Raw genomic sequence first — 57,671 nt, 5'->3', positions numbered from 1 at the left:
TCGCAGCTCAAATAACATAGCATTTATAAATAATAAAGGAGGTTTTTCAACTGCATTAGATGATTCTAATAGTTTTATGAGTGTAATGAGACATGAAAATGAACATCAAATAGAAAATAATGATAGAACTACTAAAAATCTTAAAACGCATACTGATGTTTATTTGTATCAAATGAATGATGATTCGTTTAGAAATAGCCCTGATGATTTTAAAGTAGGAATAATGAAGTCTTTTGGTAATTATTTATTGAATATGGATAAATCTTCTGACTACAGTAATATGGATATTTGGAATGCTATAGATGCTTTTAATGAATTAGGTACTGGAGGTGTGATTAAACAACCAGGAAATTTTGCAAAAGGTACTTTAAGTCTTCAAGGAAGTTATAATAATCAAAAAGTAGAAATTAAATATGAAAAAGTGGAGAATTAGACTAAGCATTTTGTTTGGTTTTATCTTTATGATTACATCTTGTACAAAAAGGGAACTAAAGGATTATTTTGTTAATCATGAAAATGAATATTGGATTGCTTATACTTTTGATAGTTCTGGACCATTGGCAAATCGTTATCAGTTTTATGAGAATAATAAATATGATAGAATTAGGATAAATGAAAATGGAGAGAAAGTTCCACAATATAGTGATGGAGATTTAATATTTGACATTAGAGAATGGAATGTTACTTCTGATAGTATCCTTTCGTGGGATGGACATAAATTTGATATAATAGTGTGTACAGATGAATTTATTCTATTGCTATTTGGTAAAGAGCAAAAACGAATTTTTCTAGTAAAAGATAAATTACTTGAGGATGTAAAAACAAAGCAGTACTACTTTGAAAAAAGACAAAAATATCCAGAAAAATATAAACCAATTTGGGAAGAATAAATAGACCCGATCGCGCGGATTTGCAATCCGTGCGCCTAAATTATAAAAAACTAAAACCCGTTAGTCGAAAGATTAACGGGTTTTGCTTTATAAAATAGATTGAGCGTTATTTAGCAAACGCTTGTTTGGTTTTAAAATTTTGAATGTAGGTATCAATGATATGGAATAAGGCTTTATCGTTAATGTGTTTTCGTATTCGTTAACTAAAGTCTATGTATAATCTAAAAGTTAGTTATCTTTAACTTCGGGTAATACCGCTTAAGTTGAGCCGATGAGAATTATAACGACAAAATAGATGTTGGTGAGATCATTGAAGAGACGAACTATTATCCCTTTGGATTGGCGCATCAAGGGTATAACGAGAAGAATAATACGATAGCCCAAAACTATAAGTATCAGTATAATGGAAAAGAGAATCAAGAGGAGCTGGGATTGAACTTGTATGATTACGGAGCAAGGAACTATGATGCGGCTATTGGTCGATGGATGAATGTGGACCCGTTGGCGGAGAAATATCCAAATATTTCCTTGTATACCTATGTTAATAATAATCCTATGATGTTTATTGATCCTAAAGGAGAAGAAATAGATTTTTCTTGGATATATAGTAAAAACTCTCAAGGAAATTATGTAAATCAAAATTTAGTGGATGCTTTTGAATTTTTTGCTGGATCGGATGAAGGACGTAAATTTTTAGCAGATTATGCTAAAAAAGGTCAAACTATAGGAGGTTATACTTTTAAAGAAAATGGGAAGTATCATAATAAAAAAATGGATTTAGTTTATAAGGCAAACGACAATAGATTTAGAGATGCAGGTGTAGAGTCTGTTATGGAAAATGGACGGTTTGTCAGTACAGTATTCCTGTCTAAAAATGGAGGCTTGACGGAAAGGTATCTAGAAGATATTGCACATGAAAGTTTTATTCATGTACGTTTAGATGGAAAGGATTTTATTAATAATGGTAAGTTAGATTTAAGTAATTTAGATAAAGATTTAATTAAGTACGTGGATGATTATTATAAAACGAGAGATGATAAAAAAGGATATTATCCTCAAAGAGCAAATTTAAAGCAACATTTTCAAGATGAAAGAGATAATTACCTATTAAAAACTTTTTTTGATTCTATGAAAAGTTATTATCAGAAAAAGGGAATTCAAAAGAGTGATGATATAATAAAAAAAGAACTACTAGTAGGACGTCAAATAAGTAATTGAAAAATGTTATGAAAAAAATATTATTGATTCTATTTATTTTAATAAAAAACAATGCTTCACTTGCTCAAGATTGGAGTATTGATTTTAGTTATGAAGTTAGAGATACAATATTTACTTATTATATTGATTCAGACCCTACCATGTTATTGTATAAGGATATTAATAGAACTAGGGATACAAGAGAGTTTAATAAAATTAGAATCACGAAAGAAAGAGCGAAAGAGATTTTTACTGTCATTAAACACATAAAAAATGAAGTTGATGGAGTGAATGATAATTCAGGTTTCCGAGATTATGTAGAATTTTTTATCACTTTGGAGGAAAACGGTATTATTACGGAATTTTCCTTTTTTGACAATCAAGCTATATTATTATTGAATAGATTAATTGAATTGCTAGAAGCGTGTAAAGAGAAGAAACCTATATTCGTTAATTTCATTTATAGTGATGGACCTCCTTTTCCAGATCTTTTAGATGAAAAGTAATCTTGATCGCGCGGATTTAACTTCAAGCTCTTCGGCTAAAGCCCTGAATGTAATCCGTACAGAAATTATAAAAAAGAACCCCGTTAGTTGAACGTTTTATTTTTTATAGAGAATTCCTAAACACTCGTCACTTAACGCCGTCATGTCATTTCGACGAAGAATAAATCGTAGCGAAAATCGTAACGTAGTGAAAATCGGAGCGTAGCGAAAATCGTAACGTAGTGAAAATCGTAACGTAGTGAAGATTCATCGAATACCAAAAAAAATATAAAATAGGTGAGATATATTCATCGAACACTAAAATAAATATTAACTCAGTGAGATAAGAAGACAATCTCATCACGATACATTTTCCGATCACTGTTCACGATTTACAGTATGATGAGAGCGCTGGATGCGACCCCTCCTTCGTCGGGGTGACATGTTGGGTGAAAAATAAAAAATACAAAAAAGCATCCCTCCCTCACTTTTTTCAACGTTCACAGAGAACTCACTACTTGGATCATTAGTAGTACTAGTGGGATTTAGTGTAGAACTTTTTATTTCTTTTCCAAAAGAGTGAGTATTATGTTGCTCAATCCATCACTACCCCCCCTGTAAACCCTTGTGGTTATTGAGAATCTTTTTATGATCCATTAAATCTTCCTTATAGGTTTGCTTTTCCTTCGTTTTGGGTTTGTTCGGTAAAAGGCCCTAAAACCAAGCAAACACAAAGCAAACACCGAACAAACCCAAAAGGAACTGTAAATTTACTTTTGTTAGTATTTTGATTATTTTATGTTTTATTTTGCTGGATAAAAAAGGAAATACACCCCTTTTTTATCCCAAAAATGGAAGAATACGCAAGGGAGTATTGTACAGTTGTTTTTGTTTTTTTAGTATTGCAAGGAGAATAGAAGTGAAGGTAGCTAGGACGCATAATCGCAAAAATTTGTAGTCATCAAGTAAACAGTACACGCATGGTAAAAATAGACAATGGATGAACAGTGAAGGGGTAACCGGCTAGGAGGGAAAATAGGAACTGTTTCTGGAGGTAATAACCCTGTTTTAGATCTAAGTGTAGGTATTAAGGCTATACTAGAAACGATGTCTCACTTAAATAGGTTTAGCTTTTACAATCTTTAATCCCAATCAGGGAGATTTAACTTCGTTAAATTTGGCTAAGCCTCGGGAGCATCACAAATTGTGAAAAATATTTACTAGATACGATATGAATTTTATTAAGGCTATTATAGAAAAACCAGCAATTTCTTTTGAAGAATTAATCACTTGTTGTGAAAGGATTAAATTGAGGGGAGATGTAGTTGTTATTAAATTTGATGGAGAAAGAGATGAGGATGCCTATACCGTTTTTGTGTCTTTTCCAACTAGAGAAAGAGCGATGATTCGCGTAGATGGGAGTGATTTAAAAAAAGCTTTGGTAAAAGTTTTATCTGAGTACATTGGATTAATGTAGTTGTTTTTTAGACGTACAATAGAAGCGTACTATACGCAAAGGAAATTAAACTTTTTTAAACGGAATACTACTAGGTAAACTCTTGTTTTAAATTTTTTAAACCTAATATACAAGTGAAATATAGGAGTATTAGTAAAATAGTTATCTTCAAATTTATTGTTTTATTTAGTTCGATTTTTAAAAATATTGATTAGTTTCTTACTTGTTATTTTGTTTGTTAATTTTTTGTACTCCTTGTCTATGGTGGGAAGTCATCCCTATGCAGAGCAGTATGTTTTAAATGTTTCGGAAGATAAGGTTATAAGTAAAATACAAAACTTGAAACAAGAAAAGGTTTCATTACAAGTACCAGTAGATAGTACATCATTTGGAGGATTAAGTGATGAGACAAAAGGCAATGTGTATTATGTGTATTTTTTATTAGAAGATAGGAAAACTGTCTTATTGTGTTACGTTAAAAGTATAGATGAGTTTACGACCACTTTAGGATTGATATCAGTTGGAGATGGACCTCGATTTTTAAATAACAGGACAATTAATGCACGAAGTTATTTTGTTTTAAGAGATTTAGATGTAAAAGAAAATAAACAAGTTAAGAAAGACTTAGAAGAACAAGTTTTAGATAAATTGAATGTTAAATGGAAAAAAAATAAATGGTGGTATAGTGTCATTAGTTAACGGTTTACCGCAAACGGTTCACGGTTCAATTTGCTCCATGGCACACAATTTCTTTAATCGAGAATTCTAAACTTGACAACGAACAACCCACAACTTCACAAAAAACTGTATTCTTTTAAAGCCAATTTTCTTTTGGGTTTAAATGTGTGGAAAGCACGGCGTAAACATGTATTTCTTTTTTCGTTTCATTTACTTTAAAGTGAATCATGTATTTAAAATCCGGTAAAGGAAGGCAGTGGATATCTTTATAGCGAATTTGAAAATGTGGATTCTGTTGTAAGCTTTTCAAGGTTTCTCTGTACTGTATTAAAAACTTTTTACCCCAACCTTTTCTTTGGGTGTTCAAATAATCTTTAGCATCTCTCAAATCGCTTTTAACATTAGGGTCAGCAATTATGGTGTATACCTGCATTATTCGTTCTCTAATTCGTCTAACATCTCAAAAGCATCCACAGATTTCCCCCCTTCTTTTACACGGTTTAAAACAAGATCTTGATGCGCTTGTGATACCCCCTCCGTATCCTGTTTATGTTTAAACGTTAAAAAATCAATATAGCGTTCTACTTCTTCCAAAAGAGTTTCTGGAAGTTGTTTGAGTTTAGCGTTTACCTGTTTTAGCGTTGTTGTGTTCATAAGTTATAAAGCGAATTATTGTACTTCGTTTTTGTTTTTAAAATATCAAGAAAAGTCTGAATCAAATGCTTTTTCTGAAAATTGTCTAATCAACATATTATCCATTAATAGATAAGGATATAGTAACAAATTTACACTTTTATGAGACTAGTTAAGTAGTAAAATAATAATAATTCATAGTCGCTAAAAATTAGTTAACGGTTTACAGCAAACGGTTTACGATTCAATTTGCTGTATAATACACATTCTCTTTAATTGAGAATTCTAAACTTTAACAACGAACAACCCACAACAACCCACAACGAACAACCCACAACGAACAACCCACAACCTCACAAAAAAGCAAAAAAACCACCCCTACAAAGGGATGGTCTATCTTATTTATGAATATTTTCCGTTAACCGTTAACCGTTAACCGTTAACCGTCAACCGTCAACCAACCTAGCAATCCGCTAAGTTCACGGCTACAGCCAATCCACCTTCTGAGGTTTCTTTGTATTTGTTGTTCATGTCTTTGGCCGTTTCCCACATGGTACTGACTACTTTATCCAAAGGCACTTTTGCATTTTTAGGATCGGTGTCTAGTGCAAGTTCAGCGGCATTGATGGCTTTAATGGCTCCCATGGCATTGCGTTCGATACAAGGAATTTGTACCAATCCACCGATAGGATCACATGTTAGACCCAAGTGGTGTTCCATGGCAATTTCAGCAGCCATCATCACTTGTTCCGGACAACCGCCCATCAATTCACATAGCGCTCCTGCAGCCATGGCACTCGAAACGCCAATCTCTGCCTGGCAACCGCCCATGGCAGCTGAAATGGTGGCTCCTTTTTTGAAGATGCTCCCTATTTCACCAGCAACCATTAAAAATTGTTTGATTTCTTTTTCTCCTGCTTTGTGGTTCTCGATTACGAGATAGTACATCAATACTGCCGGAATAACGCCCGCACTACCATTGGTGGGTGCAGTAACTACACGCCCCAAAGAAGCATTAACTTCATTTACCGCTAAGGCAAAACAACTTACCCATTTTAAGATCTGGCGGAAGTACACTTTTGTTTTGCGAATCGTACCTAACCATTCTTGTGGATTTGAATACGGTAAGTCACTTTTTAAATTACTGTGAGAATCATACGCACGTCTTCTTACGTTCAGACCTCCAGGTAAAACCCCTTCTGTATGACAACCGATGTACATACACTCCAACATGGTATTCCATACGCGCATTAATTCGCGGTGGATCTCCTCTTCGGTGCGCAGTGATTTTTCATTTTCGTATACAATTTCCGAAACTTTTTTGTTTTGCTCTTTACAATAGGCAATCAGTTCTGTGGCTTTGTCTATTGGGTAAGGAAAACTCGCTTTTATTTCGTCGTTTTCAACATTTTCTGCACTTTCTTCCTTTACAACGAATCCACCTCCAATAGAGTAAAAGGTAGAGCTATACGTCTCTTCTGATTGCGTTTGAACCGTAAAAGTCATTCCATTGGCATGAAAAGGCAAAAAGTTTCTATTGAACACAATATGAACTTTAGGATCAAACGTAATTGGTAATTCAGCCCCTAGAAGTAAGGATTTTGAGGTATTGATTTCGGTTATAATAGAACCGATATTTTCTACGGGAACGTATTCTGGATCTGCACCGCTTAACCCTAGCATCACGGCTAAGTCTGTGGCGTGTCCAACGCCAGTAAGAGAAAGCGAACCAAATAAATCTACGGTAAGACTTTGCACTTGGTTAAATAGTTGACGTTCTTTTAGTTCTTTCAAGAAAAGCTCTGCGGCTCTCCAAGGACCTAATGTGTGTGAGCTCGAAGGTCCAACGCCAATCTTGAGCATATCAAAAACAGATATACATTCCATAATGTTGCATGATTTAATCGTTACGAAGATAAGTAAAAACTGTGGAGTCGCAAATGCAGAGCAGGGATTTAACGTATAGGTTGTTTAAAGTTTTATCGCTGAGAATACACAATAGAATTAGAAGAAAATAAAGGGGAAATTGAATAATAGCTAAGACTATTGGCATAAAAAATAAGAATACTAGGGGGAAAGCTGTCAGGAAAGCTGACGAAAGGATAGGGAAATAGAAGTCGGATGACGCGTTAAGTGACAAAGTGACATTCTGTAAAGGTGATTTTTACAAAAATCAAGTCAGAAATGGCAAAGATGCTTCTTGGCACAAAGATTGACTAATAGTAAGCGAGCCTGAGGCTCAAAAAACGAATAAGGAAAATTAAGTATAAAAGATAAACGATAAACATATTATGAGTAAAATAATTGGTATTGACTTAGGAACTACGAACTCATGTGTTTCTGTAATGGAAGGTAACGAGCCAGTAGTAATCACGAATGCAGAAGGAAAAAGAACAACACCTTCAGTTGTGGCATTTGTGGAAGGAGGAGAAATTAAAGTTGGTGACCCTGCAAAACGTCAGGCCGTAACTAACCCTACAAAAACAGTAGCGTCTATCAAGCGATTTATGGGTGAGAAATTCAGCCAAATTCCAAGTGAGATTACAGCTGTACCTTACAGTGTAGTAAAAGGAGATAACGATACCCCTCGCGTTGATATTGACGGACGTTTATACACACCGCAAGAAATTTCTGCAATGACTTTACAAAAAATGAAGAAAACAGCAGAAGATTTCTTAGGACAAGAAGTAACAGAAGCTGTAATTACAGTGCCCGCTTATTTTAATGACGCACAACGTCAAGCAACAAAAGAAGCAGGTGAAATTGCAGGATTAAAAGTAAGACGTATTATTAACGAGCCTACAGCGGCTGCATTAGCATACGGATTAGACAAAACAGGAAAAGATCAAAAAGTAGTAGTATACGATTTAGGAGGAGGTACATTTGATATTTCAATCTTAGAATTGGGAGATGGAGTATTTGAAGTATTATCTACAAATGGAGATACACACTTAGGAGGAGATGACTTTGACAACGTAATCATCAACTGGTTAGCAGAAGAGTTTAACAGTGCAGAAGGGGTAGATTTACGCAAAGATGCCATGGCATTACAACGTCTAAAAGAAGCAGCTGAAAAAGCAAAAGTTGAGTTGTCTTCTGCAACACAAACAGAAATTAACTTACCGTATATCACAGCTACGGCTTCAGGACCGAAACACTTAGTACAAACGTTGACAAAAGCTAAATTTGAGCAATTGTCTGATGATTTAGTGCGTCGTTCTATGATTCCTTGTGAAAAAGCATTGAAAGATGCTGGATTGTCAAAATCAGATATTGATGAGGTAATCTTAGTAGGAGGATCTACACGTATCCCAAGAATTCAAGAAGAAGTAGAAAAGTTCTTCGGTAAAAAACCACACAAAGGAGTGAATCCAGATGAGGTAGTTGCAATTGGAGCTGCTATTCAAGGTGGGGTATTAACAGGAGATGTAAAAGACGTATTGTTATTAGACGTTACACCACTTTCTTTAGGAATTGAAACAATGGGTGGAGTATTGACGAAATTAATTGAAGCAAATACAACAATCCCAACAAAGAAATCGCAAGTATTCTCTACTGCGGCGGATAACCAACCATCTGTTGAAATCCACGTATTACAAGGAGAAAGACCGATGGCAACTGACAACAAAACAATTGGTCGTTTCCACTTAGATGGTATTCCACCTGCACAAAGAGGAGTGCCTCAAATTGAAGTAACATTCGATATTGATGCCAACGGAATTATCAAAGTTTCTGCTACAGATAAAGGAACTGGAAAATCACATGATATTCGCATTGAAGCTTCATCAGGATTGACAGAAGAAGAAATCGAAAGAATGAAAAAAGAAGCGGAAGCCAATGCGGATGCAGATAAAAGAGCAAAAGAATCAGTAGATAAAATCAATGAGGCAGATGCTATGATTTTCCAAACAGACAAGCAATTAAGCGAGTTTGGTGATAAGCTATCAGCAGCTAATAAAACGGCGATTGAAGGTGCTTTAGAGGAGTTGAAAAAAGCGTACGAAACAAAAGACGTTGCTACTATTACTCCTGCTTTAGACAAAATCAATGAGGCTTGGAAAGCAGCTTCTGAAGAGATGTATAAAGCACAAGGAGAGTCTCAACAAGGAGGTGCACAAGAAGCTCAACCAAACCAAGGAAGTGGAGATGCTGAAGGTCCTCAAGATGTAGAGTACGAAGAAGTAAAATAAGAACCCTAAAGTTTTTATAGTTATAATGGAAAACCGAGTCATTCAATGGCTCGGTTTTTTTTGTACTTTAGAGTATTAATATGATAAACAGATGCCTTTAATAGTTCCTATACTACTCGTTACACTAACACAAATTTTAGGTTATATCTATCTTGACAAAAAGGGATGGGGAGAATGGAAATGGTTGTTATTTGTTTTTTTTTCTGTAGTCTACTTTTTTGTAATTATGCCCTTGTATATGCCGAATTACGATGAAATGGAAATCAAATGTGCAATGCCTACTTTGGGAGTATTTCTAGCCATTTTATTTATTGGAGTAGGTGGATTAGTTTTCACCCATCTAAGTTATATATTGAGTCGTTTTATATGGAAAAAATTTGTTACTCCATACAAGCTTGATGAAAAATAGTCAAACAACAATCCATTTCTTCCAAAGTTAGATGCGCAAAACCAAGGCGTATTCCCGTAAGGTTTTTGCTTTGATACAAGAGTGTAGTCGGAATATACAAATCATGGAGCAGGCATAAGGTGCGTACCCGCATTAAGTTTACAGGGGTGTTGAAGGTAACCCAAATTGCCAAATCGCCTTCGGGAATCGTAAATTGAATTTGATCGCCAAACAATTGCTGTAGCAGATGACAAAAATAATCCCTTCTCTCTTTGTAAATCTTGTTTACTTTGACCTGATGGCGAAATAAAATCCCCTCTTCGATGAGTTCTGTTAAGGCATGAGTGGTGAAGTGATTTTTGTTTTCCTCTACCAATGCTTTGTGTTTTTCCAACTCGTTAATTAGATTTTCTGGCGCGAGAATGACACCCGTAGTAAAGTCTGAAGCGATGGATTTTCCGATGGAACTCAAGTAAATCACTCGACCAGTAGCATCACTGCTTACCAATGGGAGCGGTGGATTGCTGTTATAGTGAAAATCAAAATTCGAATCGTCTTCCAATAGAATAAAATTATACTGTTGTGCCAATTGAAGTAATTTCATCCGTTGTTGAATACCTAACGTCAGAGTTGTCGGGTATTGATGATTGACCATGACATAGAACAAGCGAATAGGTGTTTGCTGGCATATCCTTTCTAAGGCGTGTAAATCAAGGCCTTCCTGGTTGATCGGAATGGCGTGTAAATGAGCGCCAGTTTGCTGTAAAATGGCATTACTTCTATAGTCGCTATAGGCAGCGATGGCCACGTGATCTCCTGTTTGTAAAAGCAATTTGACACAGAGGTATAACGCTGTAGTGGTACTTTGCGCAATTAGGAGGTTAGCGGGTTTGGCCTGAATATTTCGCGTGACATTTAAATAATTAACAACCTGTTTTGCATAGGAAATTTGCTGCTTGGGGTTATGTGGATCAAAATATTTGAAGTGCTGTTTTCGCTTGAGATTGGCGCTGAAAATCGCAGCTAATTCTTCTTGTAAGCCCAAGCGGATGTCAGAAGTGCCATCTGTAAAGAAATAGGTACAGCTGTGCTGATGATTCGGTAAATCCAAGCGATTGTCCACCTGAAAATCATAAGCTGTAACAGCTGAAAAAGCGTTGGATTTGGTTTGAACTTGATTCTTTTTTTGTTGAACATAAGTCCCTTGATTGGGGTAGCTCACTAACCATCCCTGGGTGGTGAGTTCGTCAAAAGCAGCAATGATGGTATTGCGATTGACTGCTAAAAGCTCCGCTAATTTTCGACTACCTGGTAATTTGGTGTCAATCGGAATAATATTGCGCTGAATCGCATTGCTAAATTGATTGGCAATTTGCATGTAAACAGGCGTAGATGAAGTTTTGTCTATCTGTATTAAGCGATTGTACGGTATTTTTAGCGATTGTGTCATGATGCTTAACTCCAAAAATCGAGGGAGACAAAAATAAGAATTATCTATCGATTATATGTTGTGCTTGTAGGAGGTTTTCTACATTGAACGTATAACAGTATTGAGGTACACTTCTAGCACCAAAACTCTCTTTCCAATATAACAATCCTTTGTTTAGCTGCTTAGGGCTTAAATGACTACTGCCAAAGTCAAAATAGCGAACTTGATCTCGATACTGTTGGATCAAAGTGTAAATTAAGAAATCTAAAGCTCCTTTGTTGTTGTCTTCTTCTCTTCCTGCAATATATTGTAGATGAACAACATGAGGATGAATAAAAAGAGTTGTTCCACCAACAAGTACGCCTTCGGCATTGTATACGTTCATTTGTTTTATTGATTTTGGAAAAGCGTGCATTAACTTTTCTATTTCCTCAACAGTATGTACTGGATTGGTTTGATAGCGCTGTTGTAGTCGGGGGATTAGTATTTCTTGCCAAAATGAAATAGGTGTAGGCGCTTCTTGAATGCGATATCCGTTTTTTAGGCCCTTTTGAATCATGCGCCTGCGGTTACTGTTTAAGGCAACCGGGGTTGTTAAATCAAGCGTGGAGAGGAGTTGCACCTGTTGAACTGCTTGTAAGATATTGGCCACATAGGGAACTAGACAACTTTGGGTGTGTTGATAAATATGAGGAATATCGTTGAGAACAATGCGCTCAATCTGATGTTGTTTACAATGTTGCGCAAGGATTTCTAGCAGTGATAAAAAGGTAGCTGTTGTCAGTGAAGCAGAATGAATCATTCCGCCATAGCTTAACCCCAGGTGACTACACAGCGTATTATCCTTTTCATGGGCTGGAAATAAGGCAACTAAGCAGTCGTTTTCATAGAATAAAAGCGAATGATCAGCAAAGCGATCACGGTGATAATCCACAAAATTGCGATGAAACAAAAAACTTGAATTATTCGCATGTGCTAAGAAGCCATTCCACTCGTCTTGATGGTCTGAATTGTAACGGATTACTTTCAACGGACAAATTATTTTAGGGATAACAGTGTAATAATAGGGAGATAAAATCGATTTTTGAAATTTTACAGTAAAATAAGATGTTAAAAAAAGTTTTTTTTGAGGGTTTTGTAATTCTTATTTTGCGATTTATAAGTTTTAAAACTTTATATCGGTATGAGATATATTTCTCAAATGTAAATTATTGAATCTAATGAGTGTTAAATATTTTTGTATACTGTTTTTGTTAAATAATTATTAGGTTATTTTTGGTATATTTCGAAATAATTTAAACCCAATCTAAATAATCCATATCGCCCATGAAAAATAAATACGTAAACACCCCATTTTTGTATGTAACATTAGCTTCATTTCTTTTTATAGGAAATGGATATGCTGGCGCTACTGAAACCAATTTAGGAGCAGCAGTAGAGATCTATGCTACTGATTTACCCACTTATAAGCCTTTAAATAGTTTTGGTTCGTTTATTATGCGAATGGATCAAAAAAGCAAGTTAACCGAGTCAGAATTTTTAGCAAAAGCGAATGAGTTTTTTGGGCTTCATGAAACAAATACTTTTGCATTGCGCAATAGTTATACGGATGCTTATGGCATCGTACACAATACGTATCAACACTACGTTGGAAACTACCCCGTTCAAGGACAGATGTTTATTGTACACAATAAGAATGGAAAGGTAACAGCAGTAAATGGTACTATTGTAAACATAGAAAATAAAAAGAGCGTTTATAGCTTAAGAGCTAATGTAAATAGAAAACCGGCTATTTCAAGTACACAAGCAGTGAGTATTGCCTATAAAGCCAATCAAATTACAACTGATCCTGATACAGTAGAAAACTATCCTATTGAAACAGTATTTGCGCTATCTGCAAAGGAAGAAGGTTTGTTTGTTTTATCTTATAAAGTTAGAGTAGATGAGATATCTTCGAAAAGAGTGATGAGTAAAAACGTTTTTGTGAGCGTTGAAAATGGAGAAGTAATTAATGAAATTTCTTTAATTGCACATGCAAATATACCTGGAGTAGGAGATGGATATTACCGTTCAAATTTACCTTTAGGATTAACTGAAGTTAATGGTAAATATCAGTTAATTGACAATGAAAGAGGAATCACTACGTATGACGCAAGAACAATGAGAAATGAACGTGATTTTCCTTATGGAAGAGGTCCCGTAGTTGAAAATGCAACGACTAACTTTCCTAAATATGCAGCCAATGAGGTGCATTGGGGATTGGCAAGTACATATGATTATTACAAAGAAATTCACAATCGCCTAAGTTACGATGGAAATGGGGCAGCTATTAAAGCCTATTACGATCCAAAATTTTTAGATAATGACGTAAATTCTGGTCTTCCAGAGAATGCGTATGCAATGCCTGTAGGGCGAATGAGCTATTTAGTGTTTGGTAGAGGAGGAAGTTTTTTCAACCCCTTGGTTAACTTAGATGTCTCCGCTCATGAATTTACGCATTTAGTTGTTGATAATAATGGCAACGGAGGATTAGACTATCAAGGAGAATCAGGAGCTCTAAATGAAGGGTTTGCGGATATCTTTGGAGCTTCTGTAGAACATTATGCTGTAAATGATCCGGATTGGTTAATCGGCAATGGCGTTGTAAAGGGGAGTTTTATGCCTTTTATGAGAGATATGCAGAATCCTAAAAATAATCGTCAAGGTGGAAAACAACCCAATACGTACAAAGGAGAACATTGGGCTAACACAAGTCAATGGGCTGGAGATAATGGTGGAGTTCATACCAATAGTGGGGTAATTAACTATTGGTATTATTTGGTAAGTGAAGGAGGAGCTGGAGTGAACGATCTTGGAAATGACTACGTCGTATCTGGTGTTGGAATCAAAAAAGCAGAGAAAATTGCCTATGCATCATTAATGGGAGGTTTATCTAGTAATGCTCAGTATATTGATGTAGTTGAAGCAAGTAAATTAATTGCCGCAGATATCTATGGAGCAGAATCAGAAGAGTATTTTACAGTTTACGATGCTTGGTATGCGGTTGGTTTTGGCGAACGCCGCCCTAATATGGGAGTAGAGGATTTTGAATTGGAAGAAGATGTGTTTAGCCTCTATCCAAACCCAGTTACCAACGGTGAATTAACGGTGTTAACGAAAGATGATAAAGGTGTCGTTACGTTCTACAATATGGCAGGGCAAAAAGTAACCCGAGATTTCGCTGTAGAAAAAGGAGAAAATAAATTGAGTATCCCACAGTTGAATACAGGAAACTATATTGTGGTGTACGAAAGCAAGGAAAGAAAAATTTCAGAAAAAATAGTAGTGAGATAAAATTGAAGAACCGAGATAGTATATCTCGGTTTTTTTATGCCTTTTTATTGATCGACGAAATAGTTCAGTTTTATAGCTGCTGAACACTATTTTGATAAGTTAAATTGTTATGTTAATTTTTTTGTTAAGACGATAGTTTGTTTTTACCTATATTTAGACTTTAATCGTAAATGATAAAGTTTAAGCTATGAATAAAAAATACTTAAGTAGGTTTTCTCTTTATGTTGTACTTGGATTATTTCAATGGGCAGGATATGCCGATACCGTTGATCGAGCTAAACAACCACTAGAATTAGAAGAGTTTCAAACCACAGCACTACCAATTTATCAACCTTTAAATAGTTACGGTTCATTTGTTATTCGAATGGATCAAAAAACAAACCTTTCAGAACGAGAATTTCTAGCAAAAGCGACAGCTTTTTTTGGATTAAATGAAACAAATGCGTTTCAATTGATTCACTCTTATACGGATGTTTTTGGAAAAATACACAATACCTATCAACATTATGTCGGACAATATGCTGTAGAAGGGCAAATGTTTATTGTACATAGTGATAAGCATGGACGTGTAACGGCTGTTAATGGAACCATTATCAATATTGAAAATAAAAAAAGTTTCTATAGCCTAAAAGAGCATATCAATGCGAAAGGTGCTATTTCGAAAGAGAAAGCAATTAGTCTTGCTTTTCAAGCGAGTGATGTAGAAGAAAGCAAAAGAAAGGAGTATCCTGTAGAAACGGTTTTTGTAAAATCAACAACGCATGGCGGAGTTTTCGTACTGGCGCATAAGGTGCGTGTGGACGATTTTTCATCTTCTCGAATATTGAGCAAGAACGTTTTTGTTGGAGTGGAAAAAGGAGATATCGTTCAAGAATTTTCGCTCTTAGCGCATACAAGTGTTTTGGGAAGTGGAGACGGGTTCTATCGCGCTAATTTGCCTTTGGAACTCAAAGTAGAAAACGGTCGCTATCATATGATTGATGAAGATCGAGATTTGAGAACTTTAGACGGAACTATTCCAACAAACGCCTGGGAGATTTATCGCGGGTTGGGCTATGCCTTTAATCATTCAGCGCCTATTTTTCCGAAAAATCCTGCAAATGATGTGCATTGGGGATTGGCGAGAACTTATGATTACTATAAAGAAGTACACGACAGGTTGAGTTATGATGAGTTTGGCGGAAGTATTCGAGCTTTTTATAATCCCCTTGTGATGGATGGAGATCGATCGGGTTTTCCTAATAATGCTGTAGCTATACCACCTCCTTATAATGTAGTTGTTTTTGGTAGAGGAGCAGAGGAGTATAATCCATTAACGGGAATTGATATTGTCGGTCATGAATTTACGCATTTAGTAATTGGTAATAATGGGCGTGGAGGACTGACATACCAAGGGGAGTCGGGTGCTTTAAATGAGGGATTTGCCGATATTTTCGGAACGTCAATAGAGCATTATGCAGTAAAGGATGCGGATTGGTTTATTGGAACGGGTGTGGTAAAAAATAATCCGATTCACTACATGAGAAGTATGCGCGATCCAAAAGAAAGTGAGAATACAAGCAAACAACCGAATACCTATCAAGGGGAATATTGGATCGATCCGGAAGTTCAATGGGATAATGGAGGGGTACATTTTAACAGTGGTGTTATTAATTATTGGTATTATTTATTGTGTGAGGGAGGAAGCGGTGTGAACGATTTAGGAAATGAGTATACTGTATCGAAAATTGGGATGCAAAAAGCGGAGCAAATTGCTTACCTGACTTTACTGACACAGTTGGGGAGTAATTCTCAATATATTGATGCTGTAGAAGGAGCTTTAACGGCTGCCTTATCTTTGTATGGAGCAGAATCACAAGAGTATTTCGCCGTTTATGACGCTTGGTACGCTGTAGGTTTTGGTGAATCTCGCCCAAATATGGGAGTAGAAGACTTTGAGTTGACCGAAGAAGTGTTTAGCTTCTATCCAAACCCAATTACAAAGGGTGAATTGACAGTGTTGATAAAAGAGGACAACGGAGTAGTTGCGTTCTACAATATGGCAGGACAAAAAGTAACACAAGACTACGCGGTGGAAAAAGGAGAAAATAAATTAACTGTTTCTCAATTGAGTAGAGGAAATTACATCGTCGTTTACAAGAGCAAAGAACGAAAAATCTCAGAGAAGATTGTAGTGAAATAAAAACATAAAAAAACCGAGTCCAAAAATAAGGCTCGGTTTTTTTTGTATGTATTAGGATTTTTGTTCTTTGTTGAAATATACCAGGTAATAGTACATTTGTTTTTCCTCATCCCATCCTTTTTCTACAAACTTATCTGCACTTTCAGGGTTGATGAAGTCAAGTTTAATCTGAATATTCGTATCTAAATTAATGACGTTTTTAATCTTTTTACGCGCATCAGAAACTGCATTATTTGCAATAGGGAAGGATGTTGTATCTTCAATGCTGTATTTTTCTCCCTTGTCTACTTTGTAATTTTTAAACTCAGAAATTAAATCTGGATTGTCAATTACTTCGTTTAAGAAATTCGTTTCTTCAAATTCATCGTTCTTAGCAAAATAGTTAACAGAGCGATTCATGAACATCACTTCTTCTTTTTTATCTTCTGCTGGTAAAACAACATCTTTTGCAAAATCTTGACAGAATTTTAAGTATTTTTTCGTCATGAAAGCTTCATCTTGGAAGATATCTACACTTAAAAAGTGCTCCAACCAATAGCGAGCATCATAACGGTTGCTATCAATAGTTAGGATTTTATATCCTTCTTCTTTCTTGTAATTGAAGATAATACAACCTTTATCTAACTTGTTTAAGTTAATCCCTTGTTGTAAAATCATCTCTAAGTTTGAACCGTTTTCTTGGAATTGCAAGAAATCAGATTTAATCTCACTTTTAAAAATTCCAATCGCGTCTACCACATTGTTGTCAATCGAAGTATTCGTTAGATAAGTAACGTAAACCTCTCCATTTTTGATGTGTGGATGATTGGATTGTTCAAATAAGTGTTTGGTTATTTTTTGAGAGATCTCATGCGCTTTTTCAGAAGAAGGAGCGTTAAATAAATCTGCTGCATAGTTAAACATATCGTTGAATTCTAAATCAACATCATGAACAAATTGGAAATAACTTTCTTCTTTCTCACGGAAAGGTTTGAAGAAATACTCTTTTAATAAAGGAGCAATTTCGTCGTTTAAGCTATAAGGTTCATCTGATAAAAAGATGGCTTCGTTTCTACTTTTATTTCCAACTCTGTGGATAGATAAAGTTTCTACGTGTGCATTAAAAAGGTTGATCATAAGATTAAATATGTAGTAGATCGTTTATAGATCTGTTATTTTATATGTGAAAAAAATTAATTCCAATTATCCTCTCCATAGTCTGTAAAGCTATCATCGCCTTCAAACATATCGTAATCTTCCTCGTCGTAATCATCGTCAAAATCACCAAAAATATCGTCATTGGATACAGGATCAGCTGCGAATGATTTGGTTGGGATATAATCTGGTAAAATTCCATGAGAGAACAACAACTCCGGATATAAAGCACCAGGTTCTTCTTCTTCAACGGCAGCTAATTCAACAAAGAAAGTCCACATATTAAGAAAATCATACACGTAAATGATTTTGGTTTGATCTTGATCTAAAACAGTGTTAATAGGTGTTGATCCCATTGTTTTTCCTGTCTCTTGATCATCGCTCATATCAAAAAGAGAAATCTCTTCTTCTTGTTGAGCCCAGCTATCATCACAAGCATAAAATGAAGCAGCTTCCATGCCGTCAAAGCCGAAAGCATTTATAATAGCATTGTGTAAATCCTCTAAAGTATCGTCTTCTAAAATAGCGATATCGCGAAAAATATCTTCCTCAGTATCAAGGATAACTCTGAATTTATAAACCATAATTTTTTTAACCGATTAGAAATGCAAATTTATAATTATTATTAAGTCTTTAGGTATAAATCAGGTCTTTTTATTAACAGTTGGAGCAGTAGTTTCTCTTGGTTGGAAATCAAAACTTTACTGCATTTTACGGTTCATCCTATTAATAGTACAGTTCATCCACTCTTATTTTTATCTTCTTTTTAATCGATTAATCTTTGCATAGTAAACCAACCAACATACCTATGAAATTTATATTTTTGATTATTGTAATGTTGACGCAATTTGCCCTTCAAATGGGAACTATTTGGTCTGTGAGTCCTTCTTATAGCCAAGATGAAACGAGCAAAGTAAGGTCAACGGAAAAAGAAGAAGTGGAAATTCCATCAAAGAAAAACAAAGCGGATCGTAAACAGCATGAAAAATAATTATTTTAAAATCATTCTTTTAGCCTTTATAGTATTCATCCTTTTTACGAAAGTGCTCAAGCTGCATTTTATGGATTTATCCTTGTTTTTGGGTTATCTCGTCTCTTTTGTAGGGGTTATTGTTTTGGTGAACCAATATTGGAAAGAAAATTTTTGGCAGAAGTTTGCAAAGTCATTGGATGGAAAGGAAAACAGCGTTCACAAAGTCACAGCAATTGTCACGGCTATCAATTTCGGATTTATTTGGATGGTATGCCTAGCTTTAAAGATTTTTGATGTACACTTTATAGGTAATAGAACCTTCTATTATTTCATGGATTCCAGTAGTTTTAGCGCTATTTTCAGTACGGCTTTTTTCTTTAGTATTCTCGTGTATATTTACTATTATACTTACTTTACTTCTCTAGACAAGAGAATGAGTATTAACGAGCAAAAGGTAATCACAGGAAGTGTCTCGGCTCAATTTGAAAGTTTGAAAAATCAATTGGATCCTCACTTTTTGTTTAATAGCTTGAATGTACTCAATGCCCTAATTGAAGAAAATCCTGAAAAAGCACAAGAATTCACCAGTGGATTGTCCAAAACCTATCGCTATATTTTAGATCAAAAAAACAAAGAACTCGTGCCCTTAGAGGAAGAGTTGGATTTTGCGAAAACGTATATTGAATTGCTGCAAATGCGCTTTGAAGAAAGTTTGACCTTTGAAATTGATCAAGATATCAAACAAGAAGGGGCTAAGGTTGTTCCTTTGTCTTTGCAGTTATTGCTGGAAAATGTGATTAAACACAACAAAGCAACTTCTACCAAACCGCTTCACATTGTAATCAAACAAGAAAGTGGTTACTTGGTTGTGGAAAATAACCTAAACCTGCGTCAAGTCAATGAAGATCGAAAGGGAATTGGATTGACAAATATTGCAGATCGCTACGGCTTACTCACAAAGAAACCGATTAAAGTAGAACAAACAGAAACAACATTTACCATACGAATTCCTATATTAACTAAAATTATTGAACCGATGAGAATAATTGACGTACAAGAAAATGAACAAGAAATCTTGATTCAAGCAAAGAAAAATGTAGAGAAAATAAAGAAGTTTTATGCCCATCTCACGATGTATATTATGGTGAATACCTTTTTAATCGTCTTGAATTTAATGACTGATACAAGGTTTATGTGGAGCTTAATTTTTGTATTCTCGTGGGGAATTGGACTGGTAGCTGATTGGATGAAGACGTATAACTATCACTTTTTCTTGGGAAAAGACTGGGAAGATCGCAAAATCCGCGAATACATGGAGCAGCAGAATAAACGTAGTACGAATTGGAAATAAAGAAAATAATGGATTTCTATAGCACAGAAGTAGAACAAAAATATGGGCGTTATAAGCAACAAAGAAGGAACTATCTGAAAAGGCTTTTTATTCAAGTTGCTGTGTGGTTGCTATTCACAGGTGTCATGCTTTACCAACAACTCGTGGGGTTTGCCGATGTACTAATAGGAGTTCATACGCCTTTATATAAAAGTTCGGAACGTCCGTTTTATGAATTACCTTTGTGTTGGTTGCTGCTAATTGTAATACAATTTATCTTTTACTATGCAGAGCAAATACCCTATTTGAGCCATTGGCAAGATTACTTGGAACGCAAAGAGTTTAAGCGCCTAAAGAATACGTACGAATATCAATTGAAACTAAAAGATGAAACCACTTCGAATTATCATTATTGAGGATGAAAAACCAGCAGCACGCTTGCTTGAACGCAAAATTGAAAAATTGGGCTACCAAGTTCTTGATAAATTAACAAGTGTAGAAGAAGCGGTACAGTGGTTTCAAGAAAATGAAGAACCAGATTTAATCTTCTTAGACATCCAATTGTCTGATGGATTATCGTTTGAGATTTTTGATCAAGTGATAGTCAAAAGTGCTATTGTTTTTACCACAGCGTATGATGCTTACGCCTTGCGCGCTTTTAAATTAAATAGTATTGATTATTTGCTAAAACCTATTAGTGATGCCGATTTAAAAGGAGCAATTGACAAGTTTAATGAGCAACGCGCTTCTTTCTTTGCTTTTACTGAGCAATTGAACTTGTTCAAATCTTTTTTATCTGCTGCACCCAAAGAAAACAAAGAGCGCTTTTTAATTAAAATAGGAACACAGTTGAAGATTGTTCCTATTTGTGAAGTGGCTTGTTTTTATAGTACCAACAAAATCACGTACCTCAAAACCAAAGAAGGCAGAGATTATATCCTCGATCAATCACTAGATGAAATCGAAAAAACAATAGAAGCAGAACAATTTTTTCGCATTAGCCGCAAACACATCGTGGCTGTAGATGCTATTAAAGAGATTGTGGCTTATAGCAATTCCCGATTAATATTGAGTTTACAGGTTGATTTTGAGGAAGAATTAATCGTTAGTAGAGAGAAAGTTAACGATTTTAAACTTTGGCTAAGTTAAGGGATTTAAGTTTTTATTGAAAAAAACTACGAATATTCAACTATTCTTGATTCATGGAGAATATTAACTAATTTATTAACGCCACTTCTTTTTGATATCTTGATTTTATTAATACTTTTACGAGGACGTAAAATTATAAATCATTCATATGAAAAAATTCGCAGTTGTTTTGCTAGCCTTAATGATGTTTTCATGTAAGCAAAATAATACAATAGAGATTACTACGAAAGATGTAGCTGATGATACAAAAGTAGAAATCATGACTTCAGAATTAGGTAATCCTTCTCCAACCGTTGTTTATACTGGAACAGTAAAAGATAATAAATTGGTTTTTGAAAATCCATTTACGGAATTTGAAGAAGCGTATATGGTGTTAGGTGGAGAAATGCAAAACAATGTGTTCTTCATTGGAGAACCAGGTCATATTACAATCTCAATTGCCAAAGACGAACCAACGGAAACGGTATTAGGAGGAAGTGAAAACAACCAAAAGCTTCAAAAATTACAAGATGAAGTAAAGCCAACGGTTACAAAATTACGAGCGTTTATTGACGAAAATCAAATGACTTTAATGCAATTGAGCCAGTCTACGGATGAAGCTGATCGCGCTAAACTTGAGACGCTTCAAAATGAATATACAGGCTATATTGAAAGTATCAATGCAGTGTATAAAAAACACCAACAAGAGAATGCAAATAATATTTTTGGATTGTTGTTGCTTTCTCAACAAATGATGTCTTCTCAAGATGGAGAGACTGATTTTGTAAAAGAGTTTGACAAATTTACTGCTGAATTAAAAGAGTCAAAAGTTGGAAAGAAAATCGATTCTATGCTTAAAATGATGGGCTTAACAGAAGAAGCTGCAGGTTTAAAAGTAGGGGATATCGCTCCAAATTTCAAAAGTAAAACACCAGCTGATAAAGAATTATCACTAGAAGAATTCAAAAAAGGAAAAAAATTAGTCTTAATTGATTTCTGGGCTTCATGGTGTGGACCTTGTCGTGTTGAGAACCCAAATGTAGTTAAGTTATACAATGGATTTAAAGACAAAGGATTAGATATTATTGGAGTTTCTTTAGATAAAGACAAAGACAAATGGCTACAAGCAATTGAAAAAGATGGTTTAGTTTGGGGACAAGTTTCGAACTTACAATTTTGGAATGATGAAATTGCCGCTGAATATGGAGTGAAAGCAATTCCAGCAAACTACTTAATCAACGAAAAAGGAGAAATCTTAGCGATCAATTTATATGGTGAAGAATTATACCAAAAAGTTGAAGAACTATTAAAATAAACAAGATAATTTCGGTGTAAAACAGAAATTTGAAAAGATAAAAAAAGCAACAAGTTTAAACTTGTTGCTTTTTTTTATGAGCATAAGTTCAAAAGGAGAGAGAAGGAGGGTAGTTGGAAATAATGTTAAAAATATTTTGAATATGCTGTTTTTTCTGCTGTTTTTTTAAAGATTATAAAGAAAAATAAAGGTGGAAATAAAGATGAATGAATGAGGGATATCGCTTTTTTTAGCTTTTGGGACTAATACAAGGGTTAAATTGTGATTATCGTTTTATAGTCTTAAAATATAGATTAGATCATTAATCTTTTATATTAATTGAAATGTATAATCGTATAAATCGCACTATGTGTTTAAAAACATGTCAAATATTAATAAAAAGTTCTATTTTTAAGCAGCTAAATAAACGTTTGAGAAATGACAACAGAAGATTCTAATTTGGACAGAATCAAATTCGGTCCGTATAGAGATCGAATTCTATCTGCAGAAGCTGCAGCCTTATTAATTCACGATAAAGCTATTGTAGGAGCGAGTGGTTTTACTAAAGCAGGAGATAGCAAATCAGTGTTACCTGCTTTTGCTCAAAGAGCAGCAACTGAAAAAGTGGCTATCACTTTAATTACTGGGGCTTCTCTAGGCCAAACAACAGATGCCGACTTGGCAAAAAACAATGCTTTAATCCGAAGAATGCCCTTCCAGGCAGATTCAGATCTAAGACACGCAATTAATAGTGGACAGGTTAAATATATCGACCAACACTTAAGCGAAACGATTGAACAATTACAAGAAAAACATATTCCACAAGTTGAAATTGCAATCATTGAGGCAACCTATATCAACGAGGAGGGTTTTATTATTCCTACAACATCAATTGGGAATTCGGCCTATTTTGCCAGTGTTGCCAAAAAGATTATTGTAGAAGTTAATACCGCTATTCCTTTGAGTGTAGAGGGCATTCACGATAATTCTGTGCCAAAGAAACAGCCGCGAAGAGAAATGATTCCGATTCACACCGTTAAGGATCGTATCGGAGAGTCTTTTATTCGTTTAGATCCAGATCGCGTAGTAGCAGTTGTTTTTTCAAGTATAGAAGATACTCCTGCTGTTTTACCAGAACCAGACGTGAAAACCACAGCAATATCAACGCATTTGTTGAATTTCTTTGAAGCTGAGGTGAAAAAAGGTAACCTGACAGAAGCTCTGTTGCCTTTACAAGCGGGAATTGGAAAGGTCGCTAATGCGGTTTTAACTGGATTTATTGATGGGCCATTTAAAGATTTAACCATGTATTCGGAAGTGTTACAAGATAGTACGTTCGACTTGATTGATTCTGGAAAAATGACGTTTGCTTCAGGTTCATCCATTACAGTGACAGAAGCTTGTTATGAAAAAATAATTAACAACTTTGATCAGTATAAAGATAAATTGGTGTTGCGCCCACAAAATATTAGCAATGCTCCCGAAGTGATCAGAAGATTGGGGATTATTGCGATTAATACGGCTATCGAATTTGATATCTATGGCAACGTGAATTCGACACATATTAGTGGAAGTAAAATGATGAATGGTATTGGAGGATCAGGAGATTTTGCGCGAAATGCCTATTTGAGCATTTTCGTTACACAGGCTGCTTCAAAAGAAAATAAGATTTCGCACGTATTACCTATGGTCTCTCACGTGGATCATACTGAACACGATGTAGATATTTTAGTTACCGATCAAGGATTAGCTGATTTACGTGGTTTATCTCCTCGTGAACGCGCAGAAGTAATTATAGAAAATTGTGTGCATCCAGACTATAAACAAGAATTGAGAGATTATTTTGAACGCGCCAAAGCATTAGGTGGTCATACACCCCATATTTTAGAAGAAGCATTCAAATTTCACACCCGTCTAAAACAAACAGGTTCTATGAAATCATAGCCATTAAAATCTCTACCAAACGCGTAGAGATTTTTTTTTCTTCTCTATAATTTCCCAATCTTTAAGACGTACTTTTTACTATCTTAGCAGTAAAATGTATAGGACGTATAAAAATGAAAGAAGTTAGAATGGTTGGTGTACCGGAACACTTTAATTTACCTTGGCATTTGTGCTTAGAAAATGGAGAGTTTAATGCTGTTGGAATTGATTTACAATGGACGGATATTCCCGAAGGAACAGGTAAAATGTGTCAGATGTTACGCCAAGGAGAAACAGATTTAGCTATCATTTTATCTGAAGGAATTATCAAAGACATTGCAGCAGGTAATCCTACGTTAATTATACAAGAATATGTAGCTTCTCCTTTGTTATGGGGAATTCACGTGGCCGCAGATTCACCCTTTCAAACCATTGAAGATTTACAACACAAGCGAATCGCTATTAGTCGATTGGGTTCGGGATCACATTTAATGGCTATTGTTCACGCTAAAAAAATGAATTGGAACCTAGAAGAACTTGAGTTTGTCGTTGTCGATACTTTGGATAAGGCGGTTATAGCGTTGCAAAATAAAGAAGCGGATTACTTTATGTGGGAACGCTTTATGACACAGCCTTTAGTAGATCAACACGTATTTAGAAGAATCGGTGAATGTCCGACACCTTGGCCTTCTTTTGTCCTAGTTGGTCGTCGTGATTTTGTGCAACAACACCCAGCCTTAGTCGAACATCTAGTGGAGGTGATTAACGCTACAACCTCAGAATTTAAATCTATACCTAGTATTGATCGAACACTAGCCGAGCGATATCATCAAAAGGTTGAGGATATCAATACGTGGTTATCGCTGACGCGTTGGTCTCAGAAACAAGTATCAAAAGTCAATTACAACAAAATACAACAACAATTAGTCGATTTGAATTTAATCGATACACCAAAGCAATACGAAGAAATTAAAATGTAATTTTTTTCTGACTTACAGATGAACAATCCAGAAGTACAAATTATTAAAAAGAAAAAAAAATGGTATGAGTACCTGAGAATTCCTTCTCCATGGGACTATATCATTATTTTTATATTGAACGTACTCCTAACGATTCCGGTATTTATTATCGTGCATCAAAATATAATCGATCCAGAATGGCCCTATCACTTAGACCGTATTTTGCTTTGCGTAGTGATATTAGCCGCTTTCCAGTTTATTTTATCTAAACTGAAAACGATATTGTTTATTTGCATCTTGGCGTACCTGGGTATTTTCTTTGTGGGAACATCACACGAAGACTACGATTTAGAATCTATTTTTGAGGATTATCGCGTGATGATTTACGCCATGGCGAGTACGCAAAATCCACAAGACTTAATCATCGCTAAATTATTGCCTTTTCCCAATAAGTCTAAGGTGATAAAGGCGATTGAATACGATAACCCCAAGGTTCGAAATTTTGCTTTACTCGCAACGACGAAGAATTTCTCTAAGGTTCAGGGCTATGGCGAGTATAGACAAATCATTCAGTGTTTGGCTATTTTTAAAGAAGTGCGTACCCGTTGGAATTACGTCAATGATCCCAAGGGAAGAGAATATATTGCTACGGCTTCAGAGTCGCTCATTCACTTTTCGGGTGATTGTGATGATTATTCTATTCTTATGGCAGCCTTGATTCGCTCTATCGGTGGTACTCCTCGTTTAATACACACCAAAGAACACATGTATCCAGAAATGTTGATTGAAAACAAAGCTCATTTAGAAAAAGTTATTTTCTTGATTAAAGAGGTTCTATTTGTAGAGGAAAGTAAGGGGAAAGAGGTACATTATCATGTGGATGAACGCGGGCAAATCTGGTTAAATCTCGACTATACCGCTCGTTATCCAGGAGGACCTTTTATGTCTGAGGAAATCTTAGGACAGTTAACGATGAATTAATCAATAGAAATTTAAAAAACAATGGATATTACGAACACAACAGCGCTTTTCGCAGGAAGTATTTTCGGTGCGTTAGCTATTATATTTGGCGCTTTCGGTGCGCATGCATTAAAAAAACACATGGATACTGAACGATTAGAAAGCTATGAAACAGGTGTGAGGTATCAAATGTATCATGCGCTTTTACTGTTGATTATTGGAGTTTTACCTCAACGTGAATACACGTATTATGCCACTAATTTAATTATACTCGGCGTGATTTTATTCTCTTTTAGCATCTATGGATTGGTATTAAGTGCAACTTTTGGCAAAAAGATAAAAGTACTAGGCCCCATTACACCTATAGGAGGTTTAGCGTTGGTAGCAGGGTGGATTATGTTGCTTTTGTCCTTTTTGTTTTTGTAATTCTAGTTAAATAGAGTTAATTTGGTGAATTAAAATAAATGCTATGAAAATATGTACACAGTGGCTTTTGCTTGGGATAGCAGTAGTGCTCACTTCTTGTAATTCGAAAACGCAGTTTGAAATAGAGGGTATACTCGCCCATGTACCTGATGGAGAAATGATCTATTTGAGTCAAATAGCTGATACCAATGCAGAAGAATTAATCAAGTTGGATTCAATTATAGTAAAAGATGAACGGTTTAAATTTGTTGGTAAAATAGATCAACCTACGTTAGGTTATTTATCTTTTCGCGATCAAAAGGGAAGAATACCCTTGTTTATTGAAAGTGGAAAAACAGAAGTAAACATCGATCAAGAAAACTTTACTTCTTTTGCTTTAAAAGGAACCCCTAATAATGAAACGTTAAGTGAGTTTGAGCGAAACCTAAGTTTGTATAAGTACAATCTGCTTTCTTATCAAGGACAACAGCAAACCGTTTATATGGAAGCAATGCAACAAAAAGACGAGGAGAAAATGCAGCAAATTCTACAAGGATATAAGAAATTGCAAGAGGATCAAAATATCTTTATTGCCAATTATTTAGAGCAGCACCAAACGTCCTTAACTGCACTTTATTACCTATACTACACGAGTAAAGACGATTTTACACAACTGAAAATGGTGTATGACAACCTCTCAGAAACAGACAAGAAGTCTAATCTAGCACAGTTAGTTGAAGAGAAAATAAAATAATTTCGCATAAAGTAAATAAAATAAGCCCTAAAAAGATAGATACTTTTTAGGGCTTATTTTATTATATCGCGTCTAAAACTATTTTGCTTAAGAATAGAAGAGAGAGAACATAAAGGGTTGGACTCACGTCTTTGTGTTTTTGGGTTCCGATTTTAAAGAGTGTATAGCTCAACATACCAAATACAATTCCTTCGGCAATGCTGTAGGTAAAAGGCATAAAAACAATGGTTATGAAGGCGGGTAAAGCTTCTGAAAAATCAGAAAAATCAATATTGACCACAGCACTAATCATAAATAAACCGACTATAACTAGCGCTGGTGCTGTTGCAGCCGCCGGAATAATTAAAAATAGAGGGGCTAAGAATATCGATAAGGCAAACATTAGTGCAACGCTTACTGCCGTCAGACCTGTTCGCCCACCAGAGGCTACTCCAGATGCACTTTCTACATAAGAAGTGACAGAACTAGTGCCTAGTACTGCACCAAAAGTAGTTCCGATGGCATCGGTTAACAACGCTTTTTTCATCTGTGGAAAATTACCGTCTTTATCTGCTAGTCCTGTTTTTGAAACAACGCCAATTAATGTGCCAATCGTATCAAAAAGATTGACAAATAAAAAGGTAAAAACGACAATCAACATATCTATAGAAAAGACACTATGTGCTGTTTCTGGCGAAAATAAAAACGACAAGGCCTTGCCAAAAGTTGGTTCCATCGAAGGTGGTGCGGTAATTAAATGGGTTGGAAATTGTACATCGCCGAGTACAACCCCAAATAAAGTAGCTACTATAATTCCGATTAAGATAGAACCATTTACATTTTTAATTAACAAAATCCCAGTAACTAAAAGACCAGCTAGGGCAATCCAAACGCTGTGTTGACTGAAATCTCCTAAGGTTACTAATGTGTTGGGATTGCTCACCACAATGCCTGCACTCTTTAATCCGATTAACGTAATGAAAAGCCCAATTCCAACGGGAATAGCCTCTTTTAAAACTTTTGGTATATTGTTGACAATAAGTTCTCTAATATTGAAAATTGTCAATACAAGAAAAATTAGACCCGCAAGAAATACACCTGTCAAGGCAAATTCCCAACTATATCCCATAGTCAAAACTACAGTATAGGCAAAAAAGCTATTCAGTCCCATACCAGGAGCTTGTGCAATGGGTAATTTAGCCATCAATCCCATCAATAAAGTTGCGCAAACGGTAGCAAGGGCTGTGGCCATAAAGACCGCTTGTTTATCCATTCCTGCATCGGCAAGAACGTTGGGATTAACAACTAAAATATAAGACATCGTTAAGAAAGTAATGACACCTGCCATCATTTCTTTTTTGATTGAAGTATTGTGCTTACTTAGCTGAAAGTAATTTTCTAAAAAGGTTTTCATTCTGTTGTTGTATTAGCGAGCAAAAGTAGCAAGTTTTGACCAAAAAAGAAGGTCAAAACAAAAAGCAAAAGCGTAAAATTAAATGGTAATTACTAATCGCGTACCGCGATCAATCGTTTTATTCCACACTTTTTCAATGGTTTCTAAAGGATGTACTTCCGTTTGGATGTGCAACTTTCCCTGTGCTGCCAATAAGAACATTTCGGGTAAAATAACTTTGTTGAAAACAATGAGTTCTTCTTTGGTTAAACTCCCAAAACCAGAGCCCATTAACTGAATATCTGTACTGCGGAGAATAGCGGAAGTCAACAGAATTTCCTTGCCTGCCATATCTCCTGCGGTTACAATTTTAACGGTGGATGCTAAATGAGCGATATCATTGCCTTTGAAAGCATTTAATATGGCTTGAAAAGGTTTTCCCCATAAATAATCAATTACAACATCAATAGGTGTTTGGAGGTGAATGGCTTTTATTTGTGCCGTTAGCTCTTCTTCGTCTTCAGATAAAACGAGGGTTTGTGTTGCCCCATAATCTTTTAGATGTTCTAATACCGCTTGGTTTCTTCCTGTGACAATAATTTCTTTTGCCCCATAATGTTTGGCGATTTGCACCCCTACTTGTCCTGTTACTCCGGTAGCTCCATTGAACAATACGTTTTGACCTTCTTGCAATCGCGCGCGAATGATAAGCGGCATGGCTGAACCTAAAATAGCATTGGGCAAAGCTGCAGCCATAGCATCGTCTAAATCCTTGGGTACTGGCGTATAATTGCCGGAGATAATCGCCTTTTCCGCAAGCATCCCCGTAATCCCTTGCCCGTAAACTTTCGTGCCGTCTTCTAAATATCCAACGCCATCGTTGCCTACAACAGCGGGCAAATTCACATAGCTAGCGTAGTGTTTACCACTTACACGTGCTTTGTCTAAATTTTTTACTGCAGCGGCTGTGACAGACAAGAGATGTTGGTCTTCTTGTTGTACTGTGGGTTCTTCTATCTCTCCAAATTTAGGTACTTGACCTAATTCATATAAAATGGCTCCTTTCATGAGAATCTTCTTTTGTGAGCTAAAAATACGATTTTTAAAAGTAGGAGAGTGAATTGAGTCGAATTAAAAAACAAGAAGAATAAAGCTGTTAAATAATGCTAAATCACATCAAAACAATAGAACCGCAGATTACATAAAATGAGATTAATATGTATCTTTGTTTTTTTGCACAAAATTATGTCTAAAGTAGAAGATTTTATTGAAGTTTTAGGAGCTAGAGTTCACAATCTAAAAAATATTGATATCCGTATTCCACGAGAGAAGCTCGTTGTTATTACAGGATTGTCGGGTTCTGGTAAATCATCCTTGGCTTTCGATACAATATATGCAGAAGGTCAACGTCGCTATATTGAGACGTTTTCCGCCTATGCAAGACAATTTTTAGGTGGTTTAGAACGACCCGATGTAGATAAAATTGACGGATTATCTCCCGTAATTGCCATTGAACAAAAAACAACCAATCGCAGTCCAAGATCTACAGTAGGAACCATTACGGAGATTTATGATTTTTTGCGTTTGCTTTATGCAAGAGCAGGAGAAGCGTATAGTTATAATACAGGAGAAAAAATGGTCAGCTATACGGACAGTCAAATCCAAGAGTTGATCCTCCAAGATTTTAAGGGCAAAAAAATCAATATTCTCGCTCCTGTAGTGCGTTCGAGAAAAGGACACTATCGTGAATTGTTTGAGCAAATTGCCAAACAAGGATTCCTGAAAGTGCGCTTGGATGGTGAAATCAAGGATTTAGAATATGGCATGAAAGCCGATCGTTACAAAACACACGATATTGAAATTGTGATCGATCGCTTGGCTGTGGATGAGAAAGAAGAAATAGTACAGCGTTTGGCAGAGAGTATTCAAACGGCAATGTACCACGGGGATGATACGATTGTTATTTTGGATCAAGAAACCCAAGCGGTGCGCTTTTTTAGTCGCCATTTGATGTGTCCAACTTCGGGAATTTCATATGCAAAACCCGAACCCAATAACTTTTCGTTCAACTCGCCTAAAGGCGCCTGTGAAGCGTGTAATGGGTTGGGAACGGTGCACGAGATCAATTACCACAAAATTATTCCAGACGCTTCTATTTCTATTAAAAAAGGTGGATTAGCACCACTTGGACCAGAGAAAAATACTTGGATTTTCAAGCAGTTAGAAACGATTGCACAGCGTTATAACTTCAAATTAGCAGATGCGATTAAAGACATTCCCGCAGAAGCCATGGCGGTTATTCTCAACGGTGGGCAAGATAGCTTCACGGTTGAACACAAAGTGGCCGGAATTTCTAAAAACTACAAGATTGATTTTGAAGGGATAAACAACTTTATTAAAAATCAATTTGAAGAAAGTGAAACGGCTTCGATTAAGCGCTGGGCTAAAGAATATATGGACGAAATTGATTGTCCATCGTGTAGTGGCACACGCCTGAAAAAGGAAGCGTTGTACTTTAGAATTGCAGATAAAAATATTGGAGAACTAATTCAGATGGATATTGAGCATTTAATTGCTTGGTTCGCTGATATAGCAGATAAGCTTTCAGATAAACAAAGGAGTATAGCCGAAGAAATTCTCAAAGAAATCAACACGCGATTATCGTTTTTGAAAGATGTAGGCTTGACGTATTTATCGCTAAACCGAAGTTCAAGAACCTTATCAGGTGGTGAAGCTCAACGCATTCGTTTGGCTACGCAAATCGGTTCTCAATTAGTGGGTGTACTCTATATATTGGATGAGCCAAGTATTGGGTTGCATCAACGAGACAATGAGCGCTTGATTAAATCACTCGAGTCATTGCGTGATATTGGAAATTCTGTCTTGGTGGTAGAGCACGATAAGGATATGATAGAACGAGCAGATTACGTGATTGATATCGGTCCTTATGCAGGAAAAAGAGGAGGGCAAATCATCAGTACCGGAACACCGCAAGAATTGCTGAAAGAACATACCCTAACGGCAAAGTATTTGAATGGAGAATTAGAAATTCCCGTGCCTCAAGAACGAAGAAAAGGCAACGGTAAGTCCATCAAATTAGAAGGGGCAACCGGAAATAACTTGAAAAATGTAACCATTGAGATTCCTTTAGGAACGTTAACTTGTGTTACAGGAGTGTCAGGGTCTGGTAAATCAACCTTGATTAATGGAACGCTATATCCCATTTTGAATACCCATTTTTTCAACGCAGTGACCAAGCCTCAACCGTATAAGAAAATTAGTGGTTTAGAACATATTGACAAAGTAATTGGCATCGATCAAAGTCCAATCGGACGAACGCCAAGATCGAATCCGGCTACGTATACAGAGGTGTTTTCTGATATTCGAAATTTATTTGCCCAAACAACAGAAGCATCAATAAGGGGATATAAACCAGGGCGATTTAGTTTTAACGTGAGTGGTGGACGATGTGATACCTGTGAAGGATCTGGAGTTCGCACCATCGAAATGGGCTTTTTACCTGATGTGTATGTCGAGTGTGAAACTTGTCAAGGAAAACGCTTTAACCGCGAAACATTAGAAATCCGATACAAAGGAAGATCGATTGCTGATGTACTCGAAATGACAGTGGCAGATGCAGCGGAGTTCTTCGAAAATATTCCAAAAATCTACCGCAAATTGAAGACAATTAACGATGTTGGATTGGGGTATATCACCCTTGGACAGCAAAGTACAACGCTGTCAGGTGGAGAAGCACAGCGCATTAAATTAGCGACTGAATTGTCTAAAAAAGATACCGGAAATACGTTTTATATTTTAGATGAACCTACCACAGGATTGCACTTTGAAGATATTCGCGTCTTGATGCAAGTAATCAATACTTTGGTGGAAAAAGGAAATACGGTGTTGATTATTGAACATAATTTAGATGTAATCAAGTTGGCAGATTACATTATTGATATTGGATATGAAGGTGGAGCGAATGGTGGGGAAGTGCTAGCTAAGGGAACACCAGAACAAATAAGTAAAGTAAAGAAGAGTTATACCGCTCACTTTTTAAAAAAAGAACTTAAAAAATGATTGAATTATGAAAGAAAATTTAGGAAATGAAGAGGATAAAATCCAAGAAAAATTCAAACAAAAGTCTTGGACAGAAATAAAAACCAACGATTCTTGGGGGATTTTTAAAATCATGTCTGAGTTTGTGAATGGGTATGAAAAAATGGGGCGTATCGGACCTTGTATTTCTATTTTTGGTTCAGCGCGAACAAAAAAAGAAGATCCCTATTATAAACTAGCAGAAGAAATTGCATTCAAAGTTAGTAAAGCAGGCTATGGTGTAATTACAGGAGGTGGACCTGGAATTATGGAGGCAGGAAATAAGGGAGCGCATTTGGGAGAAGGCGTTTCAGTAGGATTGAATATTGAATTGCCTTTTGAACAACATTTTAACCCTTATATTGACAGTGATAAAAACATTCAGTTTGATTATTTCTTCGTGCGCAAAGTAATGTTCGTCAAATATTCACAAGGATTTGTTGTCATGCCTGGAGGATTTGGAACACTAGATGAATTGTTTGAGGCAATTACCTTAATTCAAACCAAGAAAATTGCAAAGTTCCCTATTGTTTTAGTGGGGACAGATTTTTGGGGAGGTATGTTAGATTGGATTAAAGACGTCTTGTTGGCAAAATATTCCAATATTTCACCAGAAGATATGAACCTGATTCAGCTGGTAGATACCGCAGATGAAGTAGTAGAACGCATTGATGCTTTTTATAAGAAATATACTTTAAAACCAAATTTCTAAAAGTAGAAGAAATACACAAGCATAAAAAAATCCAGTGGCAATTGTCACTGGATTTTTTGTATGTAGTAAAGCGTGTAAGCTCTATTTTAATTCTAGTTGAACTACGTTCTCCACGTGATGTGTTTGTGGAAACATATCTACAGGGCGAACTTTCGTTACTTTGTATTTTTCGTCTAATAAGGCTAAATCTCTTGCCTGAGTAGCCGAATTACAACTAACGTACACAATGCGTTTTGGCGCTACTTTTAAAAGCATTTCCACAACGTCTTTGTGCATTCCGTCTCTCGGTGGATCTGTGATGATAACGTCTGGGTGTCCGTGTGTAGCAATAAATTCATCGTTGAATACGTTTTTCATATCCCCAACGAAGAAATCACAATTGGTAATTTCATTGCGCTCAGCATTAATCTTAGCGTCAGCAATCGCTTCCGGAACAGCTTCAACTCCTACCACTCTTTTCGCTTTTTTAGAAACGAATTGTGCAATTGTACCTGTACCTGTATATAAATCGAATACTAATTCATTGCCCGTTAATTCAGCATAATCACGAGTAACTTTATACAATTCATAGGCTTGATCTGAATTGGTTTGATAAAACGATTTAGCGTTGATGCTAAATTTTAATCCTTCCATCTCTTCCAAAATATAATCGCGCCCTTTGTATAAAATAACGTCTTGATCGTAGATGGTATCGTTGGCTTTTGCGTTTACCACATATTGTAAAGATGTAATTTCAGGGAAAGTCGTTGCCAAGTGATCTAACAGCAATTCTCTCTCTTGTTTGTTGTCGTAAAAGAATTGAATCATGACCATGATTTCTCCAATAGAGCTTGTGCGAATCATCAAGGTACGCAACAAACCTTCTTGTTCTCTTGGATTGAAGAACGATAGGTTATGGGCATTGGCAAATGCTCGAATCTCATTGCGGATAGCATTAGATGGATCTTGTTGCAAATGACACTTTTGAATGTCTAAAATTTTATCCCACATTTTTGGAATGTGGAACCCCAATGCATTTTCCTTTCCTATTTCATCCCCGCTTGCAATCTCCTCCGGAGTTAACCAACGAGCATTCGAGAAAGAAAACTCCATTTTATTTCTGTAAAATAGCGTTTTTTCAGAACCAAGGATAGGTTCAAATTCAGGTAGTTCAATTTTTCCAATGCGCTTTAGGTTGTTTTGAACTTCTTGATTTTTGTAAAACAACTGTTGTTCGTAAGACATATTTTGCCATTTACATCCTCCACAAGCCCCAAAATGTTGACACACGGGTTCAATGCGGTTTTTAGAATAGCTATGGATCTTAATAGCGATGCCTTCGTAATAGGCTTTTCGCTTTTTAACGGTTTGAATATCAATAATATCTCCTGGAACAACATTGGGAATGAAAATTACTTTCCCATCAGGAGCCTTAGCTACCGAAACGCCTTTTGCACCTGCATCAAGGACTTCTACGTTTTCGAATACGATTCTTTCTGTTCTCTTTCTTTTCATGCCACAAAAATAGCTTTAATTTCTTTTGATGTACTTTTTTTATCTTTTTCTAAAGTAAGTTTTTATTTGTCTTAAATGGTTGTTTATGAGTTTGTTGTGTTTAGTTTTAAAAAGGAGATTCTAATTTATATTAATTCTATTTAACTAAGCCTTTGTTAGGGTCAAAGCACCCGTAAAAGAGGAATGTCCATCTGCCGGAAGCGGATAAGGGAAAATTTAAGCTGAACGCGTGGTTTTTATCGCCTGTTTAATACTTTAACGCGATGAATTGCGCTAATTAAATGAGTTCCTTTTTGTTGTTTGATGGTCAGAGATTGGACATTGTCAATTGTTTGCTGAGAAATTAGATGTTTTAACAAAAATATAATAACAAATGCCCAAATAAAACGCAATTATGGATTGATTTAATCTAAGGTATTCCTTAAATTTACTAAAAAGAAAAGTAATTATGAGTAACCTTATAAGAAAGATAGGGGTTTTAACTTCTGGGGGTGATGCTCCTGGAATGAATGCAGCAATTAGAGCTATTGTTCGTACGTGTTCGTATCATGATGTGATGTGTGTGGGGATTTTCAGAGGATTTCAAGGATTGGTAGAAGGCGATTTTGAAGTATTAGGTCCTCGAGATGTAAATTACATCATCAACAAAGGAGGAACAATTTTAAAAACAGCGCGTAGTGCAGCCTTTAGAACGGAAGAAGGGAGAAAAGCAGCTTATGAGAATCTGAAAAATGCACAAATTGATGCGTTGATTGTCATTGGTGGAGATGGTAGTTTTACGGGAGCTATGCTATTGAGTAAAGAGTTTGATATTCCAGTGATGGGGATTCCCGGCACGATTGATAATGATATAAATGGTACGAGTCATACGATTGGATTTGATACGGCTTTAAACACGGTAGTCGATGCGGTTGATAAAATCAGAGATACTGCAAGTTCACATAAGCGATTGTTCTTTGTAGAGGTAATGGGGCGTGATGCGGGGCATATTGCTTTGAATGCTGGTATCGGAGCAGGAGCAGAAGAAATTATCATTCCCGAGGAAAACCTTGGATTAGAACGCTTATTGGAGTCGTTGAAGAAAAGTAAATTATCGGGTAAATCTTCCAGTATTGTAATTGTTGCAGAAGGGGAAAAATTAGGTAAAAATGTATTTGAACTGGGCGAATATGTAGAAGAACATCTACCAGAATACGAAGTGCGTGTATCTGTTTTAGGACATATGCAAAGAGGAGGAGCTCCTTCTTGTTTTGACCGTGTTTTGGCGAGTCGTCTTAGTGTGAAAGCAGTGGAAACCCTACTAGAAGGCGGTAAAAACTTTATGGTTGGTTTACTAAACGATCAAGTGGCTTTAACCCCATTAGAAAACATTGTAAAAGGCCATACGGCTGTCGATGCGGAATTATTGCGCGTATCAGATATCATCACCATTTAATAAAAGAATTTAATAAAAAAGCAAATATGAAAACAAGAGTAGGGATTAATGGGTTTGGACGTATTGGACGTCTAATGCTAAGAGAGGCAGTAAAGAGAAATGATATTGAGATTGTTGCGGTTAATGATTTAATGGCCGTAGATCAATTGGCATACTTAATTAAATATGATTCTGTACATGGTCGTTTTGATGGTACGGTAGAGGTTGTTGATGGACATTTAATGGTCAACGGAAAGGAAATTCGAGTAACTGCAGAACGCGATCCCTTGTTGTTGAAATGGGGAGAACTAAAGGTGGATGTTGTTGCTGATTGTACGGGGGTATTTAAAGATTTAGCGGGAGCACAAAAACACATTGATGCAGGGGCTAAAAAAGTATTGATTTCTTCTCCATCTCCAGATGCTCCGATGTTTGTGATGGGGGTGAACGAAAAGCAATTAACAGCAGCGGATACGATTGTTTCTAATGCTTCTTGTACAACGAACTGTTTAGCGCCTTTAGCTAAAGTTTTAAACGATTCGTTTGGCATCGTAGAAGGATTAATGACAACGATTCACGCCGCTACAGCAACGCAATACACCGTTGATGGACCTTCTAAAAAGGATTTTAGAGGAGGACGTTCAGCTATGGTAAATATCATTCCTGCTTCTACGGGAGCTGCAAAGGCAGTGGGAAAAGTAATTCCAGAGTTGAAAGGAAAAATTACGGGAATGTCGATGCGTGTACCGACAGCGGATGTTTCTGTCGTTGATTTAACAGTAAAGTTAGCTAAATCTACCACATATGAAGAGGTGATGGCCGTGTTGAAACGCGCTAGCGAAAAGGAATTAAAAGGAATCATGGCTTTTGTTGAAGATGATGTGGTTTCACAAGATTTTGTTTCCGATCCACATACGTGTATTATTGATTCAAAAGCGGGTATTGCTTTGAATGAAACTTTTTATAAATTCGTTGCTTGGTACGATAATGAATATGGTTATGCTGCTAAGATGGTAGATATGGCTGTATTGTTAACTGCAGTAAAGTAATAAACAAACAAATGAAAATAATCGTCGATAGCGGTTCTACAAAAGCAGATTGGATCTTTTTTGATCAAGATAATAAAGTACTAACTTCGGTGACAAGCCTTGGGCTTAATCCCGAAGTTATTACGTTAGAGGAGTTTCATACACGTGTAAATACTGTGCCTGATATTGTTAAAAACAAGGATAAGGTCACACAATTGTATTTTTATGGTTCGGGATGCGGATCAAACCGAAGTAAAACGACTGTTCGGGATTTTTTCACCTCTTATTTTGTTAATTGTCAGTCAATGAATGTGCATGAGGATACCTATGCTGCGGTTTATGCAACGGTAGGGAGGGGTGAACAAGGCATCGTTTGCATTAACGGAACAGGTTCTAATGTGTCGTATTATGATGGAGAAATTATGCATCAAAAAGTGCAATCCTTAGGTTATATGGCCATGGATGATTGTAGTGGTAGCGCCTTGGGTAGATTGATGATCAAAGCTTTGTTTCTCAATTATATGCCAGAAGAATTGGCAAAGAAATTCACACAAAAGTATGATCTAGATGCAGATGTAGTAAAGTATAATTTTTATAAAAAAGAAAATCCGAACGCCTATCTAGCTTCTTTTTTGCCCTTTTTAATAGAGCATAAAGAACATCCTTTTTTTCAAACCATGATTCAAGAGCAAGTGGTGTTTTTTGTAGAACACTACATCAAAAGTCATCCAGAATCGAGTAGTGTTCCTGTGCATTTTGTCGGATCAGTCGCTTATTTTTTACAAGATGAGTTTAAGGCGGTTTTGCAAAAGAATAACATTGCGATTGGAAAGATTATTCAAAAACCACTGGATGGATTAATCGATTATCACAAATAAAATACAGATGGAAATAGCTATAATTGCCCATGATGGTAAAAAAGAGGAGATGCTTGCGTTTATTAAAAAAAACAGAGACATTTTATCTAGAGAAGGAGTGGAGTTAATTGCCACAGGTACAACGGGAGGAATTGCTCAAAAAGAGGGTTTTGAAGTCAAGCGTATGCTTTCTGGACCACTTGGAGGAGATGCGCAAATTGCTGCTCGAGTAGCGGAAGGAAAAACACAGATGGTTTTGTTCTTTAAAGATCCGCTGGGCAAGCATGCGCATGAACCAGATATCAATATGCTACTTCGCGTTTGTGATGTGCACAACGTTCCTTTAGCAACCAATGAAGCTAGTGCTCAGTTGTTGTTGAAGGCGGTGGAGTAGTTAACCGTTAACAGTTAACCGTTAATCGGTTTAAAAGGCTACTTTTAGTAGTAAGATGATTTAACTGTTCACTGTAAACGGTCAACTGTAAACTAAAATAACAAAAAAGGGTGTCCAATCAGGACACCCTTTTTTTGTTATTTTGTAGCAATCATTGAAATTTCAACGTTTACATTACGCGGTAATTTGACTACCTGAACGCACTCTCTTGCAGGTGCTGTTTCTGCTTGGAAAAAGCTACCATAGATTTCATTTACCTTGGCAAAATCATTCATATCTGTTAAGAAAATAGTTGATTTTACAACGTTTTCAAACGTCATTCCCGCTTCTGTTAGAATGGCGTTTAAATTTGCCATTACTTGTTTAGCTTCCTCTTCAATGCCTGTTGTAACTAAAGTTTCAGTGGCTTGGTTAAAGGGAATTTGACCAGAAATGAAAAGTAAATCACCTACTAATACAGCGTGGTTGTATGGGCCAATAGGTTTAGGTGCTTGATCAGCGTTTATGATTGTTTTTTTCATGCTTATATTGAATTAAAAATAGCGTTTATCTGGTGCTTTTCTCTTTTCCCACTTGATGTCGCTCAACATGGATGATTTGATTCCGATAAAGAAGCCCCAACTAGTGTAGGCACCAATAGGAACCCAGGTAAAGTCCATACGCCAGCTCAATAAGTCGCGTTCAAATCGGAATTGAGTAAAGGTAACTCCTTTTTGGACGAAGTCATATCCCGAAGAAAAACCAACTTTCCAACGTGGAGTAAGTTCTATATTTCCTGACATCATTACTGAGTTGTTTGAAATCTCATTTTGACGGGCAGAATTGTTGTAGGTTAGGGAATAAGCAAAGGTTAAGTCCCACGGAATCTTAGCGTTGTAAAATCCTTCAAATGGGCGATCTTCCTTGTTGTTGTCAAACATACTTTGACGATTATCACCTAAATTACCAGCTTGTCCAAACAAATCATCTCCACGTCCACCATTGTCAATGGAGTTTTGATTTGGTTTTTCTCTATTGCCGAATAAAGGGTCATTGCTGTTTAGGGACCAGTTAACAGTTACGTTTGCACTGGTTAAGCGGAATAAACTACCTCCGTTGTTGATATTGAACATATCAATACGTTGATTGTTGTTATTTAAGGCATAAGGATCTAATGTTGCTCCTATGTTAATTTGCATTTTGTTTTGGAAAAGTGCTGTCCCTGTAGAAACACGCATAGGGGACCACTTCAGGGAATCGGCAGACATATTGTAACTAGTCGAAAGGTTTAAGCTATTTAATAGCATGAGTTTTCTGAATCCATCCTTTTCTTCCTCATCGCGTATCTTGGCTTCAAAGGTGTTGCTTAATGACATATTAAGCATATTGGAGTTGGTCTTGCCTGGTGCGCCGAATAATCCACCCTGGAAACGCGTATATTCCTGCATGGTTAATCCAGTTGCATCTATGTTGTAAGTATCGTAGTATTTCTCAAAACTAGGGGTGTAGGAATATCCTGCACTTGGACGCATAACATGGCGAATCGCTTGAATTTTACTATCCTTATTGAAGTTAAACGTTCCGTAAATGGTTGTACCAATACTGGTGGTTAAGTTGTAGGTATTAAAACGATCAAATCCATTTACGCGTAGGTCTTGCACGCGGTTTGTTTCCGGATTATATTCTTTTTTGACAGTGTTGAAAACCCAAGTTTCATTGTATGTACCTCCTGCTGATACAGAAAAGTATTTAAAAAGTTTAAAATTCGTGGTAATCGGTATTGAATGTTGAAAACCAGAATTTAAACTGTCAAACATCTGTTGTTTGAAAAAGTTGTCTTCGTGAATATCAACGCGGTTTTCACCCCTTAAATTATACGATAGATTTAAGTTCTTAATCAATCCTTTTTTTGATCCATTTTTCGGTGCAAATGGAAACATGCGATCTACACTTGCTTGAAGTGTAGGCAATGACATATTCACTCGACCTGTATTGGTGGATTGTGAGTGTGTAGCCGATAAGGACATGTTCACTTGTGGTGTGCTCTCAAAGGTTTTTGAATAACTAATGGAAGAGTTCATCGTATTGTTTAGCGATGCACCTACGTTATACGAGTTGTTGGATTGTCTAAAGTATTGACCACTACCCATGTTTACCGAAGCAGAAAAACGAGAGCCTGGATTTGATTTAGCATCTTGTGCGTGATTCCACTGAATATTGTAAATTGTATTTTTCTGATAATCAGGAAGCCCACGCTCACTAAATACGTTGTTTTCATAGCGGACTAATACGCGTCCGTTGTATTTATAGCGTTTGGCATAATTACTATTCGATCGCAAGGCCCAACTTCCATTGGTGTAATAATCCCCTTGCATCGTTAAATCTACTTTGTCACTGATGGCAAAGTAGTATCCTCCGTTTTGTAGATAGTATCCTTGTTGGTTGGTTTCTCCCACACTAGGGATAATAAAACCAGATTCAGCCTTGTCGGACATTGGAAAAAAAGCAAATGGCAATCCTAGTGGAGTTGGAACATCTGCAATAACCATATTAGTAGGGCCCACAACAACTTTTTTATTCGGAACTAATTTTACTTTCTTCGTTTTAAAGTAATATTCGGGGTCATCTAAATCTTTGGCCGTGGTAAAAATTACATCCTCCATGAAATACACCGAGTCATTTTCTTTTTTCGTCATCCCAGATTTGATGTTGAACTCCCCTTGAGAGGTTCTCGATTGCCACACTAAAGCTCGCTGCGATTTTGTGTTGTACACAATAGAGTCTGGCTCAACTACTTGTCCTCCTTGTTTGAAAACAGGAGCTTGACTCAAATTACCTAAACTATCTTTGATTCGACCCGCGTAAATTTGATTCTGCTCGTAATTGAATACAATAATTCCAGCAGTTAATTCAAAATCTTGGTATTTTATTTCCGCTTCGTTGAATAAAGTGATTTGTTTTTTCTTTTGATCTAGCTTATTATAGTCTTTAGCTTTGCGATAGACGATATCTTCTAAGTAGCCCTTGGCGGGAGGTTTAATACTGTCTTTTGGACTCTTACTTGACGGTAAAGAATCTTGGATTGGGACAATAGTATCTGTGTCTAAACCAGGTAGTAGTTTAGAGTCTTTATTATTGACTTTCAGTGAAGTAGTTGTTTTGTTGAACTCTTGAGCTTTAACTCTAGGGAATGAAAATATTCCTAAAACAAACAAAACTATGACGATATTGAAAATATTAGTACGCAAATCTATGAATATGTGCTATTTTTGTAAAATCAAACCCGTTGTTTTTAACGTGTCAAACTTACATATATTTTTTCTGAAAAATGTAATTTAATTTATATTAAACGAATTCTAAACGACTTTTTTATGAACAATAGAGTTGCTAAATTGCTGTTAGTTTTTTCATTCCTATGTATTACAGTTGCTACATTAGGTCAAAATAAAAAATTTAAAGTAGTATTGGATCCAGGTCATGGAGGAAAGGATTCAGGAACGAATCATTTGAATAATGTGGAGAAGGACATTGTATTAGCTGTTGCTTTAGAAACTGGAAAAATTCTAGAAAAGAACAAAGATATTGAGGTAATCTACACCCGTGATAAAGATGTTTTTGTCGAAGTAAAACAACGATCGGTCATTGCTAATGACAAAGCCGGAAATGTTTTTGTTTCGATTCACTGTAATGGAGTAGATGGAAATGCAGCGTATGGAACCGAAACCTACGTCATGGGTTTGAGTAAGAACAAATCCAACTTAGATGTGGCTAAAAAGGAGAACTCCGTAATTATGATGGAGGATGATTATAAAACTAAATATGCTGGTTTCGATCCCAAAGCACCTGAATCAATTATTGGCTTGATGTTAATGCAAGAGGATTACGTCCACCAAAGTATCGATTTAGCAAGTCGTGTACAAGATGGATTTACCTATGAGTTAAAACGAAAAAACAGGGGAGTAAAGCAAGGACCTTTTTGGGTGTTACACGGAGCTTTCATGCCTAGTATATTGATTGAATTAGGTTTTGTATCCAACAAAGATGAGGGCGCTTATTTATCTTCTAAAAAAGGACAAAGAGAGTTAGCAGAATCTATCGCTAAAGGAATTATAGCGTACAAAAATGCCTATTATGGAGGAGATGCAACAGTGAGCATTAATCCAGCGGATGAAGCACCTGCAAGAACTTCAACTACAACCAAAACGGAGAAGAGCAAAGAAAATACAGAGCGAACCGCTGAGAAAACAACTGTAAAAGGCGTGGTTTTCAAAGTGCAAATTGCCGCAAGTTCTCGTGTTTTAGAGTTGAAAGCAAAAAATTTCAACGGATTGAGTAATGTGACAATGGAAAAAGCAGGAAAAGTTAATAAGTATTTTTACGGCCAAACATCCGATTACAATGAAGCGAAAAAACGATTAGAAGAAGCTAAGGTCAAAGGACATAGCTCCTCGTTTATTGTAGCATACAAAGACGGAAAGAGTATTTCCGTAGAAGAGGCTTTGAAATAAACACTGCTTTTTAAAAAATAAAAGTTTATTTTTGCGTGTTATATAAAAATATAGAGTTTTGAAAATATCTAGAGAAATTAAAACAGCTGTTTTAGTATTAGGAGCAATTGCTTTATTTATTTGGGGATATTCTTTTTTAGATGGAAGAAATCTTTTTGATAACAGTACTAAATATTATGTTGAATACGATAATGTCGAAGGACTTACAACATCTTCTAATGTGACAGTTAACGGTTTAGTAGTAGGAAAGGTATCTCGCATTACCATTAATGCTCAAACGGGTAAATTGGTGGTTGAGTTAATGATGACCCATCCTATTGATATAGCAAAATCAAGTGTAGCAACCATTTATTCTCCAGGATTATTAGGAGGAAAGGGGATTTCAATTGATCCACAATTTGGAAATACAGATTATGCTGAATCAGGACACTATTTAAAAGGAGAAGTACAATTCGATATTACTGAAAAATTAGTAGGAGAATTAGAACCTTTAAAAACAAAACTTGACGAAGTATTAGCCAATGCCAATGCCATGTTAATAGCTATTAATGGCGTATTGGATGAGCAAATGCAAGCAGATTTGAAATCAAGCGTTACAGAGTTAAAAGGAACATTAGCGGGCACTAATAGATTGGTAAACGGAATGGAACCTCAATTAAAAGGGACGATGACAAACTTAAACGTCATGAGTAAAAACTTTGTTGGGCTTTCTCAAGAATTAAGCGAATTGGATATTAACGGAACATTTGCTAACTTACAAAGTGCTTCTGCTAATATCGATAAATTAGTAGCAGATATCGAGAATGGAAACGGTTCGGTTGGAAAGTTATTAAAAGATGATGAACTCTATAAAAACCTAACAGGAGCTTCGAAAGAATTAGAGCAATTAATGCGCGATCTGAAAGAAAATCCGAAGCGTTATGTTCATTTCTCTTTATTTGGTAAAAAGGCGACACCTTACCAACAAGAAAAAGAAGAAAAGAAAGGGGAATAGAAATTTAGAACCAATCTAACCAAAAAAACTAACAACTTTACAGAAACAATTTATTACAACTATGCAGTATTTAGGCCAAGCATTATTTTTAGTATTACTTATCGCTGGATTTGGCTTCTTTATTCGAAATGTAAAGAAATTAATTCGCAACATTAAGTTAGGTCGAGACATTGACCGCACCGATAGACCTAAAGACAGATGGCGCAACATGATTCGCGTTGCTCTTGGGCAATCGAAAATGGTAAAACGCCCTATTCCTGCTATCTTGCACATCTTTGTGTATGTGGGATTCGTAATCATCAACATTGAAATGTTGGAAATTATTGTTGATGGTTTATTTGGTACACACCGTGCGTTTAGTTTTCTAGGAGCAGCTTACGATGTGTTGATTGCTAGCTTTGAAGTATTGGCATTCCTCGTTATCTTTGGAGTTGCCGTTTTTTGGATTAGAAGAAATATTCTGAAATTAAAACGTTTAAATCAACCTGAACTTGAAGGTTGGGCAAAACGCGACGCAAATAACATTATCTACATCGAAACTATCTTGATGGTTTTCTTTTTAGTAATGAATGCTGCAGATTACTATTTGCAATTAAATAATTATTCGCATTATACTACCGCTGGGTCTTTTCCTATATCAGGCTTAATAAGCCCAATATTTAATGGAATGGACTTTGCCACAGTTGCTTTAATTGAGCGTATTTGTTGGTGGTCACATATTGTGGGAGTTATGTTCTTTATGAACTACTTGTATTATTCAAAACACTTGCACATTTTCTTAGCTTTCCCTAATACGTATTATGCGAATTTAGATCCACAAGGTCAATTCGACAACTTAGAGTCAGTAAAGAATGAAGTAGCTTTGATGATGGATCCCAATGCTGATCCTTTCGCTGCACCTGCTGAACCCGTAGGAGAACCAGAGAAATTTGGAGCACAAGATGTAATGGACCTGAATTGGGTTCAATTGATGAATGCTTATTCTTGTACAGAATGTGGTCGATGCACCTCATCTTGTCCACAAAATACAACAGGTAAAAAACTATCTCCTCGTAAGATTATGATGTCAACACGTGATCGCCTAGAAGATGTAAGTAAAATATTAGATGCAAACAACGGAAAGTTTGTAGATGACGGAAAAACATTGTTAAACGACTACATTACCCCAGAAGAATTATGGGCGTGTAATACGTGTAATGCATGTGTGGAAGAATGTCCAATCGATATTAGTCCTTTGTCAATCATTATGGATATGAGACGTTTCTTAGTGATGGAACAAAGTGCTGCACCAATTGAATTAAACAATATGATGCAGAATATTGAAAACAATGGAGCGCCATGGCAATACAACCAAATGGATCGCTTAAACTGGAAGGACGAAAACTAATTAACTAACAAGATAAATTGACAACAGCTGTTGATTTTAAATAGACACCAATAAATTATGTCAGAAAATTTAGTAGTGCCTACAATGGCCGAAATGATGGCAAGAGGAGAACAACCGGATGTTTTATTTTGGGTAGGTTGTTCAGGTAGTTTTGACGATAGAGCAAAAAAGATAACAAAAGCATTTGTAAAACTGTTGAATAAAGCTAAGGTATCCTTCGCTGTATTAGGTACAGAAGAAGGATGTACAGGAGATCCTGCTAAACGCGCAGGAAATGAGTTCGCTTTTCAAATGCAAGCCATGATGAATATTCAAGTATTGGATGGCTATGAAGTAAAGAAAATAGTAACGGCTTGCCCACACTGTTTTAATACGTTAAAGAATGAGTATCCTGGTTTAGGAGGGAAATACGAAGTGGTACACCATACGCAATTCTTGAAATCATTGTTAGACGAAGGAAAATTAACGATTGAAGGTGGAAGCTTTAAAGGAAAACGCATTACTTTTCACGACCCATGTTATTTAGGACGTGCAAACAGTGTTTTTGAAGCACCTCGTCAGTTAATTGAGAAATTAGATGCAGAATTGGTAGAAATGAAGCGTTCTAAATTGAACGGTTTATGTTGTGGAGCTGGTGGAGCGCAATTGTTCAAAGAACCAGAGCACGGAAGCAAAGAAGTACACGTTGAACGAACGGAAGAAGCGATTAATACGAAAGCAGAAATTATTGCTGCCGGTTGTCCTTTCTGTAATACGATGCTTACCGATGGTGTGAAGTTTAAAGAAAAAGAAGGCGAAGTCAAAGTGCTTGACGTTGCTGAGTTAATTGCAAATGCGGAAGATTTATAATTATGTTTAAACCATTTGACGAAATGCCTGATCATTCAAGAGTTTGGATTTATCAGTCAAATAGAAAATTTACAGACGAAGAAGTACAAGATATCGATGCTGTACTGAGTCGTTTTACAGCAGAATGGGTAGCTCATGCTACGCCATTAACAGCTTCATACGAGATTAAATACAATCGCTTTATTATCTTGGTTGTTGATCAGGATATTCACCCGGCATCGGGTTGTTCGATAGATGCATCTGTTCGTGTGATTCAAGATATAGAGCAAAAATACAACGTAGATTTGTTGGATAAAATGAACGTTACCTATAAAACGGGTGAGTTTATTGCCTTCAAAACGGTTATGGAGTTTAAGCAAATGGTGAAAACCAAAGCTGTTTCTGCCCATACAATCGTGTTCAATAACCTCGTGAATGATTTAGGTGAATACCGAGAATATTGGGAAGTACCTGCTGAAGAAAGCTGGCATAGTCGCTTTTTTAGATAAGAAAAGATACAAGAGTATAAAAAATCGTCAATTTTGACGATTTTTTTTTATACCTATATTTGGATACGCACGTGGGGATTAACGGATTAGCTGAGGAGATTAGGGGGAGATTAATAGGGACTTCCAGCACAAAAATAAGAAGATATAAAAAGTAAAAAGCGTTTCTTTTTCGTTCAGAAGAAAAGGTAAAATAATGAGAAGGTAAATAATTTTGACTTTATTTTTTTAAATAATAGGAGAATTCAGTAAATATCTTTAATGATTCAGTTTTTTACGATACTTAATTGAATTTTTTTTATAAAATTGATAAAATTGTAATATTATCCTAAAATAAAGTTTGTGTCTACTCTTTTTTAAATAAAGTAGATTTGTTAAGTTTGCAAAGATAGTGATGAGTGCCGAACTGCATATTCATTCTATTTTTAAAAAAGCTAAGAAAATATATGAGAAAAGTATTGTTAACACTATTGTTACTGCCCTTTTTGTCTTACGGACAATTTAAAACTAATTCGCAAACTGCTGAACTTCGAGAACGCCAATGGGTAGATAGTGTATACAATTCCATGTCATTAGAACAGCGGATAGGTCAATTGTTTATGGTAGCTGCCTATTCAAACAAAAATGAAAAACACGTTCAAGAGCTCGAAGCTCTTGTTAATACCAATCACGTTGGAGGCTTGATCTTCTTTCAAGGGGGGCCACAACGCCAAGCCGCTATTGCCAATCGTTTACAAAAGCAAAGTAAATTACCGATGTTAGTTGGTATTGATGGGGAATGGGGATTGCGAATGCGATTGGATTCTACGTATAGATTTCCATATAATATGACTTTAGGAGCCGTTCAAGACCTCGATCTAATTGAAGAAGTAGGTAAAGCTATGGCAGAACAATCTAAACGCATCGGGATTCACTTTAATTTCGGACCTGTGGTTGATGTGAATATCAATCCACTCAATCCAATTATTGGGGTAAGAGCTTATGGAGAAACAAGAGAAATAGTAACAGATCGTGCAGTCGCATTTATGCGTGGATATCAAAATCAAGGACTTTTCGCAACAGCGAAACACTTTCCTGGACATGGAGATACATCCAGTGATTCTCATTATAAGTTGCCTTTAATCGACTTGGATAAAGATCGTCTGCATCGCGTCGAATTATATCCCTATAAAAAGCTAATTAAAAATGATTTGGCTAGCGTTATGGTCGCGCATTTGAATTTGCCTGCTTATGAACCTAATAGCGCTGTTCCTAGTTCACTTTCCTATAATGTGGTAACTCGATTATTGCGTGAGGAATTGGGATTTGAAGGACTTATTTTTACAGACGCACTCAATATGAAGGGCGTATCTACTTATTTAGCTCCAGGTGAGGTAGATTTAGCTGCTTTTATGGCGGGAAATGATTTGTTGTTGTTTTCTGAAGATGTGACTAAAGCCTCAGAAAAACTAAAAGAAGCTTATGCTATTGGCACAATTACAGAAAGTCGTTTGTCGTACTCTGTAAAGAAAATATTAGAATACAAATACCGTGTTGGATTGGATAAACCTTTGCAAATCCATACGAAAAACCTAGTAGAGGACTTGAATGATGCCGTGTATGACGACTTGAACACGAAATTATATCAAGAAGCGATTACCGTGGTTAAAAATCACAATCGCGTGATTCCCATTCGAAAATTAGAGGAGGAAAAAATTGCCTACATTCGATTAGGAGATGACGATCATACTCCTTTCTTAACCATGATGCGTAATTTTACTACAGTTGATGTAGTCGATAGTGCGAACTTGGCTCAATTGAGTTCTTATTCGCTTGTTGTTATAGGGTACCATAAAGTGGATAATCCTTGGAAAAACCACAATTTTTCTGAAGAGGAAAAGACAATTATTCGCACAATAGCAACAAGCAATCGCGCAATCTTAGTTTCATTTGCTAAGCCTTATGCTTTATCGAGTCTTGAAACAGAAATTAAAGATTTAGAAGGTTTGGTTGTGGGATATCAGAACAATAGTTTTGCTGAGGAAGCCGCGGCTCAAGTGCTTTTTGGCGCTATAGGAGCAAAAGGTGAATTGCCAGTGACTGTTACTAGTAAGTACAATGTAGGAACGGGTATTAAAACAAAACCCATTCACCGCCTTGGATTTTCTACGCCACAAAATGAAGGATTAGACCCTAAGGTTCTAACAAAGATTGACAGTATTGCACATCACGCAATAGCTAATCAATGGATGCCAGGAGCGCAAATTTTAGTTGCGCGTCACGGTAAAGTTGTGTACAATAAGAGTTTTGGTTATCATACCTATAAAACAGATTTACCTGTAAAGTCAACCGATGTATACGATTTAGCTTCCTTGACAAAAATCTTAGCTACTTTGCCTATGGTGGTAAAATTGTATAATGATCAAAAGATCACCATGCAATCGAAATTAGGCGAGTTGATTCCTGTATTTAAGAAAACAGATAAAAAGGATATTACCTTAAAAGATTTATTAACGCACCAATCGGGTTTACCCGCTTGGTTGCCTTTTTATAAAAGTACGTTAGACAGTACCAAACACCCCGATGTAACCTTATATCGCTTACAGTATTCTCCTGAATTTCCAACCCAAGTAAGTGAAAATCTATTTCTGAAAAAAGGCTATACTCAGGTGATGTTAGAAGAAATTGCTCAAGCGAAATTGGCAAAAAAAATAGAATACAAATACAGTGATTTGGGATTTATTTCCTTAAAAGAATACATCGAATCAACGTATCATCAGTCTTTGGATCAATTGGTTCAGGACAAGTTTTACACGCGTATTGGAGCGAATCGATTAACGTATTTGCCTTTGCGCAAGTTTGATGTCAATGAGATCCCTCCAACCGAAGAAGATAACTATTACCGCTATACAACGGTGCAGGGGTATGTTCACGATATGGGGGCTGCCATGCAGGGAGGAGTAGCAGGTCATGCAGGTCTTTTTGGTACTGCTTTAGATGTGGCAAAAATGATGCAATTGTATTTGAATGAAGGTGAGTATGGAGATGAACGCTTCTTTTCAAAAGCAACTTTTGAAGCGTTTAATGCTTGTGTGTATTGCTCAAAAGGCAATCGAAGAGGTATCGGATTTGATAAACCTCAACAACAAGGAAAACCTGGACCTACATGTGGTTGTGCGTCTTTAACGAGTTTTGGACATACTGGCTTTACGGGAACCATGACTTGGGCTGATCCTGAGAATGACTTAATCTATGTCTTTCTTTCTAACCGTACGTATCCTGATTCTAATGTCAATCGCTTGTCAAAAGAAAATGTTCGCGAAAACATACAACAGGTTATTTATGAGTCTATTATACATTAAATCGATATGAAGTTAGTGTTAAATTAAAGGTATTTATAAAATCTGAGGTCAAAGTTTATATTGAGTATAAATAATTCGAAGTATCTTTAAGGACCAAATAATTCATATATGAAAATCGCAATCGTATGCTACCCAACTTTCGGTGGAAGTGGAGTTGTAGCTACAGAGCTAGGTTTGGAACTAGCCAAAAGAGATCACGAAGTACATTTTATTACCTATAGTCAACCCGTTCGTTTAGCTTTATTAAATCCCAAGATTTACTATCACGAGGTAAATGTACCAGAATATCCTCTGTTTCATTATCAACCTTATGAATTGGCTTTGTCCAGTAAGTTAGTGGATATTGTAAAACTATTCAATATAGATGTGTTGCATGTACATTATGCCATTCCGCATGCTTATGCGGGTTATATGGCGAAGCAAATGCTCAAAGAGGAGGGTATTGATCTCCCGATGATTACTACATTACACGGAACAGATATTACCCTCGTCGGAAATCATCCAAATTACAAAAGCGCAGTGACGTTCAGTATTAATAAGTCTGATTTTGTTACTTCGGTGTCAGAATCACTGAAACAATCAACCTATGAGCTTTTTCAGTGTAAAAAAGAAATTTGTGTGATACCCAATTTCATCGAAGTAAAAGAAGTGGACTGCTCTGAAACACCCTGTAAGCGCAGTGCGATGGCTGAAAAAGGAGAATTCATCATTACGCATATTAGCAATTTTAGAAAGGTAAAACGCATTGGAGATGTGGTTAAAATATTTTACGGTATCCAACAAGTAGTTCCAGCAAAATTGATGTTGGTAGGCGATGGACCTGAAAAAGAAAAAGCAGAACGCATCGCAATGGAATTGGGAATTTACGACAAGATTATTTTCTTTGGAAATAGCAATGAGGTAAACCAAATTTTAGGGTATTCTGATTTGTTTTTACTACCATCAGAAACGGAGAGTTTCGGATTAGCCGCTTTAGAAGCTATGGCTGTGGGCGTTCCCGTAATTTCTAGTAATACAGGCGGGTTACCAGAGGTGAATGAACATGGAGTGTCTGGGTATTTGAGTGAGGTAAAAGACGTGGATGATATGGTTAAAAATGCTTTGGCAATCTTGAAAGATGAAGATACCTTATGTCGTTTTAAAGAAGGTGCGCGTCAAACAGCAAAGCGCTTTCAAATTAGTGAGATTCTTCCGATGTATGAAGAATTATACGATAAGGCTGTAGCGCTAAAAGAAAAAATATAGTCCAAATAGTTAGGTAAAACTCGTTTCTTCACAGAAGCGAGTTTTTTTTTACTTACCTTGTTCTTGTTAAGACGACAAGAGGTCAAAAGCAAATAAATGATCGAATGAAAAAAACAAAGACCATAGAAACTTGGAGTCGCTCTAAAGTAGTAGGGGAGGATACTTGGGACATTACGTTATTTGAGCATAAAGAAAAAGGGCGTAATGATTTAATTTCTCCTCATAAGCACGACTTTTATCTTATTCTATTTATTGAACAAGGGCATGGGGTACATGAGATTGATTTTTTACCTTTAACAGTAAAGCCGTATCAAGTGCATTTTCTTCGTCCTCAACAAGTACATTATTGGAAATTAGCAGAAGATACAGTAGGACATCAGTTGATGTTTGCTGCTAATGCCATTCACTTTGTCAATCGCTTGAGTGCCTTGCCTTTTTTTCAACTGAATGTCCCTTCAGTATTGGAGTTAACTGCCCAAGAATATGCAGAAGTGCGCCAAGAACTGACGAAACTGCTTCAATTATTACCCGACAAAGATAGCATAGGACAAGAAATAAGTGCATTGCAGTTCTCTTTACTATTAAAAAAAATTCAACGCTATTATATTCAGACCTACCCAGCAGTAGAAGCACAAGTAAAAGATGCTAAAATTCAGGCATTTAAGGCTTTGTTAGAAGTGCATTTTAAAACGGATAACCAAGTGGCTTTTTATGCAGATAAGCTCAATATCACCCCTAATTATTTGAATATACGCACGCAAAAGATATTGGGTATTTCGGCTAGTACGTGTATTCAGCGACGCATTATTTTAGAAGCAGAGCGCTTATTAATTACAACAGATTTATCGGTAAAGGAAATAGCCTTTGAATTAGGTTTCGAAGACACGGGATATTTTAATCGATATTTTAAAAAATGGAATCGAAAAACCCCTGGACAATTTAGATCGGGTTATAATTTGTACAATAAAGTGCCGTAAAAATACAATCCCCAATATAAGGGAGGTACTATCTTTACTGTGAAATAATTTAAATCAATAGGTGTTATGATTAGGCGTATATCTTCCGTTTTAATGCTAGTTTTTACCTTAGGACTTTCAACTAATTTAGTTGCGAGCTGTAGTAATAATACGAACCAGGATTTAGAGAAAGAAATGAATAGTACAATAACAAAAGAACTGTTTCAGGCGGTTGCCGCCAATAATATACAGGCAGTAAAAGAAATTTTAACGGCAAATACGGTAAATCTAAACGTCAAAAACAGCAAAGGAGAATCGCCCTTGATGGTGGCGACTTATAACAAATACACGGCTATTGCTTTGTATCTCATCGAACAAGGGGCGGATGTCAACGCTCAAGATGAGATCTTAAATAGTCCATTTTTATACGCAGGAGCGGAAGGAAATTTAGAAGTAGTTCAAAAGGCTTTAGCTCATGGGGCTGATTTTAAGGTATTTAATCGATACCATGGAACGGCTTTAATTCCAGCTGCAGAGAAAGGACATGTGGAAGTAGTCAAAGTACTTGTCAATACACCTAATTTTCCAATTGACCACGTGAATCGCTTAGGGTGGACTGCTTTAATGGAGGCCATTGTATTGAGTAATGGAGGAGCGGTACATGTTGAGATTGTAAAGGCTTTGATTGACGGAGGAGTGGATGTCAATATTCCAGATCACGACGGAAAAACGCCTTTGTATCATGCAAAAGCAAAGAAGTATGCCGCAATCATCAAACTTTTAGAAGCAGCAGGGGCTCGCTAAGTATAAGGCGAGAACCCCTTTGTTATACAACAATTATCATATTTTTTTTTGTGTCCTAAAGGACGAAAGGTAAAAGAGCCCCTAAAGGCTCTTTTTCTTTTTTATGTACTCGTATGCTTATTTTAAATAAACCGATTCTTTTTTGAAGTGAACCGTTAATAAATAATACAATACTGCTCTATATTTATGCTTGTTCGATGCGCCGTATTGATCCACTACTTTTTTCAATCCTTCATCTAATTTAGCATCGTCTTTTAATCCTAATTTTTTAATCAAGAAATTGTTGCGAACAGTGGCCATTTCAGATTCTGATGAACTTGCTACAGTGGATGAATCTTGATTGTAAATCGAAGGTCCACAACCAATTGTCACCTTTTCTAATAATTCCATGTTTGGTTTTACACCGCATTTGTCTTTTAAGTCTGCAGCGTATTTTTCAATCAATTCAGCTCTTTTACTCATAATTTTATTTTTATTTGTTTCATACAAGTTACTAAAAATAAAAGAGATAGAATAAAAAAATTACAAATTGCGATAATATTTTTTAAATACTTCATCATTCAAGAAGGTAGGGGTATTTACCTCTAGAATAGCTGGACGATTTGACAGCGTAAAAAAGGCCTGTGCTTGTGATGTCAGCGTTTCTTTTGTATCCGCTTGAAAATAGGCCCAATCGTACATGGCGGCTAGATGCTGTGCTCGATGTTGGTGTGTCGTTTCAAAATACGTATTGAAGACTTCATTTTCTTGATGGCCAGGTAAGGTTCTAAAAATACCCCCTCCGCCGTTGTTGATTAAGACAATTTTAAAGTTTTTTGGAACATACGCATTCCACAGGGCGTTGCTATCGTAAAAGAAACTAATATCCCCCGTTAGCAGTACTGTTGGTTTTGCCGATCCGATTGAGGCTCCAATTGCCGTGGAAGTACACCCGTCAATACCACTCGTTCCTCTATTGCAAAAAACGTCAATACTCGGATCGATAGGAAGCAATTGTACATAGCGAATGACCGCACTGTTACTCACTTGCAATTGACTGTTGTGGGGCAATTGCGCAACCAGGTAATCAAGAACTGCAAAATCAGAAAAGATGGCTTCACTCAAAAATTGGCTGTGTTTTGCGTTGCGCGAACACATTATTTCATTGGCCCAAGTACTGTAGTTTGACGAAACAGCTTGTGTGTTTGTGGTTAGTTGAGTTAAAAAAGATGGGGCATCCGTATAAATGCGATCTGTCAGGCAATCATACGTATCATAATGGCGTAGAGTATCTACATGCCAATGCTGTTTAGGATTGTATTGACGTAAAATTTGCTTGATTTTTTTGCTGACCACCATACCTCCAAAGGTCAATAAGATATCAGGTTGAAAGTGTTGTAAATCTTCGTCCTTCATGGGAATAACCAAGCGATCAATCGCATTAATTACTGTGGGGGCTTGGATATTGCTAATCGTTTCAGCTAAAAACAAGACAGAACCATCAGCGGTTAGCTTTTGAATGAGGTCTTGCGTTAAACTATGCGGAGGTAAACTACCTACTAAAATAAGCTTTTTAGTCGCTTGATTCCATTGATTGACGTAATAATTATAATCGACAACCGGCAATTGAGGAAGAATAGGCTTCTCAATTGTGGGCTTCACGCTTAATTGGGTTGTCGTTTGATAGAGAGGCTCTTCAAAAGGGGCATTGATATGCACAGGACCTTGTTGAATGACAGCCGTATGGATAGCTTCATTAATCAAATGGTCGTTAGTTGCATTTGCTTCTTCCGTTAAGTTGGCACTATATAAAATATGGTTTTGATATACATTTTGTTGGCGTATCGTTTGCCCATCACCAATGTCAATTTTGTGTAAAGGCCTGTCTGCAGCTAAAACAATCAAGGGAATTTGACTGTAAAAAGCTTCCGCAATCGCAGGGTAATAGTTCAACAATGCTGAACCTGAAGTGCAAACTAAAAGGGTTGGTATCTGTGTTTGTTGCGCAAGTCCCATTCCAAAAAAGGCCGCACAACGTTCATCTGCAATACTATAACAAGTAAAAAAAGGATCATTAGTAAAGCCAATAGTTAAGGGGGCATTACGAGATCCTGGTGATATAACAACGTTTGTTAGATTTTTTGCTTTACAAAGTTCAATAATGCTTTGTGCAAGCGGTATAGTAGGATAAACCATAGTAATTTCAAAAAGATAAAATTACGAATAAAATTACTATGGCTTCCTTATTCTTCCTTATTTCTTTTTAATCCATTCCTTGATTTCTGGATCATTTGGCAGTATTCGTGGATTGATTACTTGTACGACATGTCCTTTTTCGTCTACTAAGTACTTTTGAAAATTCCATTCTACGGCACTATCAGCAAATCCATTTTGTTTTTGCTCGGTTAAGAATTGATAGATCGGTGCCATATCGTCTCCTTTAACTGATATTTTTTCCATCATAGGAAAGGTTACACCAAAATTCGCTTTACAAAAGGTTGCAATTTCCGCATTAGATCCAGGTTCTTGACTGCCAAAGTTATTCGCCGGAAATCCAATAATGACAAAATTGCCTTCTCCAAATTCTTCATATAAGCTTTGTAGTTGCTCATACTGAGGAGTTAAGCCGCATTCAGAAGCTGTGTTGACAATCATTATTTTTTTTCCTTTTAATGTGGCAAAGTCAAAATCATTTCCATACAAATCTTTTACCTTGAATTGGTAAATTGTTTGTTGGTTTTTTGCAGTTTCTTTCATGGTTGATGTTTGTTTTAGGTATTCGTTAGCTTTTACAATTGATGGGCTAATTGCAAGTAATGCAAAGGCCAAAAGATATTTTTTCATTCGATTAGTTGCTGAGAGACTTACTTGAAGGTAGGCCTGATTTACGATGTATTAAAATTACAAATAGATTTGGTAAATACTAGGTTTTTAACGTTTTAAAATGAGGAGTAAAGGATCAAGGTGTTTTTTATTCAATGGTAGAAGATATAAAACTTTGATTTTTAGAATTTAATAGTAATTTTTTTTCCGACATAAAAACTACCATGGCTGGGTGGCGGGTATCCCGTATAACTAGACTAAAAAAATAGAGAAAATACAAGAAAATAAAGGGAGGAGTGTCATATTCTAAATGGAGGTAAAAATGCGTGTTAATTCTCTATTAAACTCCGGGTGTATAGCAATCTTAAAGCAACCGCTGCGTTAGTAGTACGAAATGAAAATGAAAGGATATAAAATGAGAAAAGCAATTGTGTTCTTGTTTCTGATTATAGCAGTAGCAGTACAAGCAAAGCGAAAACCCAGTATAAAAAAAGCAGACAAGTACTTTGCTGAGGCAACTTATGTCAAAGCGAAGGATGAATATACGCGTTTATTGAGGGGAAGGCGTACTCCTACTTACATCTATCAGCAGTTAGCGCTGTGTTATGATCAACTAGGACTTACTGTTCAGGCGGCGCAGTATTATGCAAAGGCATTGGAACAAGACCCGGCATTAGATGTAGCTTTTTATTATCGCTTGGCGTATAACCTAACGCAAAATGGACGTTATGAGGCAGCGGAAGCAGCGATGAGAAAGTTTGCCAAAGGTGCGGCAGAAGATGCGCGTGCACTTTATTTTTTACAACATGCAAAGGATTACCCCAGTCCAGGCCAACATAGTTCTATTTATTTTGTCGAAGAATCGGGAATTAATGAGCCTATTTATGCCAATCACAGCTTGTCTTGGTCGACAACAGACACGCTTTTATTTGTGTCAAATCGATCAAAATATAAACAAAAGTGGATCCGTCGACTCTTTGAAGTACGCGAGAAAGGCACAACTTTTCCCAATACGGGCATTTACCAAACGACAATCCGATCAAAAGACGAACCGCTTTATGAACACAGTTTGTTAAGGGGGCGAATCAATCGTCGATTTATGGACGGACAAGCGGTAATGCATCCGTCGAATAAGCTCATTTATTTTGCTTCAGAAAGTTATCGCCATCGCAAGTTTAGAAAACACAAAGAAGTCAAAAAACGACAGGGGATGATGAGTTTATTTTGGGCG

The 57,671-nt window shown here is 36.3% G+C and carries 51 protein-coding genes (2 of these 51 cut by a window edge); 36 read left to right on the top strand and 15 right to left on the bottom strand.

Annotated elements, in window-relative coordinates:
• From FBR08_RS01450 to FBR08_RS01425, 6 genes are all read left to right on the top strand, one after another.
• Window positions 1–433: the final stretch of an RHS repeat-associated core domain-containing protein gene (locus FBR08_RS01450; RefSeq protein WP_158960973.1), read on the top strand. Its footprint begins 503 nt before the window's first position; the window shows 433 of its 936 coding nt (coding positions 504–936); its start codon lies beyond the left edge, outside the window; the stop codon is at window positions 431–433.
• The gene (locus tag FBR08_RS01445; protein WP_158960971.1) at window positions 414–890 is read left to right on the top strand and encodes a hypothetical protein; all 477 of its coding nucleotides are present in this window, start codon (window positions 414–416) and stop codon (window positions 888–890) included. The genes FBR08_RS01450 and FBR08_RS01445 overlap by 20 nt, the downstream gene beginning before the upstream one ends.
• Before the next feature lie 291 nt (window positions 891–1,181).
• Complete coding sequence (locus tag FBR08_RS17075) at window positions 1,182–2,108, top strand: RHS repeat domain-containing protein (RefSeq protein WP_158964125.1); 927 nt, start codon at window positions 1,182–1,184, stop codon at window positions 2,106–2,108.
• A gap of 8 nt (window positions 2,109–2,116) precedes the next feature.
• The gene (locus FBR08_RS01435; protein ID WP_158960969.1) at window positions 2,117–2,593 is read left to right on the top strand and encodes a hypothetical protein; all 477 of its coding nucleotides are present in this window, start codon (window positions 2,117–2,119) and stop codon (window positions 2,591–2,593) included.
• Between the two features lie 1,210 nt (window positions 2,594–3,803).
• Window positions 3,804–4,049, top strand: coding sequence for a hypothetical protein (locus FBR08_RS01430; RefSeq protein ID WP_158960967.1), 246 nt, complete (start codon window positions 3,804–3,806; stop codon window positions 4,047–4,049).
• 240 nt (window positions 4,050–4,289) lie between these two features.
• Entirely contained in the window at window positions 4,290–4,727 is a 438-nt protein-coding gene (locus tag FBR08_RS01425; RefSeq protein ID WP_158960965.1) for a hypothetical protein, read from the top strand.
• A gap of 115 nt (window positions 4,728–4,842) precedes the next feature.
• On the opposite strand, the gene FBR08_RS01420 is transcribed toward FBR08_RS01425, so the two are convergent.
• From FBR08_RS01420 to FBR08_RS01410, 3 genes are all read right to left on the bottom strand, one after another.
• Window positions 4,843–5,094 carry a hypothetical protein gene (locus tag FBR08_RS01420; RefSeq protein ID WP_158960963.1) on the bottom strand — a complete coding sequence of 84 codons (252 nt, stop codon included), beginning with the start codon at window positions 5,092–5,094 and terminating at the stop codon, window positions 4,843–4,845.
• A 44-nt stretch (window positions 5,095–5,138) separates the two neighbouring features.
• Window positions 5,139–5,360 carry a hypothetical protein gene (locus FBR08_RS01415; RefSeq protein WP_158960961.1) on the bottom strand — a complete coding sequence of 74 codons (222 nt, stop codon included), beginning with the start codon at window positions 5,358–5,360 and terminating at the stop codon, window positions 5,139–5,141.
• Window positions 5,361–5,801: 441 nt separating this feature from the next.
• Window positions 5,802–7,226, bottom strand: a complete 1,425-nt coding sequence (locus tag FBR08_RS01410; RefSeq protein ID WP_158960959.1) for an L-serine ammonia-lyase — start codon at window positions 7,224–7,226, stop codon at window positions 5,802–5,804.
• A gap of 404 nt (window positions 7,227–7,630) precedes the next feature.
• Here FBR08_RS01410 and dnaK point away from each other — a divergent pair, with 404 nt between their 5' ends.
• Window positions 7,631–9,529 carry a molecular chaperone DnaK gene (gene dnaK, locus FBR08_RS01405; RefSeq protein WP_158960957.1) on the top strand — a complete coding sequence of 633 codons (1,899 nt, stop codon included), beginning with the start codon at window positions 7,631–7,633 and terminating at the stop codon, window positions 9,527–9,529.
• Between the two features lie 91 nt (window positions 9,530–9,620).
• Window positions 9,621–9,938: a hypothetical protein gene (locus FBR08_RS01400; RefSeq protein WP_158960955.1), complete on the top strand. Its 318-nt coding sequence runs from the start codon at window positions 9,621–9,623 to the stop codon at window positions 9,936–9,938.
• Here the strand turns inward: FBR08_RS01400 and FBR08_RS01395 are convergent.
• Both FBR08_RS01395 and FBR08_RS01390 read right to left on the bottom strand, forming a co-directional pair.
• On the bottom strand, window positions 9,910–11,367 hold the full coding sequence (locus tag FBR08_RS01395; protein ID WP_158960953.1) for an aminotransferase-like domain-containing protein: 1,458 nt from the start codon (window positions 11,365–11,367) through the stop codon (window positions 9,910–9,912). The genes FBR08_RS01400 and FBR08_RS01395 overlap by 29 nt on opposite strands.
• 40 nt (window positions 11,368–11,407) lie before the next feature.
• Complete coding sequence (locus FBR08_RS01390) at window positions 11,408–12,376, bottom strand: GNAT family N-acetyltransferase (RefSeq protein ID WP_233266190.1); 969 nt, start codon at window positions 12,374–12,376, stop codon at window positions 11,408–11,410.
• A gap of 296 nt (window positions 12,377–12,672) precedes the next feature.
• Between FBR08_RS01390 and FBR08_RS01385 the strand changes: the two genes are divergently transcribed.
• Both FBR08_RS01385 and FBR08_RS01380 read left to right on the top strand, forming a co-directional pair.
• Window positions 12,673–14,679: a M4 family metallopeptidase gene (locus FBR08_RS01385; protein WP_158960951.1), complete on the top strand. Its 2,007-nt coding sequence runs from the start codon at window positions 12,673–12,675 to the stop codon at window positions 14,677–14,679.
• 187 nt (window positions 14,680–14,866) lie between these two features.
• Entirely contained in the window at window positions 14,867–16,861 is a 1,995-nt protein-coding gene (locus FBR08_RS01380; protein ID WP_158960948.1) for a M4 family metallopeptidase, read from the top strand.
• A gap of 51 nt (window positions 16,862–16,912) precedes the next feature.
• Here FBR08_RS01380 and FBR08_RS01375 read toward each other — a convergent pair whose 3' ends face one another.
• Together FBR08_RS01375 and FBR08_RS01370 are read right to left on the bottom strand one after the other, a co-directional pair.
• Window positions 16,913–17,977, bottom strand: coding sequence for a nucleoid-associated protein (locus FBR08_RS01375; RefSeq protein ID WP_002991055.1), 1,065 nt, complete (start codon window positions 17,975–17,977; stop codon window positions 16,913–16,915).
• A gap of 56 nt (window positions 17,978–18,033) precedes the next feature.
• Entirely contained in the window at window positions 18,034–18,579 is a 546-nt protein-coding gene (locus FBR08_RS01370; protein ID WP_158960946.1) for an IS1096 element passenger TnpR family protein, read from the bottom strand.
• A 224-nt stretch (window positions 18,580–18,803) separates the two neighbouring features.
• On the opposite strand from FBR08_RS01370, the gene FBR08_RS01365 reads away from it, so the two are divergent.
• The 10 genes from FBR08_RS01365 to FBR08_RS01320 all read left to right on the top strand — a co-directional run bounded on the left by FBR08_RS01365 (window position 18,804) and on the right by FBR08_RS01320 (window position 27,721).
• Window positions 18,804–18,986 (top strand): hypothetical protein, encoded by a 183-nt coding sequence (locus FBR08_RS01365; RefSeq protein WP_233266189.1) that lies wholly within the window; start codon window positions 18,804–18,806, stop codon window positions 18,984–18,986.
• Window positions 18,976–20,319, top strand: coding sequence for a histidine kinase (locus tag FBR08_RS01360; RefSeq protein ID WP_158960942.1), 1,344 nt, complete (start codon window positions 18,976–18,978; stop codon window positions 20,317–20,319). Before FBR08_RS01365 ends, FBR08_RS01360 begins: the two co-directional genes overlap by 11 nt.
• Before the next feature lie 8 nt (window positions 20,320–20,327).
• Entirely contained in the window at window positions 20,328–20,714 is a 387-nt protein-coding gene (locus tag FBR08_RS01355; protein WP_158960940.1) for a hypothetical protein, read from the top strand.
• Window positions 20,686–21,447 (top strand): LytR/AlgR family response regulator transcription factor, encoded by a 762-nt coding sequence (locus FBR08_RS01350; RefSeq protein ID WP_158960938.1) that lies wholly within the window; start codon window positions 20,686–20,688, stop codon window positions 21,445–21,447. Before FBR08_RS01355 ends, FBR08_RS01350 begins: the two co-directional genes overlap by 29 nt.
• A gap of 148 nt (window positions 21,448–21,595) precedes the next feature.
• A complete protein-coding gene (locus tag FBR08_RS01345) occupies window positions 21,596–22,741 on the top strand; it encodes a TlpA disulfide reductase family protein (RefSeq protein WP_158960935.1) in 1,146 nt (381 codons plus the stop codon).
• Between the two features lie 417 nt (window positions 22,742–23,158).
• Entirely contained in the window at window positions 23,159–24,664 is a 1,506-nt protein-coding gene (locus tag FBR08_RS01340; protein ID WP_158960933.1) for a succinate CoA transferase, read from the top strand.
• Window positions 24,665–24,777: 113 nt separating this feature from the next.
• Window positions 24,778–25,623: a substrate-binding domain-containing protein gene (locus tag FBR08_RS01335; protein ID WP_158960931.1), complete on the top strand. Its 846-nt coding sequence runs from the start codon at window positions 24,778–24,780 to the stop codon at window positions 25,621–25,623.
• A gap of 18 nt (window positions 25,624–25,641) precedes the next feature.
• Entirely contained in the window at window positions 25,642–26,583 is a 942-nt protein-coding gene (locus FBR08_RS01330; protein WP_158960929.1) for a transglutaminase domain-containing protein, read from the top strand.
• Window positions 26,584–26,604: 21 nt separating this feature from the next.
• A complete protein-coding gene (locus tag FBR08_RS01325) occupies window positions 26,605–26,988 on the top strand; it encodes a DUF423 domain-containing protein (RefSeq protein WP_158960927.1) in 384 nt (127 codons plus the stop codon).
• Window positions 26,989–27,031: 43 nt separating this feature from the next.
• Window positions 27,032–27,721, top strand: a complete 690-nt coding sequence (locus FBR08_RS01320) for a DUF4369 domain-containing protein (RefSeq protein WP_158960925.1) — start codon at window positions 27,032–27,034, stop codon at window positions 27,719–27,721.
• Window positions 27,722–27,782: 61 nt separating this feature from the next.
• On the opposite strand, the gene FBR08_RS01315 is transcribed toward FBR08_RS01320, so the two are convergent.
• Both FBR08_RS01315 and FBR08_RS01310 read right to left on the bottom strand, forming a co-directional pair.
• Window positions 27,783–29,114, bottom strand: coding sequence for an NCS2 family permease (locus FBR08_RS01315; RefSeq protein WP_158960923.1), 1,332 nt, complete (start codon window positions 29,112–29,114; stop codon window positions 27,783–27,785).
• Between the two features lie 78 nt (window positions 29,115–29,192).
• On the bottom strand, window positions 29,193–30,161 hold the full coding sequence (locus FBR08_RS01310; protein WP_158960921.1) for a quinone oxidoreductase family protein: 969 nt from the start codon (window positions 30,159–30,161) through the stop codon (window positions 29,193–29,195).
• 177 nt (window positions 30,162–30,338) lie between these two features.
• On the opposite strand from FBR08_RS01310, the gene uvrA reads away from it, so the two are divergent.
• On the top strand, window positions 30,339–33,173 hold the full coding sequence (gene uvrA / locus FBR08_RS01305) for an excinuclease ABC subunit UvrA (protein WP_158960919.1): 2,835 nt from the start codon (window positions 30,339–30,341) through the stop codon (window positions 33,171–33,173).
• Window positions 33,174–33,180: 7 nt separating this feature from the next.
• Entirely contained in the window at window positions 33,181–33,903 is a 723-nt protein-coding gene (locus FBR08_RS01300) for an LOG family protein (protein ID WP_158960917.1), read from the top strand.
• Between the two features lie 81 nt (window positions 33,904–33,984).
• Here FBR08_RS01300 and rlmD read toward each other — a convergent pair whose 3' ends face one another.
• The gene (gene rlmD / locus FBR08_RS01295) at window positions 33,985–35,397 is read right to left on the bottom strand and encodes a 23S rRNA (uracil(1939)-C(5))-methyltransferase RlmD (RefSeq protein ID WP_158960915.1); all 1,413 of its coding nucleotides are present in this window, start codon (window positions 35,395–35,397) and stop codon (window positions 33,985–33,987) included.
• A gap of 448 nt (window positions 35,398–35,845) precedes the next feature.
• Between rlmD and pfkA the strand changes: the two genes are divergently transcribed.
• Genes pfkA through FBR08_RS01275 form a run of 4 tightly spaced genes read left to right on the top strand, consistent with a single transcriptional unit; the run spans window position 35,846 to window position 39,090 of the window.
• Window positions 35,846–36,832, top strand: coding sequence for a 6-phosphofructokinase (gene pfkA / locus FBR08_RS01290; protein ID WP_158960913.1), 987 nt, complete (start codon window positions 35,846–35,848; stop codon window positions 36,830–36,832).
• Between the two features lie 26 nt (window positions 36,833–36,858).
• Window positions 36,859–37,860 (top strand): type I glyceraldehyde-3-phosphate dehydrogenase, encoded by a 1,002-nt coding sequence (gene gap, locus FBR08_RS01285; RefSeq protein WP_158960911.1) that lies wholly within the window; start codon window positions 36,859–36,861, stop codon window positions 37,858–37,860.
• Between the two features lie 11 nt (window positions 37,861–37,871).
• Window positions 37,872–38,717 carry a BadF/BadG/BcrA/BcrD ATPase family protein gene (locus tag FBR08_RS01280; RefSeq protein ID WP_158960909.1) on the top strand — a complete coding sequence of 282 codons (846 nt, stop codon included), beginning with the start codon at window positions 37,872–37,874 and terminating at the stop codon, window positions 38,715–38,717.
• Between the two features lie 7 nt (window positions 38,718–38,724).
• The gene (locus FBR08_RS01275) at window positions 38,725–39,090 is read left to right on the top strand and encodes a methylglyoxal synthase (RefSeq protein ID WP_158960907.1); all 366 of its coding nucleotides are present in this window, start codon (window positions 38,725–38,727) and stop codon (window positions 39,088–39,090) included.
• A 137-nt stretch (window positions 39,091–39,227) separates the two neighbouring features.
• Here FBR08_RS01275 and FBR08_RS01270 read toward each other — a convergent pair whose 3' ends face one another.
• Both FBR08_RS01270 and FBR08_RS01265 read right to left on the bottom strand, forming a co-directional pair.
• Window positions 39,228–39,611 carry a RidA family protein gene (locus tag FBR08_RS01270; protein ID WP_158960905.1) on the bottom strand — a complete coding sequence of 128 codons (384 nt, stop codon included), beginning with the start codon at window positions 39,609–39,611 and terminating at the stop codon, window positions 39,228–39,230.
• A 12-nt stretch (window positions 39,612–39,623) separates the two neighbouring features.
• The gene (locus tag FBR08_RS01265; RefSeq protein ID WP_158960903.1) at window positions 39,624–42,317 is read right to left on the bottom strand and encodes a putative LPS assembly protein LptD; all 2,694 of its coding nucleotides are present in this window, start codon (window positions 42,315–42,317) and stop codon (window positions 39,624–39,626) included.
• Between the two features lie 123 nt (window positions 42,318–42,440).
• Between FBR08_RS01265 and FBR08_RS01260 the strand changes: the two genes are divergently transcribed.
• The 9 genes from FBR08_RS01260 (at window position 42,441) to FBR08_RS01220 (ending at window position 53,638) form a co-directional block, all read left to right on the top strand.
• Window positions 42,441–43,577: an N-acetylmuramoyl-L-alanine amidase family protein gene (locus FBR08_RS01260; RefSeq protein WP_158960901.1), complete on the top strand. Its 1,137-nt coding sequence runs from the start codon at window positions 42,441–42,443 to the stop codon at window positions 43,575–43,577.
• A 58-nt stretch (window positions 43,578–43,635) separates the two neighbouring features.
• Window positions 43,636–44,571: an MlaD family protein gene (locus tag FBR08_RS01255; protein WP_158960899.1), complete on the top strand. Its 936-nt coding sequence runs from the start codon at window positions 43,636–43,638 to the stop codon at window positions 44,569–44,571.
• Between the two features lie 61 nt (window positions 44,572–44,632).
• Entirely contained in the window at window positions 44,633–45,958 is a 1,326-nt protein-coding gene (locus tag FBR08_RS01250; RefSeq protein ID WP_158960897.1) for a (Fe-S)-binding protein, read from the top strand.
• Window positions 45,959–46,015: 57 nt separating this feature from the next.
• Window positions 46,016–46,807 carry a (Fe-S)-binding protein gene (locus FBR08_RS01245; protein WP_158960895.1) on the top strand — a complete coding sequence of 264 codons (792 nt, stop codon included), beginning with the start codon at window positions 46,016–46,018 and terminating at the stop codon, window positions 46,805–46,807.
• A gap of 2 nt (window positions 46,808–46,809) precedes the next feature.
• Complete coding sequence (locus FBR08_RS01240; RefSeq protein ID WP_158960892.1) at window positions 46,810–47,295, top strand: ABC transporter ATPase; 486 nt, start codon at window positions 46,810–46,812, stop codon at window positions 47,293–47,295.
• A 443-nt stretch (window positions 47,296–47,738) separates the two neighbouring features.
• On the top strand, window positions 47,739–50,633 hold the full coding sequence (locus FBR08_RS01235; protein ID WP_158960889.1) for a glycoside hydrolase family 3 N-terminal domain-containing protein: 2,895 nt from the start codon (window positions 47,739–47,741) through the stop codon (window positions 50,631–50,633).
• Between the two features lie 108 nt (window positions 50,634–50,741).
• Window positions 50,742–51,878: an N-acetyl-alpha-D-glucosaminyl L-malate synthase BshA gene (bshA, locus tag FBR08_RS01230; protein ID WP_158960886.1), complete on the top strand. Its 1,137-nt coding sequence runs from the start codon at window positions 50,742–50,744 to the stop codon at window positions 51,876–51,878.
• 104 nt (window positions 51,879–51,982) lie between these two features.
• A complete protein-coding gene (locus FBR08_RS01225) occupies window positions 51,983–52,855 on the top strand; it encodes an AraC family transcriptional regulator (RefSeq protein ID WP_158960884.1) in 873 nt (290 codons plus the stop codon).
• 66 nt (window positions 52,856–52,921) lie between these two features.
• The gene (locus FBR08_RS01220) at window positions 52,922–53,638 is read left to right on the top strand and encodes an ankyrin repeat domain-containing protein (protein ID WP_158960881.1); all 717 of its coding nucleotides are present in this window, start codon (window positions 52,922–52,924) and stop codon (window positions 53,636–53,638) included.
• 117 nt (window positions 53,639–53,755) lie between these two features.
• Here FBR08_RS01220 and FBR08_RS01215 read toward each other — a convergent pair whose 3' ends face one another.
• The 3 genes from FBR08_RS01215 to FBR08_RS01205 are packed head-to-tail and all read right to left on the bottom strand — an operon-like array spanning window position 53,756 to window position 56,461.
• On the bottom strand, window positions 53,756–54,100 hold the full coding sequence (locus tag FBR08_RS01215) for a DUF2853 family protein (protein WP_158960878.1): 345 nt from the start codon (window positions 54,098–54,100) through the stop codon (window positions 53,756–53,758).
• A 60-nt stretch (window positions 54,101–54,160) separates the two neighbouring features.
• Complete coding sequence (gene menD, locus FBR08_RS01210; protein ID WP_158960875.1) at window positions 54,161–55,813, bottom strand: 2-succinyl-5-enolpyruvyl-6-hydroxy-3-cyclohexene-1-carboxylic-acid synthase; 1,653 nt, start codon at window positions 55,811–55,813, stop codon at window positions 54,161–54,163.
• Between the two features lie 57 nt (window positions 55,814–55,870).
• Window positions 55,871–56,461 (bottom strand): glutathione peroxidase, encoded by a 591-nt coding sequence (locus tag FBR08_RS01205; protein ID WP_158960873.1) that lies wholly within the window; start codon window positions 56,459–56,461, stop codon window positions 55,871–55,873.
• 394 nt (window positions 56,462–56,855) lie between these two features.
• Here FBR08_RS01205 and FBR08_RS01200 point away from each other — a divergent pair, with 394 nt between their 5' ends.
• Window positions 56,856–57,671: the 5' end (the start) of an OmpA family protein gene (locus FBR08_RS01200; RefSeq protein WP_158960871.1), read on the top strand. It continues 1,104 nt past the right edge of the window; the window shows 816 of its 1,920 coding nt (coding positions 1–816); it begins with the start codon at window positions 56,856–56,858; its stop codon lies beyond the right edge, outside the window.

The sequence above is a fragment of the Myroides fluvii genome (genome assembly GCF_009792295.1).
Taxonomy (GTDB): domain Bacteria; phylum Bacteroidota; class Bacteroidia; order Flavobacteriales; family Flavobacteriaceae; genus Flavobacterium; species Flavobacterium fluvii_A.
This window is presented reverse-complemented; position numbering and strand designations above follow the sequence as displayed.

Excerpts from the sequence above, each read along its gene's own strand:
- bshA (WP_158960886.1), top strand. The coding sequence starts at position 50,742 with ATGAAAATCGCAATCGTATGCTACCCAACTTTCGGTGGAAGTGGAGTT.
- FBR08_RS01360 (WP_158960942.1), top strand. The coding sequence starts at position 18,976 with ATGAAAAATAATTATTTTAAAATCATTCTTTTAGCCTTTATAGTATTC.
- FBR08_RS01240 (WP_158960892.1), top strand. The coding sequence starts at position 46,810 with ATGTTTAAACCATTTGACGAAATGCCTGATCATTCAAGAGTTTGGATT.
- FBR08_RS01275 (WP_158960907.1), top strand. The coding sequence starts at position 38,725 with ATGGAAATAGCTATAATTGCCCATGATGGTAAAAAAGAGGAGATGCTT.
- gap (WP_158960911.1), top strand. The coding sequence starts at position 36,859 with ATGAAAACAAGAGTAGGGATTAATGGGTTTGGACGTATTGGACGTCTA.
- FBR08_RS01340 (WP_158960933.1), top strand. The coding sequence starts at position 23,159 with ATGACAACAGAAGATTCTAATTTGGACAGAATCAAATTCGGTCCGTAT.
- FBR08_RS01310 (WP_158960921.1), bottom strand. The coding sequence starts at position 30,161 with ATGAAAGGAGCCATTTTATATGAATTAGGTCAAGTACCTAAATTTGGA.
- FBR08_RS01430 (WP_158960967.1), top strand. The coding sequence starts at position 3,804 with ATGAATTTTATTAAGGCTATTATAGAAAAACCAGCAATTTCTTTTGAA.
- FBR08_RS01365 (WP_233266189.1), top strand. The coding sequence starts at position 18,804 with ATGAAATTTATATTTTTGATTATTGTAATGTTGACGCAATTTGCCCTT.
- pfkA (WP_158960913.1), top strand. The coding sequence starts at position 35,846 with ATGAGTAACCTTATAAGAAAGATAGGGGTTTTAACTTCTGGGGGTGAT.
- FBR08_RS01425 (WP_158960965.1), top strand. The coding sequence starts at position 4,290 with ATGGTGGGAAGTCATCCCTATGCAGAGCAGTATGTTTTAAATGTTTCG.
- FBR08_RS01260 (WP_158960901.1), top strand. The coding sequence starts at position 42,441 with ATGAACAATAGAGTTGCTAAATTGCTGTTAGTTTTTTCATTCCTATGT.
- FBR08_RS01325 (WP_158960927.1), top strand. The coding sequence starts at position 26,605 with ATGGATATTACGAACACAACAGCGCTTTTCGCAGGAAGTATTTTCGGT.
- uvrA (WP_158960919.1), top strand. The coding sequence starts at position 30,339 with ATGTCTAAAGTAGAAGATTTTATTGAAGTTTTAGGAGCTAGAGTTCAC.
- FBR08_RS01415 (WP_158960961.1), bottom strand. The coding sequence starts at position 5,360 with ATGAACACAACAACGCTAAAACAGGTAAACGCTAAACTCAAACAACTT.
- FBR08_RS01380 (WP_158960948.1), top strand. The coding sequence starts at position 14,867 with ATGAATAAAAAATACTTAAGTAGGTTTTCTCTTTATGTTGTACTTGGA.
- FBR08_RS01350 (WP_158960938.1), top strand. The coding sequence starts at position 20,686 with ATGAAACCACTTCGAATTATCATTATTGAGGATGAAAAACCAGCAGCA.
- FBR08_RS01355 (WP_158960940.1), top strand. The coding sequence starts at position 20,328 with ATGGATTTCTATAGCACAGAAGTAGAACAAAAATATGGGCGTTATAAG.
- FBR08_RS01220 (WP_158960881.1), top strand. The coding sequence starts at position 52,922 with ATGATTAGGCGTATATCTTCCGTTTTAATGCTAGTTTTTACCTTAGGA.
- FBR08_RS01215 (WP_158960878.1), bottom strand. The coding sequence starts at position 54,100 with ATGAGTAAAAGAGCTGAATTGATTGAAAAATACGCTGCAGACTTAAAA.
- FBR08_RS01280 (WP_158960909.1), top strand. The coding sequence starts at position 37,872 with ATGAAAATAATCGTCGATAGCGGTTCTACAAAAGCAGATTGGATCTTT.
- FBR08_RS01345 (WP_158960935.1), top strand. The coding sequence starts at position 21,596 with ATGAAAAAATTCGCAGTTGTTTTGCTAGCCTTAATGATGTTTTCATGT.
- FBR08_RS01400 (WP_158960955.1), top strand. The coding sequence starts at position 9,621 with ATGCCTTTAATAGTTCCTATACTACTCGTTACACTAACACAAATTTTA.
- FBR08_RS01250 (WP_158960897.1), top strand. The coding sequence starts at position 44,633 with ATGCAGTATTTAGGCCAAGCATTATTTTTAGTATTACTTATCGCTGGA.
- FBR08_RS01300 (WP_158960917.1), top strand. The coding sequence starts at position 33,181 with ATGAAAGAAAATTTAGGAAATGAAGAGGATAAAATCCAAGAAAAATTC.
- FBR08_RS01205 (WP_158960873.1), bottom strand. The coding sequence starts at position 56,461 with ATGAAAAAATATCTTTTGGCCTTTGCATTACTTGCAATTAGCCCATCA.
- FBR08_RS01370 (WP_158960946.1), bottom strand. The coding sequence starts at position 18,579 with ATGGTTTATAAATTCAGAGTTATCCTTGATACTGAGGAAGATATTTTT.
- FBR08_RS01445 (WP_158960971.1), top strand. The coding sequence starts at position 414 with ATGAAAAAGTGGAGAATTAGACTAAGCATTTTGTTTGGTTTTATCTTT.
- FBR08_RS01385 (WP_158960951.1), top strand. The coding sequence starts at position 12,673 with ATGAAAAATAAATACGTAAACACCCCATTTTTGTATGTAACATTAGCT.
- rlmD (WP_158960915.1), bottom strand. The coding sequence starts at position 35,397 with ATGAAAAGAAAGAGAACAGAAAGAATCGTATTCGAAAACGTAGAAGTC.
- FBR08_RS01270 (WP_158960905.1), bottom strand. The coding sequence starts at position 39,611 with ATGAAAAAAACAATCATAAACGCTGATCAAGCACCTAAACCTATTGGC.
- FBR08_RS01395 (WP_158960953.1), bottom strand. The coding sequence starts at position 11,367 with ATGACACAATCGCTAAAAATACCGTACAATCGCTTAATACAGATAGAC.
- FBR08_RS01320 (WP_158960925.1), top strand. The coding sequence starts at position 27,032 with ATGAAAATATGTACACAGTGGCTTTTGCTTGGGATAGCAGTAGTGCTC.
- FBR08_RS01410 (WP_158960959.1), bottom strand. The coding sequence starts at position 7,226 with ATGGAATGTATATCTGTTTTTGATATGCTCAAGATTGGCGTTGGACCT.
- dnaK (WP_158960957.1), top strand. The coding sequence starts at position 7,631 with ATGAGTAAAATAATTGGTATTGACTTAGGAACTACGAACTCATGTGTT.
- FBR08_RS01330 (WP_158960929.1), top strand. The coding sequence starts at position 25,642 with ATGAACAATCCAGAAGTACAAATTATTAAAAAGAAAAAAAAATGGTAT.
- menD (WP_158960875.1), bottom strand. The coding sequence starts at position 55,813 with ATGGTTTATCCTACTATACCGCTTGCACAAAGCATTATTGAACTTTGT.
- FBR08_RS01315 (WP_158960923.1), bottom strand. The coding sequence starts at position 29,114 with ATGAAAACCTTTTTAGAAAATTACTTTCAGCTAAGTAAGCACAATACT.
- FBR08_RS01335 (WP_158960931.1), top strand. The coding sequence starts at position 24,778 with ATGAAAGAAGTTAGAATGGTTGGTGTACCGGAACACTTTAATTTACCT.
- FBR08_RS01225 (WP_158960884.1), top strand. The coding sequence starts at position 51,983 with ATGAAAAAAACAAAGACCATAGAAACTTGGAGTCGCTCTAAAGTAGTA.
- FBR08_RS01245 (WP_158960895.1), top strand. The coding sequence starts at position 46,016 with ATGTCAGAAAATTTAGTAGTGCCTACAATGGCCGAAATGATGGCAAGA.
- FBR08_RS01235 (WP_158960889.1), top strand. The coding sequence starts at position 47,739 with ATGAGAAAAGTATTGTTAACACTATTGTTACTGCCCTTTTTGTCTTAC.
- FBR08_RS01435 (WP_158960969.1), top strand. The coding sequence starts at position 2,117 with ATGAAAAAAATATTATTGATTCTATTTATTTTAATAAAAAACAATGCT.
- FBR08_RS01375 (WP_002991055.1), bottom strand. The coding sequence starts at position 17,977 with ATGATCAACCTTTTTAATGCACACGTAGAAACTTTATCTATCCACAGA.